This is a genomic window from Algoriphagus formosus, assembly GCF_002807035.1.
Lineage (GTDB): Bacteria > Bacteroidota > Bacteroidia > Cytophagales > Cyclobacteriaceae > Algoriphagus > Algoriphagus formosus.
The window spans coordinates 1-57,671 of sequence record NZ_NIUC01000003.1 but is presented as its reverse complement, the minus strand read 5'-3'; the positions used below and the strand labels follow the sequence as shown (position 1 = coordinate 57,671).

Below are 57,671 nucleotides of genomic sequence, written 5' to 3'. Positions count from 1 at the left end.
CGTTCACTCAAATTACTTTGAGTTACCTGATTGGCTTTGCGAATAAGCTGCTGAATAGGCCGGACAGTCCGATTTGCCTGATCGCGCATCATCCAATACACAATCATCAGTACAATCGGGAAAAGAATTAAAAGAATCCACCTCAACTTGGTAAAAAGGGCTTGGGCATCATCAAAGGATTGAGCTACCAAAAGAAAGCCTTCCATTTTCCCTGCATTCCGTAGTGGGATTTGCATCTGACGCAGATAGCGAGAGCCTGCTTTAAGAGTCCAAGCCTGCCCCGAATTAGCTCGGTCGGGAAAAAACTCAAGATGATTATCCCTCAGGTTAGGAGATCGATCCATACTTTTCCCCTCCGGATCTACAATCTCAATAAAAATCGGATTCAGCTGAATCTGACTATGCTCCATTTCGCTCCATTCATTTTTGTGAAGAAAGCGAATCTCACCGTTCACGATGAAAATCTGATCCTTATGCTCATCCGTCTCTAGCCGTAGCTCACGATCTATGCTTGAAACTACTGTGACGTAGACCACCCCATAGATCACCCCAAAAACCAACAAAAAAATACCCGCCACTAAAAGTGTAAGCCTTCGTGATAACTGCTTTTTATAAGAGACATTCATCTGTCTATTGTTGATTTTTAATGGTCAGAACCTGTCCCGCACCGAAAGTCAGGATGGAATCTCGATTGTTTCATAGTCACCCTAGTGTGTCTCTGCTAAGTCATGCCAGTCTACTTCAGGCGAGCTCGGTTTCATTGATTTATTCCTTTGCCATGTAACCCACCCCCCGTATCGTCTGAATGTAGTCCTCATCCTTCGTGATGCCCAGTTTTTTTCGAAGTGAATTGATAAAGACATCGATCACACCGGTATTATATTCAAAATGGATATCCCAAACGGACTCGATGATTCGGGTTCGCCTACAGACCGTATTTTTATTTCGAATCAAAAACTCCAATAAAGCAAACTCTTTCTGAGTCAAGGCAATTTCTTTTTCTTCTTTGAAAAGCTTAAAACTCAATGGTTCTAACCGAAAAGGCCCCAAAGTCAAAACCTCAGGCTCCTGATTTACTTTTCTTAGCTGTACTCTAATTCTTTCCAGCAGCTCCTGAAAGTGAAATGGCTTTTTGATGTAATCATTCGCACCTGCCTGCAAGCCAAAAACGGTCTCATCCACCGTATCCTTGGCTGTGAGGAAAATAATTGGCGTAGAACTAAATTCCTTTCGAAACTGCCTAGTCAACTCTATTCCGCTGATTCCCGGAACCATCCAGTCGAGCAATAGTAGATCATATTCCCCAGTAAGGGCTAGATTCAGACCATCTCTTCCATTATCAGAAATGTCTACAGCAAAGTTTTCCTCCTCAAGCCCCTGCTTAAGAAAATTAGATATACCCGGCTCGTCTTCTACAATGAGAATTCTCATGGTTTTACTTCAACTATTTGCAAAATTTTCCAACCATCCACCTCCTGAAGAGTCCTCCAATCCAAGTTTACTGGAAGTTCTGGCATTTTCTTATTGAGTTTAGCTATCCAGATTCCCTTTTGATTGTCGCCTTTTTGAATCCATTCAGGCTGATCTTTCAAGTTGATCAAAGACTTTTTCCAATCGTCATTTTCTTGGAATTGGGTTTCCCTGTTCAAGCTTTCATCCCCCGCATAAATTGAAATTACAGATCTTTCTGTTTTAAAAGGAATGGAAGGCAGTCTTTTATCGAAGATTACAATTTGATCAGAAGCCGGAGAATGCTCTTCAATCCAATCTACAACTCTTCGTGTATCATTGACCATTCCTGGATTGTTGCTAAATAAATATGCTGACATCGCTGTCAACATCATAGTAAAGATCCATGCACTGAGAAATGCTTTGTCAGAAGTTTTAATTCCTGATAAAAACAACCCAAGAAGTAGTGACAACAGAATCACTCCCAAAAAATATACTTTTGCGCTTAAATGAAGTTCGTCCACGAAAAGCGGGGAAATAAACAAGGCTATCACAATAAGGATTTGGAAAACTGTCTGTGCATTTTCCCATATTTTTTGCGTACGATCACTCAACCCTTCCCAAACTTGCACGGCACCAAATGCCAAGCCTCCAAAGAGTGGCAGGATATACAATACTAGTTTGGACTGACTGAGTGAAAAGAACAAAAGCGGTATAAATACCCATACCCAAAACCGCGAAAATATGACCTGTTTTTTTTGAAAAACCGACTTTGTCTTAGCCAACATAATAATGAACCAAGGAAATGCCAAGAGCAGCAAAATCACAATATAAAACCAAAAAGGTTGGCTCCTGCTAAAGGTATTGGTCGCAAATCGCTCAATGGTATGCTTAAAAACAAAATAGTCTAAGAACCGAGCATCCTCAACCCATAGCATCGCAAACCAGGATATGCCAATAATCAAAAACAAGCTCAACCCCAATAGGCTAGGAAGGTTGAATTTTATTTTTGGAGAGTAGAAAATCTTCTGATGAACCCACAGGACAACTGGAACAATCAATACCACAGGGCCTTTGGTCAGGAATCCAAGCCCCAAAAACAGATACATCAAGATTAAATCCCAATTTTCTTTTTTTTGAAGGTATCGAAACCAAAAAAACAAGGCTGCTAAAATGAAAGTCGCTAAATACGCGTCCGTTGTCAATGCCCTTCCACCAATAATTACTACGGGGAAGGAAGCATACAGCAAGGCGGCTTTAAAGGATTTGCTTTTGTCTTTCCAGAGTAAAATCCCAATCCGATAGATCAAAAAAAGTTGAATTAAAATTGCGATTTGAAGAAAAAAACGGGCAGCAAAAGGATTAACTCCAAAAATCTTATAAGAAAGTGCTGTGATCCAATAAGTCATAGGAGGCTTGTGATAGTGATAAATACCCATCAATTGAGGATGCATCCAATCTCCGTTTTGAAGCATTTCTTTACTGATTTGGGCATAGCGAGCCTCACTGGACTCCGTTACCGACCAAGAGTTCAAATTGAAGAATAAAAAAAAGGCCGTCACCCCTAAAAAAAGTCCCATCCGGTAGGTCTTAACTTTCTCTAGAAAATTGAGATTCCTCTTATTCTGAAATCCGAAATGGATCATCACATTTCTCAGGTAAACAATCATCCCAAAGGCCTGGCCGATAAATAAAACCGCATCCTTTCTAATAATGGCATAAATAATAATCAATATGGCGCCAAGCATACTAATGTACCAAAAACTCAAAGGGAAATAAGATTTCTCATGCTTTTCAGAAAAATACCATTGGACCAGAAACCGAGAGGTAAAGATAAGCTGGCCAATACTTCCCCAAGTCAATAAGAAAAAATCTATATCAGGATTATTGAGTGTAAGGAAAAACTCAGAAGGCCTAAAAAAGGCAAAATAGAAGACAAAAAGAATGGGCAACCCGTAAAATAACAGTTGGATTACTTTTGGGATTTTTCTCCATTCCCCCTGAAGTTGAAGGTTGCGGATATATACGAAGTAGCCGATTAATTGGCCCCCGACGATCACTAGATCATGTCTAAAAGCCCCATAAGTCATCAAAAAAAGGGAAGCAATTAAACTCAGCTGCCAAAAAATCACTGGCGAGAGTACCTCCCCTCCTTTTTCAGATTTGACCAGTTGGATTAAAAACCTAGCAGAAAATAACCCTTGAGCCAAAAAGCCCAAACCCAATAGCAGTGAATCTTTCATGATTGTTGGTCTTCTCGTTCATAAAGATCCGAGGAAGCGATTTTATAGGATATCTTTCGCTTTGCCATCCACCAAACCGCAAAAGTATCCTGAAGCGGTGTGAGCAGCCTATTCCAAAGATTAAATTTACTTTTGCCAGTCACTCTAGGGAAATGGGTAACCGGTACCTGCTTGATTTTACCACCTTTCATCAATACCAAAGCGGGGATAAAGCGATGCATTCCTTTAAAAAAAGGTAAAGAAATAGCCACATCCCTTCTTAGAATTTTTAGTGGGCATCCGGAATCATTGACACCATCGTGAAGCATAAAATCACGAAAACTATTTGCCACTTTGGAAGAAAGCTTTTTTACTAGAGAATCCTTCCTGCTTGCTGAGCGATCTCCTAAAACCAAGTCGAACTCATTTAAATATGACTCAAATTTCAACAAGTCTTTTGGTTTTGTCTGAAGGTCTGCATCAATGTAACCGACCCAATCTGTTCTTGCACAATCAAATCCAGCTTTGATTGCCGAACTCAACCCGCTATTTTTTTCAAGGGATAAAAAATGAAAACGGGAATCCTCCAAACAGAGCTTTTCAATCAATTCTAAACTTCTATCCCTTGAGCCATCATCAACCAATAAAACGCTGGGATTAAGCTTAGTTAATTCAAAATACTCGGAAAACTCCTGAGGAAATTTCGGAATCGCTTCTTCTTCGTTATAAATGGGAACTATTATACAGATGGATTCCATAGAATGAAATTTTGGCATCAAAAATCACTCTTTACTATGAATTCAAATAAAAAATCAGCTTAAAATTTCCTTAAAATTTAATTAATCAATAGAAAAGGAAGATGAGTCAATCTATTGAATTGCCTATAATTTATAAAAAAGTTACTCGGAGATTTAGGCCACTTCCAATTGTCTACTCTCCACATTCTTCTTTTTAGTTGGCTTTTTCTTTTTCCGCTTATTCCACCAAATTAGTGTACCAGTGATAGGAAGCGAAGTCGCAATCAAGCAAGCGACAAACCAAAGAAACTTCGTAAAGGCACCAAAAATCTCTCCTGTGTGTAGGCTTTTCACCGAGCGGCCAATTTGCTGTCTGACAGTCATATCTGAGAAAAGCTTGCTTTCCTTCACCTCTAAATTAGCCTGATCAAGTTGCAGTTGATCCGACCCTGATCTGGCAAAAAAGCCTATCCGGTATTTACTGATACTGATGGATTCGGAGTCGTCCTTCGGAAGGCTGATTCTGCTGTTTCCGCTGTAAGGAAGGGTTTCATTTACTTTTGCCAACGCATTATCTAAAGAAAACTGAAGAGCCGGTCCAGGAACTATCTCAATGGCCTCCTCCCCTTTTTGCTCTTCTTTAGGTGGCTGATAGGTGTCCCAAGTCTTCTGCCAACCTTCTCGGTACCATTGAAATGACCAGAACAATCCCGTAGCAGACATGATAAACAAAGCGATTAGGGAATAAAATGCTAAGGTGTTGTGCAAGTCATGATTCACCCGCTTCCAATTTCCTGACCATTTCACTTTGAGACCTTGACGCCAGCTTTTAACCTTTTGGGGTACCCAAATTACCATGCCTGTTAATACCCCTAATAAAAATAAAGAAGTGGCTATTCCATTGATCAAACGGCCTAGCTCCCGATTGCTCATGCTTTCCAGCAAAGGCTCTTCAATTCGGTCGATCAACAACCATCGATGCAGTGAAAACTGCATACTCATAAATTCCTCAGCTGCTGTTCGCTCCGAATTATCTGCAAGGACTTCTCCAGAATAAGGATTGATAAAATAGGTAGTACCCCGACCTTTTTCACCCTCTTTCAATAAGCTAAACTGCACGGTTCGGCTTGGATCTTCACTTACAAAAACAGAAGTGACTTCACCGCCAATTTGAGACTCTACCTTACTTCTCAATTCATCCAAAGAAAGTCTACTCCCCTCTTCCTCCACAAAATACCGCTCTGAATCTGCCCACTCCTTGATCTCAGTATTGTAGACATAAATCGTCCCGCTCAGGCAAACAAGGATGACAACTAATCCAGAAATCAGACCTGCGTAAAGATGAATATCATTGAAGAGTTTGCGGACTTTTTTCCAAAGGGGATTTGTAGCTGCCATTCTTTATCCTTATTTAGATTTGGTCAAAATTAAAAGGAAAAATTAAGATTATTAAGATTGATTCTAAAAAATCTTTGAATGGTCGGAGAAAGACTTCAAATTGAAAAAAAGGAAATGATTCGCATTTTTATATCTTGAGGTCGAAATCACCGCTTAAAATGAAATCGAGCCTCCCTGAAGTAGAAAGGCATGACCTAGCCGACAGATACTGGGACGACTATCAAACACGCGAGATTCCATCTGACCATTAAAAATCAATTATTAACAGATGAAAAACACCTATTTTATCTTACTTCTTCTCCTAGTTTTTGCCTGTGCAGAAAAGGAACCCGATCCACGGGCTATTCAACCTGAGGATTTCAAACAAGTGCTAGATGCCCATGGAGATTGGAGCCGATGGCTTGATGCGGAAGCCTTTTCTTACACCATGTTTCATGAAACCAATCTTACTCAAGAGAATCACTTTTTCAATTTGGGTTCGAGAAAAGGTAGAATCGATGCTCAAAATTTTCAAATAGGCTTTGATGGGGAGAAAGTTTGGATTAGCCCCAACCGACAAGCTTTTGGTGGACCTTCCGTACGATTCTATCACAATCTTTATTTCTACTTTTTTAGCATTCCCTACATTTTCACAGATCCGGGAGTGAGCGTGGAGAAGATCGAAGATCGCACCATAAATGGCAAAAGCCATGAAACATTCAGTGTGAGCTTTGCCAGTAATAAAGGAGATAGCCCTGATGACCAATACTACATGCTAGCTGACCCCGAAACCCATCAATTGGAATGGGTGCTCTATACAGTTACGTTTTTTGATAGCCCAGAACCTACTCTAAATGCCCTTAAATACGAGGACTATCGGGATGCAGGAGGATTGGTATTTCCTAGAGTTCTGACAGGCTATACATTAGAAGGTGATTCCACAGGCAGGATACGATATCAGGTCAGTTTCGCAGATGTTGTACTGACAGAGGATGCTCTTGATGATGATCTTTTTGAAATGCCGGAAAAGGGTGCCGTAGTAGCAAACTAATCAACCTGAAATTATCTTAATACTCACATTTGCCTCGAGTTTTGATAGGGCATTTCCATAGAAGACACCTTGGACGGGGGAAGTCGCAAGTGGATCAAAATGGAGAGCAAGAGGTATGTAACCATTGTCTGTGAATAAACCCAAACTAGGATCCAAACCTACCCATCCTGCTCCTGGGAGAAAAACCTCTAGCCAGGCATGAAGCTCATGCCCATCTTCCACGTCAGGATTGAAAGAATAGCCGGATGCAAATCGAGTAGCTAAGCCAACTGATCTAAGCATAGCCATTTGCATAAATGCAAGATCACGACAAGACCCTTCCTTTTTGAAAAAAGTATCTTTTGGACTCCAAATATTTTGTTCATGCCGAATGATATGATTCCATTCCAGATGAATTAACCCCGTCAATTGGGTCAAAAAATCGATGAGTCCACTAGATTTTGTTTTTACACTACCTAAAAACTCGATCGCTTCCGTCAGTTCTGAATCCAAAAACGGCCTTAGAAAATCCGATTCTCCCAGATAAAGTTTTCTATTCCCCTCAAAGAACTTCTCTTCAAAAGCACCTTCAACGATAAAGGAAAATGGATTGAATGGGCTCAATTTAAATTCCCATTCCGAATAAATTTCCAATTTGGATACTTTGCCTTGAAACCATACTTGCTGATACCAATTTCCAAGTAGATCTTCCCGAAAGTTCGAACCGGAGGGATCAGGAAACACCTTCATAGACTGATTATCAATCTTATAGTATGGCCTATATTGAGGATGTAGGTAAAAGCTATGAATGCCCAGTTCTACCGGTTGACTGTATAAATAGCTCGTGAAGTGATTGACTTTGATCAGCATACGGAATAGTTCTATTCTTCTGCCAAGTCTTTTTGGCGATCAAATGCTTGATCTAAAATATTGGCAGGTAAATCCGCAATAGCACTCTTCAGCCGATTATTCCAAAATGAGGAAATATGCTCCATATCTTTTTGTTCGAATCGTTTCTCTATCGAGTAATACTCATCATTTTTGAGGACAACTGTATCAATTGGAAAATCAACATCGTTTGCAGAAATCCTAGTTGCATCAAAAGACAGGAAAGCACATCGTAATGCGTATTCGAGAGGATCTTCAAAATGTAAGGCTCTTTTCAGGACAGGAATTCCAAAGCCAGAATTACCAATAATCACATATGGGGTTCCTTTTCTGATTTCGATCCAATTGCCTTGCGGATAAAGCAAGTATAACTTCGGCTCTGAGTCATCTTCTAACTGTCCTCCAATAATGGAAAACAGGTTGAAATTTAAACCGGCTTCTTCCAAAAACTCTTTGTCTTCCTTGGCCACAAGCTTCACTTGATTGCCAAACTCGTTGACAGCATTATAAAGCTTTGTAAATGATTCGTCTTGCTTTTCAATAACCTCAGAAAAATATGTGATTGCTTTATCTCGAACCGAACGAAGGCCACTAGTCATGATAAAGAATGAATGCTTTTGCCGATTAACGGTGAAGACTTTTTTGGAGGAGGTGGTATCACTTCCTGAGGTAATCCTGGTATCGGATAGCCCCACCAATCCATGTTTGGTTTTGATGCCTAGGCAAAATGTCATTATTGATTTTGATTTTGGGAGATAAAATTATCCTGAAGCCGAAAGTACGTACTGTCAATCAGATCTGATAGCTTATTCAGTTTTATTTGAATGTTATCCAAATATTCGTGAAGGCCATAATCAATTATTTCTCCGACTTCGGCAAATTCTAGTTGGGAGCGTAATTCACCAATAGCTTTTTCTGCAGGGTTTTTGAAGCCTCCACCCAAATTACCAGAAATATGATGAAGACAAACCTCTGCCTCATTTAAGCAAAAATAGATCGAACGGGGGAAGTATTTGTTTAAAACAAGAAATTCAACAACGTTCAGGGGATTAATATTTCCATAAATTCTTCTGTAGGTATTAAATCCTGTCACCGACTTCAAAAGTGCCATCCAATGAAGAAAATCCAACGGCGATCCTACATCTGAGCCGGATGGCAAAAGGATATGATACTTGACATCCAAAATACGAGAAGTCTTATCAGCCCTTTCCACAAATTGACCCAACTGTCTAAAATACCATCCCTCCACTCTAGCTACGCTACTATCTGCTATCCCATAAATCAGTAAAATCTGATTTTTGATTTTCTCATAGAAAGGTCTTGGGTCTGCTTTTTTCCAAACCTTCTTTGCCTCTCCTTCTTGCATCATCAAATAGAGCTGATTACTCTTTTCCCAAGTTTCTTTGCTGAGGTTTTCTCGGATAATTCGCGCATTTTCCCTTGCACGAGAAATGGCAGAAAACATCGAATTAGGGTTATTTTGATCAAATGTTAGAAAAAACAGGACTTGGTTTTTGTCGAAATCTTTATAGCTATGCTGATATAATTGTAAATCTCCAGTAGCTGCTATGAGAGGCTGCCATTGCTCTTTTAGATCCATGGGAAGATCCTGCATCAAATTGAAATTCACATCGATAAAACGAGCATAATTCTCAGCCCTCTCCAAGTATCTTCCTAACCAATAAATATTATTTGCAACGCGACTTAGCATAGTTTTAATCCTTTAAGAGTATAAAATCCAAGTGTCCTTACTACCACCACCTTGAGAGCTATTGACCACTAATGACCCTTTTCGAAGTGCTACTCGTGTCAATGCACCAGGGATCACCTCAATACCATCACCATAAAGAATATACGGTCTTAAATCAACATGTCTTCCTTGTAGTCCTTCGTCTGTCAATGTCGGCACCGTAGATAATGACAAAGTAGGTTGTGCGATATAGTTGGTTGGGTTTGCTTTGATCAATTCTCTGAATTTTGCATGCTCTTCTTTGGAGGCTTTTGGACCAATCAACATTCCATACCCTCCCGCAGCATTGGTTTCCTTAACAACCAATTCTTCAATATTTTCCAAAACATAGTCTAGATCCTTTTTTTCACGACATAGGTAGGTGGGAACATTATTCAATATCGGATCTTCATCAAGGTAATATTTAATGATTTTGGGAACGTAGGCATAAACCGCTTTGTCATCTGCTACACCTGTTCCCGGGGCATTCGCCAAAGCAATATTTCCTGCTTTGTAAGCTTCAAAAATCCCAGGAATCCCCAACATGGAATCAGGTCTAAAAGTCAACGGATCTATAAATACATCATCAATTCTTCGATAGAGTACATCTATTTGCTGAAGCCCCTTGGTAGTTTGCATATATACCTTTTTATCCTTGACGAGAAGATCTATTCCGGTTACCAGTTCTATTCCCATTTGAAGGGCTAGATACGAATGCTCATAATAAGCTGAGTTGTATATTCCTGGAGTCAAAACTCCCACAACTGGCTTAGGCTTATCACTGAGAAACTGCAACATCTGAAGAAGTTTCGCGGGATAATCAGAGACAGGTCTTACTCCGATCTTATTGAAAAGAACTGGAAATGCTCTTTTAATTATCTCCCGACTCTCCAACATGTAAGAAACTCCAGAAGGGCATCGGAGATTGTCCTCAAGGACGTAATATTCCCCATCCTTATTTTTAATCAAATCCGTACCCGTTATGTGGCACCAAATCCCTTTTGGTGGAGTTAGGCCAATACAAGGCTTAAGAAAATCTTTGGATCCCAAAATCAACTCTTCTGGCACAATACCATCCTTTAGAATTTTTTGATCATTGTAGATATCCTGGAGAAAAAGGTTCAAGGCATAGGTTCTTTGCTTTAATCCCTTATCTAGTTTTTCCCACTCAGGATTAGCAATGATTCTGGGTATAATATCCAAGTGCAATATTTTCTCAAGTCCTTCATTGTCATGATAAACATTAAAAGTCATTCCCATGGCTCGCTGTGTTTGATTTGCAGAAAACTGCAAGTGGTTCATCTTGGCGGTTGGGACTTTCTTAAGGTTTCGGAAAAATTCAGCGTATGGAGTACGAATTTCACCTTGGGGATTGAGCATCTCGTCATAATGCTCCCCTGATTGGTATCCTTCTATTTTCATGCTTTCTTATTCTTTCTTTAAAATATATATAAATCTTCAGTTTAATTAAGAAACCATCTTTTTATTAACTATTCCAATAAAATCCACCAGAAAACTCCTCTTAAACTTCAAAAAATCAATATTCCCTCTGTTTGGGAATAAATCAGAAAGAGTGGATAATTTACTTTATTTTCGCATATGGTTAGGGGAATTTTGAATATACCAGATAGTGCCTGGGTAAGACGTGTCACTTTTTGGAGACAGGTAAAAGACATCTTATTTATTGGAATAGGAGTCGTGATGGCCAGTATTGGGTTAAAGGGGTTTTTACTACCAAACGGCTTCTTCGACGGGGGTGCAATGGGGGTTTCCCTTTTGATGGAGATTTTGACACCACTGGATTTATCCCTTTTGATTATCTTGGTCAACATCCCCTTTATCTATCTTGGATACAAACAGTTGAATCTCCGGTTTGCTATTAAAAGCACCTTTGCCATTTTTGCTTTGGCGCTTTTGGTACACTACATTGAATTACCCGTGATCACGGCAGACAAGCTTTTGATTGCGGTTTTTGGAGGTTTTTTTCTGGGAAGTGGAATTGGCTTTTCGATTCGAGGGGGAGCTGTCATTGATGGGACGGAAGTCCTTGCTATTCAAGTTTCACGCAAGTCCAGCCTGACCGTAGGAGACTTTATTACTGTCTTCAATGTTTGCCTCTTCTTAGTAGCTGCTATTCTGGTAGGGCTTGAAACAGCCATGTATTCCATGCTGACCTATTTTGCTGCGTCGAGAACCGTCGATTTCCTTATCAATGGTGTGGAAGAATATCTCGGGGTGATGATTGTCTCTAATTACTCAGATGCGATCAAAGAAAAAATCACTTACGATCTTGGCCGAGGAGTGACAGCCTTTAAAGCCGACGGCGGATTTGGTGAAAAAGCTAAAAACCCTGATCGAAATGTACTCTTTTGCGTAGTCACCCGATTAGAAGTTACACGCGTATTGACTGAAATCGACAAAATCGACCCAAAGGCTTTCGTCATTCAGTACCCCATCAAGGATACCAAAGGCGGAATGATCAAAAAAAGGCCTTTACATTAAGGCCTTTTTTTAAGATTCATCATCATATCAGTTAACTGATATGCATATCCGCTATTTTATCAGTAGCGAAATTGAAGGGTAAAATTCTGCATAAATTATCGATTTATGCTGGCTTCCGTCATCGGACATCGGGCATCCGACTTGATTAGCAAAGAAAATAAGCAATCCGGTATCATTACGGATAATCATATTAACTGATTATCGTATCAGTGACTCCAATCGTAAGTATCAACTTTTTCCAAACAAGCTACCAATAGATCTATCGATCCTTGGATATCAGATTTATGAGCCATCTCGATCACCTGATGAAGGTGTCGGGTTGGAATAGAAATCGCACCGGCAATTGCACCTTGTTTACCCATCCGCTGTACTCCTGCAGTATCCGTACCGCCAGCAGTAAGAATCTCAGGTTGCCAAGTGATTTTTTCTTGATCTGCAATTTGCTTCATAAAAGTCACCATCCGATAATCACAGATAGTCATCGCGTCCATGATTTTGATAGCTGTGCCCTTTCCTAGTTCCGTCACTTTCTCATGAGCTTGTGCACCTGGCACATCAAAAGCGATCGTGGTATCTAAAGCAATCCCAAAATCCGGATTGATACTGTGAGCTGCCACGTTGGCTCCTCGTATTCCTACTTCTTCTTGTACGGTGAAAGTCGCATAGACATCATAAGCTGGGTTTTTCAAATTCTTGAGAGCTTCAATTAGAATAAAAACCGCCACTCGATTATCGATCGATTTACAGTTGACACATTCACCCATTTCGATCAATTCTCGATCGCGAGTCACTGGATCACCGATAGAAATATACTTTTCGACTTCCTCCTTGGGCATGCCTAAATCGATGAAAAAATCGGTAGTCTTTGGAAGTTTATTTCGCTCTTCCTGACTCATTACATGAATAGGCTTACTCCCCATCACCCCGATTAAATCCTTCTTGCCATGTACGATCACTCGCTGTGCTGTCAAAGTCTTGGGATCAAACCCACCAAGGGTATGGAACCGCAGAAATCCATTATCATCGATATGAGTCACAATAAAACCAATCTCATCCATGTGAGCTGCTACCATCACCCGCTTACCATCAGGGTTTCTTTGTCCTTTTTTGACTGCGATGACATTTCCCAAATTATCGGTTTTGATCTCATCGACATAAGGCGTTACCAATTCGATAATTAGGTCTCTAATCCGCTTTTCAAATCCCGGTGCTCCGGCTATTTCGCATACATCCTTGAGTAATGAAACGTCCATATATTCTATTTATATCAGTTAATTGAGCTAAAATACAAGATAAAAAAAGCGCAACGAAGACGCTGCGCTTGAAATTTAAGATTCTTATCGAACTAGTATGCCCGGATGGTTTTTCCCTCCATAAAGTTAGCAAATGACCGGTTTACAACACGAGTACCTCCACTTGTTGGATAATCGCCCGTAAAATACCAGTCACCAACGTGATCAGGAATGCACTGATGTAGGGATTCAACCGTCTGATAAATCACCCGAACTTCCGCTTTGATTTCTGGTGAGGTTACGATTTCGGCGATCTTGTCAGATATCTCTTGATCAGTGAAATTCTCATAGACCTTCTTCACATAGTTCTCTAAGGAGCTTGGATTGGCTATACAAGCCTCATATGTCTCATCCAAAATATTCTCCATTTTGCGTTCCTTTAGCAGAGCCAAAGCTGCACGGAAGGCGATAAATTCTTTCATTCGAGACATATCGATCCCGTAGCAATCAGGGAAACGGATCTGAGGAGCAGAAGAAACGATTACAATCCTCTTGGGATTAAGTTTATCGAGTGTAGTCAAAATACTCTTCTCCAAAGTGGTTCCTCTAACGATACTGTCATCAATCACCACAAGGGTATCTACACCCGGTCTGACTACTTCATAGGTCGTATCATACACCGAACTCACCATCACATCTCGATCATCGTCATTGGTGATGAAGGTTCGAAGCTTGACATCCTTGCTGACAAGTTTTTCGACTCTTGGCCGGAAATTGAGCAATTCTTCCAGATCACCCATGTGAGGTTTTCCTTCCAAAAAGACCTCTTTACGCTTGGCAACCAAGTAATCCTCTAAGCCCTCAATCATCCCCAAAAAGGCTGTTTCAGCTGTATTTGGGATGTAAGAAAATACTGTATTCTTCAGATCGAAATCAATAGCTTTTAATATTTGAGGAATGAGCGCCTTGCCTAAATTTTTCCGCTCCTGATAAATATTCGGATCGGTACCACGTGAAAAATAGATCCGCTCGAATGAACAGGATTTCTTTTCTCTGGCAGGCATAATTTCCTCTTCTGAGTAGCTTCCATCCTTGTTGATTACCAAGGCATGACCTGGCTGAATTTCCTTAATCTCCTTAAAATCAATATCAAAAGCAGATTTGATCGCAGGCTTTTCGGAGGCTACTACGATAATTTCATCATCGGCATAATAATATGCTGGCCTGATTCCGGAAGGATCACGAACAACAAAGCTAGAACCATTTCCTATCATTCCAGCCATCGCATAACCTCCGTCAAAATCACGGCAGGATCGACGTAGAATTCTGCCTACATCCAGCTCATCCTCAATCAGGTGTGTGACTTGTTCATTTGAATACTGGTGCTTATACTTCTCGAAAATCCGTTGGTTTTCTTCATCCAAAAAGTGACCAATTTTCTCCATCACCGTGACCGTATCGGTCTTCTCCTTCGGGTGCTGACCCAATTGAACTAGCTTTCCAAACAGCTCCTCCACATTGGTCATATTGAAGTTTCCAGCCATTACCAGATTACGGCTTCGCCAGTTATTCTGCTTGAGGAAAGGGTGGCAGGTTTCAATGCTGTTTTCTCCGTGCGTACCATAGCGCAAGTGTCCTAGCCAAACTTCGCCAGAGAAAGCAATATTTTCTTTCAGCCAATCTGCATCACTGAGCGCATCGTGTCCTCCAAGTTTTTTAGCTTTCTTGTACTTCTTGTTTATTTTGTCAAAAATGTAATTGACCGCAGAGGGCTCTATCGAGCGATATCGACTGATGTAGCGCGTTCCGGGTTTAGTATTAATTTTGATATTGGCGACACCGGCACCGTCTTGACCTCTATTGATTTGCTTCTGCATAAGAACGTACATTCTATTGGAAGCAAAAGCAGGCGTGCCGTATTTGTCGATGTAGTATTGAGGGGATTTGCGGAGCCTGACCATGGCTATACCGCATTCATGCTTGATGGCGTCACTCATTGACCGGGAGATAAGTTAGCGTGATGATACAAAGGTACAGCAATTTAAAAGAATTCAGAACCGAAAAGTTCATTTCGCTACGCTACTCCTTATCAATGTCCTAGCTAGGATCAAAAACGAAGCATCACGTAGCCTTGAGGAACGTAGGTTGTGGCCGTAGTAAGCATAGAATGAGCCACTTCCACTCCTTCTACTAGGTCTTCTTTTTTCAAGCCACGCACAATCATAGATTGTCCACAGACCAAAATATCCGCCCCACCTTCACGCAGTGCCGCAATCACGGGAGCGTTTGGATTGTCGACCTTAAATCGCTCTTGATATTTCTCATTATTCAAAATAGAAAAAATCGCCCCACCATGGACCACTACTTTGACATGAAGTCTTTCTTTAGGCACTCCCGCCAAACCATGTAAATTCATCAATCGGGCCACATTATCTACATATCGGTTGACATTTTCAGGGGTTTCAGTACCTGTAATCAGGTCTATCAAAATCTTATATTCCAGCGAAGGATCGGGACGTTCGGTAGCTTCTGGCACCTCATAGATACCTCCAAAACCCTTAACGATTGGAAATTGGGCTTCTTGAGCGATTAAAGATGAACAGGTCAAAACAAAAAGAAGCGAAAGGAGAGATAGGTTCTTGATCATGGATTTGATTTTAAGAATCGAAAAGTAAGTAAAAATCTAATTTCCATGACACCATTAATCAAAAAAGCCTCTCCAAAAATTGGAAAGGCTTTGGTGCGCACGAGAGGATTCGAACCTCCACACAACTTAATGCACCACCCCCTCAAGATGGCGTGTCTACCAGTTTCACCACGTGCGCGGTTAAGGTTTGCAAAAGTAGAAAGCTGAAGTCTTCGATGCAAACAGATTTCTAGCTTTTGCAAAAATATTTTTAGCCGTAAACCTTTCGCTCGGCCGCCAAAAGCGTATTGTAAAGCAAAGAAGCAATGGTCATTGGCCCTACTCCTCCCGGCACTGGTGTGATGGCCGAGGCTTTTTCAGCCACTTCATCAAACTTCACATCTCCGATCAACCGGAATCCAGATTTCTTGCTGGAATCCTCCACTCGGTGAATTCCCACGTCAATGACCACAGCACCAGGCTTGACCATATCTGCCGTAACAAACTCAGGCTTCCCTAATGCCACGATCAAAATATCAGCAGTTTGTGCAATTTCCTTCAAGTTTTGGGTTCGGCTGTGAGTCAAGGTAACAGTAGCATTCCCTGGATACCCGTTTCTAGCCATCAAAATACTCATGGGACTACCTACAATGTGACTCCTGCCGATAACCACACAGTGCTTTCCGGAAGTTTCGATTTGGTATCGCTTGAGCAATTCAACGATTCCATATGGAGTTGCAGCAACGTATGCCGGCCAGTTCAAGGCCATTCTTCCCACATTCGCAGGCGTGAAGCCATCCACATCCTTTTCAGGCTTGATCTTATCAGTCACCTTTTCAACAGAGATGTGCTTGGGAAGCGGAAGCTGTACAATCAATCCATCGATATCCGGATTCTCATTGATTTCCTCCACCTTGGCCAAAAGTTCCTCTTCAGAAACTGTGTCTTCCATTCTCACCAAAGTAGACTCAAAACCTATTTCATGACATGCTTTCACTTTGGCACCCACGTAGGTTTGGCTCGCACCGTCATTTCCCACCAAGATTGCAGCCAGATGAGGAATTTTTCCTCCTTCCGATTTGATTTCCGCAACTCGTGCTGCTATTTCATTTTTAATGTCTTGTGAGGTTTTTTTACCGTCGATGATTGTAGGCATAGGTCGTATGTAGGTTTTGAACTTCGAAATTCATCATTCGATGTTCATCATTCGATATTTAATTATTATTTCGTTCAGCAGTTTCTATACTTTTCACAAAGATTGAAATCAATTGGTTACACTCGTTTAAGAGTTTTTTGATTTCTCCTTTATCAAGATGCAAAATCGATTTTTCAATTATTTTGATTGCAACTCTAGTTTCTCTTAATTCTTTAAGGACTATTTTCAGTTTATGGATAAAATCCCTTCTTGATTCTCCAGATTGTGCTTCACCATAATTTAAGGCTGGAGAGGTCCCACTTCGTAAAAGCTGATTTGCCAAATGGTTCCCAGCTTTTGAATTAACCATTGAGTCCGTGAAAGCTATGATTGAGGCAGCAAAATCTATCAAACGCTCTTCCAAATCATATTTTCTTTCCATAACAAGTATCTAATGAGGCAATCTCAAACCTTATTTTATATTTCCACCATCCAATATTTATAAATAATGAATGATGAACATCGAATGTCGAACGCTGAAGTTTAGAAATCGCACTTCGTATTTCTTACTACGTACTTCTAATCTAGCTTTAACACTGCCATAAATGCCTCCTGAGGAACCTCTACATTGCCGACTTGTCGCATGCGTTTCTTTCCTTTTTTCTGCTTTTCGAGGAGTTTTCGCTTTCGGGAGATATCACCACCATAGCACTTCGCCAACACGTTTTTACGGAGGGCTTTTACAGTTTCCCGGGCGATGATTTTCGTTCCGATTGCGGCTTGAATAGCAATCTCAAACATTTGACGAGGCACCAATTCCTTCAGCTTCTCACACAGACGCTTGCCCCATTCATAGGCCTTGTCCCTGTGGACGATTGCCGAAAGGGCATCAACTGGCTCGCCGTTAAGCATGACATCCAGACGAACCATATGCGAAGGCTGATAACCTTTTAATTCATAATCCAAGGAAGCATAACCTCTTGAGATGGTCTTCAACTTATCGAAAAAGTCAAACACAATCTCTGCCAGAGGCATGTCAAACTGTAATTCTACCCGCTCAGAAGTCAGGTAGACTTGATTTTTGATCTGTCCACGCTTTTCCATACAAAGCTGAATCACCGGCCCCACATAATCCGAGGCGGTAATGATGGATGCTTTAACAAAAGGTTCTTCGATATGCTTGAACCTGGTAGGATCAGGCATATCAGATGGTGCATTGATTACTTGGTAGGTATCATCAGTCATCAGTGCGCGGAACTGAACCGAAGGCACGGTGGTAATCACCGTCATGTCAAACTCCCGCTCCAAACGCTCCTGCACGATCTCCATGTGCAGCATTCCTAAGAATCCGCATCGGAATCCAAAACCTAGGGCCGCAGAAGTCTCAGGTTCCCATACTAGCGATGCATCATTTAGCTGCAACTTCTCCATGGAAGCTCTCAATTCCTCAAATTCCGTGGTATCTACCGGATAAATTCCCGCAAAAACCATCGGTTTCACATTTTCGAAACCTTGAATAGCCTTATCACAGGGACGCTTGGTGTGGGTAATGGTATCCCCCACTTTTACTTCTTTGGCTACTTTAATTCCAGAAATCAAATACCCAACGGTACCCGCACCCATTTCCTGCTGAGGGATTTGGTTGAAACCTAAAATGCCGATTTCATCAGCTTCATATTCCCTGCCGGTGTTGACAAATTTAATTTTCTCTCCCTTGCGAAGCGTTCCATTGAAGATTCGGAAGATTACTTCGATTCCCCGGAAGGAATTGTAATGCGAATCAAAAATCATCGCCTGAAGCGGAGCTTCTGGGTCGCCTTTGGGAGCAGGAACTTTCTCTACTACGGCATTCAAAATATCCTCAATACCGATTCCCTCTTTGCCGGATGCCAAAATGATATCTTCCCGATCACAACCGATCAGATCGATGATCTCATCAGCCCGAAGTTCCGGATCAGCACCTGGCAGATCTATTTTATTGAGAACTGGAATGATTTCCAGATCATGACCCATAGCCAAGTACAAATTAGAAATCGTCTGAGCTTCAATTCCTTGCGAAGCATCCACAATCAAAAGTGCTCCTTCACAAGCTGCGATCGAACGCGACACTTCGTAGGAAAAATCCACGTGTCCCGGGGTATCGATCAAATTGAAGGTGTATTCCTCCCCCTTGTAAGGATATTTCATCTGAATAGCGTGCGACTTGATCGTAATCCCTCGCTCTCGCTCCAGATCCATGTCATCCAACAACTGGTCCTGCATTTCCCGATCACTCACCGTATTGGTGAACTGCAACAACCTATCCGCCAACGTACTCTTCCCATGATCAATGTGGGCGATAATACAGAAATTTCGAATGTTTTTCATAAGCATTTGTGCCGCAAAAGTAGGGAAAAAGAAGGAGAAAATCCCTTGAACCTAATTGAAATAGCTAAACAGTAAATTGGTCGGAATGTTAAAAGATTTGTCTTTCAAAGATACTCTTCACTTCGTTCAGAAAGATATGCCTTCGGCAAGATAAAAGGCGAAATATATCCGCGAAGCTATCTTCCCTATCTTACGAAGCCTATCTTAAATTATCTGCGAAGCTATCTTCCCTTATCTGGGCGTAGCCTTATCTTAAACTATCTGCGGAGCTTTCTTCCCTTATCTGGGCGTAGCCCTATCTTAAACTATCTACGAAGCTTTCTTTTCTTAATACTTACCTTTGTGAAATAATAAAATTAACGCCATGCAATCCATCGCCGAATCAAAAAAGTCTCAAAACATCGCCGAATACATCATCTACCTCTATCAGCAGGAGGATTTAATCCGCTCTTTCCAAGGGAATCTGGAGGAAATCCGACAGTATGTCGTGGCTCACTTTCCGGTAGAAGAAATGGAGAAAGAAGGGATCTTTAACTGGTATCGGGAATTGAAAAATCAGATGGAAAAAGAAGGAATTATGGAGAAAGGGCATTTGGAGGAAACCCAAAAACTAGTCAAGGAACTCTCGAAAATCCACTGGCAGCTATTGAAAACGGACAAAACCTATTTTGAAAGCTATCAAAAAGCTAAACCCTACATCCTCCAAGCTGTGATGGAAGCTGAAGGACAAGACCTTGGGAATGAAATCCAAATCTGCCTGAACGGAGTCTATGGACTCTTACTTTGTCGACTTTTGGGAAAGAAAGTATCGGAAGAGCAACTGAAATCCGCGGAGGCTTTTGGGGAAGTTTTGAGTCTCTTGAATTTGGTCTATCAGCAGGAAAGAATTTCGAGGAATTGAGCTTGATTGTAACAAAGGAAGAACTTGTCCGCCGCGGATTGAAAGATTTGAAAATTACCTATCAACTCTTTCAATCCTCCATAAACTCCCACACACTTCGATAGCCACCTTTTTCCTCAAAATAACCCAGTAAAGAATCAAAGAAGGAGTTGCTAGCCAAGGTACTGCTGTCTCCGATCAGGACCAACTTACGCTTGGCTCGGGTCAGGGCCACATTCATCCGGCGCTCATCGGCTAGAAAACCGATCTCTCCACGCTCATTGGATCGAGTCAGGGAAATCAGCATCAAGTCCCGCTCTTGCCCCTGAAATCCATCTACGGTATCAATGGTAATCAAATCGGCAAAGGCTTTTAAGTTTGGAAAATCAAAGCTCTCAAAAATCAAGGCACGTAAGTAACGGACCTGTGCTGAATAGGGCGCAATCAAACCGATAGTCCAGCCATTTTCCTTGAATGTTGAAATTCCGATTCGTTTGATCAATTCATTCAAATACTTGCAGGCGAATAAGGCTTCCTCAGGATTGAATGTACTGAGACTTTCCTCCTCTTGCCGATCGGTATAGCCAGCACCTGCCGTATCAATCCATTCCAAGATTGCTTCATTTTCAAAGAAATGCTGCTCTGTGTTTTCAGCTGCCTGTAATTTACCCTGATAGAAGTACTCATTCGAAAAGCCCATGATTTCGGCTTTCATCCGGTATTGCACTTGCAGGAGTTCGGCAACTTGTGACTTCCGTTGAATGACCTTTTCCATGAGTGTAATGGCCAATCCTTCCTTGGCAGCTTCATAGGATTTTATCGTGGGGGGGAGTTGCAAATGATCTCCAGCGAAGACGACCTTTTTTGCTTTCAAAATCGGAATCCAAGTAGCCGCTTCCAATCCTTGAGCGGCCTCATCGATAAATACCACATCGAAATTCATTCCTTTCAAGTGATAAGATGAAGCCCCTACGAGCGTACTGGCAAATACTTGGGTCCTTTGAAAAATATCGAAGGAAATATACTCCTCCAGATGCCTGGCAGCTTCGCGGATTCGCCCCACCTCATCAAAAAGTAATTTCCGCTGTCGGCGTTCCTCCGGTCCAAAGTTTCGTTTGTATTGCTTGGCGAGCTTGAGGTACTGATCGATTTCCTTCCGAAGCTTTTTCAGATCACGATAGCTTTCATGGTTGGCCGTTTTAGCATCCAGTGTTTGGTTGAGAATCTTTTCCTCCACTCGGGCAGGATGACCCAATCGCAAAGTTTGGATTCCGGAATCAGTCAGCTTTTCGACTAAAAGGTCAACAGCTGCATTACTAGGGGCACAGACTAGGATAGAAAGCCCCTTTTCAGCGGCTTCAGTGATGGCTCGAATTAATGTAGTGGTTTTACCCGTTCCCGGAGGACCATGGATGATGGCCACATCTTTTGCTTGGGCTATTTTTTGACAAGCTTGATTTTGGGAAAAATTCAAGTGCTCGGACGCCCTCCTTGACAAATCGCTGAAGGCAGCAGCTCGATCTCCAATTAAAATTTCTCTTAGCTCTTTGAGTCGTTGATTTTCTGGAGAAATCACTTTTTTCAAGGCAAACTCCATTTCCCGATAGCTCGCCTCATCAAAGAGCAAATCCACCCCCAGGCGACTGCTGTCCATCCATTCCGGCAACTCATCCGCCTGAAGAGTGACAATCATGCTATCCTTTCTGACCTGATTGATCACGCCATTGATTCGATATTCTGAAGAGGCATATCCCTCATGAGTGGAGAAAAACGCAACGGATTTTCCGGATTGAAAGGCAGAGTTTTGATTGGAGTCCAGTCTTTCAATTTCCACCAAAAGCCGCTCCCCCATTCCGATTTTAGCCTTCTTGACCTGAATGGGATGCCAAGTAATGCCTTCCTTTTTCTTATCCGCGAGGGAGGTATTCAGAAACTTTTTCTTGTATTGAGCCAGATCTTCTTGCCATTCCTGCTTCAAAAGTTTCAGACCTTTTCTTAATTCCTCCGTGACTTTGTCCATCAATCCGTATTTTGTGGACGAAACTAATCAAAAGCTATAGAGTTTCCTTTTTTTACATCCCTCATGAATTTTCTAGCACATGCTTTTCTGTCCTTTGATCAAGAAAAAATTCTTGTTGGGAATTTTATCGCAGACTTTGTGAAAGGCAGGCAAATTGAAAACTTCGAGGAGGAAATCAAGCGAGGCATATTTCTCCATCGCGAAATAGACCTGTTCACCGATTCTCACCCTTTGGTCAAAGCAGGGCAATCTTATCTCCGACCCAAATTTGGACACTATTCCACGGTGATTACGGACGTATTCTTCGATTATTTTTTGATCAAAAACTGGTCAGAATTTTCAGCTTCAACTGTTGAAGACTTTATCCAAAAAACCTACGATACCCTCGATCGTCACGAGGACATCTTTCCGGAGCGCTTTGCCAATATGTATTATTGGATGAAAAAGGACAATTGGCTCCTGCACTATGGGGAAGTGGAAGGTATCCGGCGCTCACTGACCGGAATGGCCAAACGCACCCGATTTGACTCCAAAATGGAGCAGGCACATCTGGCTTTGATCGAATTTGAAGATGAATTTGAGGTGATATTTTTCGCTTTTTTCAGAGAATTAGAGACTTTTGCCAGACAAAAACTCAGCGAACTAGCCAGTCACTCATGATCGTCATCAAACCAAAAATATCCACTTATTTTTCACTCAGCTTAATTGTAGTTGCCTTGCTGACCGGCTTGATCTTCATTTTACGGGATTTTGCCTACAAAGGAAGCTTTGGGCTTTGGTTTTACCTGATCGCGGCGTCTTTGATCACGTTGGTCCTGCTGATGCTTTTGGTGAAAATGATGGCAGGCTTTCGATTTATCACCGCAGGCAGGGATCAAATCATCGTGAAGCTACCACTTAGAGGCTTTCAGAAAGCTTATCCAATCGGCGATATCCTGGTTTGGGAAGAAGAAGTGGTGGTAGCGAACAAAAAAGAATTCAGGCAAATGACCGTTGCTTTCTCAGATCAGCAATCCATCAGTATCTCCAATCATGAGCACGAAGCCTACAGTGAACTGGTCAAATACCTTCGTAAAAAAGCCGGTAAAAAAGAGATTAAAAACAAAAAAGCCTGATTGCTCAGGCCTTTGGTTATCGTTGATTTCGGAAATGCTTATCGTAAAGTTCAATACTTTCATTGATAATTCGGATCGCATCTTCTTTTCCTAAGAAGTCCTCCACTTTCACTTCCTTGTTTTCAAGCTTTTTGTAATCCTCGAAGAATCGGTGTACCTCCTTCATCAAATGCGGAGGAAGCTCATCGATGTCATTGATATAATTCACAGATTGGTCACCCGCAGCTACTGCGATGATTTTATCATCCGCTTCTCCTCCATCGACCATTCGCATCACTCCGATCACTTTTGCCTCCACCAAGCACATCGAAGGAATATCAATCTGAGAAATAATCAGGATATCCAAGGGGTCATGGTCCTCACAATAGGTCTGTGGAATAAATCCATAATTTGCCGGATAATGAACAGCGGAAAAGAGAACTCTATCGAGCATTAGCATTCCGGACTTTTTGTGTAGTTCGTATTTCCCTTTACTTCCTTTAGGGATTTCCACTACGCCCATTACCTGTTCGGGAGCGCCTTTACCGATGTTTACATCATGCCAAGGATTAATCATAATATGTGTTTTTTGTTGGAAAAAATTATCGCAACAAAGATAGGCTTTCATGGCCAAAAGGCCAGCAAGAATTACGAATTCAAAGAAGGGAGCACCACTCTGACCGTAGTTCCCTCATTCAAAATAGATTCTAACTCTACCTTTCCGCCCAATTGCTCCACTGCCTCTTTGACCATGTACAGGCCTAAACCAGTACCTACATTTTGCTGCGTTGCGCGGGTAAAAAGATTAAATACTTCCGGATGATGACGGTCTTCGATGCCGATACCATTATCCTCGAGCATGACGATAGCTTCACCATCTCGAACATCTATCGTAAGTGCGATTCGCTTTTCCCCATGCTCGTTTTTCATAAACTGAACCGAATTGGAGAAGAGATTATTTAAAATTACTCGGATTTTAGAATCGTCTGAGAAAAAGGGTTCCTCTTGGTTGACCTGTAATTCCACGTGAAAATGTGAAAGATCAAACTTGGCTCTGTAAGCTTCCATTTGCTGATTGACCACTTCTTTGAAGTCAATCTGAGTGATTTTATGATCGATTTTAGTGGATCGATAAAAATCCAGCATCTTATAGATGAAGTCATCCAACTTAGTCGTGGCTGTATCGATCATGTCAAAAAACTCTAAGACATGTGGATCTTGAATTTCCATTTTGGCAAGCTTAGAAACGCCCGAAATACTCATCAAAGGCCCTCTAAGCTCATGAGAAAGACTATAGACAAACTGGTTCATTTCTGTATGCAGTTTTTCCAGTTTGATGTTTTTTTCCTTCAACTCTCTCCGCATGAAAAAGATGTCCGCTGCGTTTTTGATCGAGTTTTTGATCTGCTCGATATTCCAAGGCTTGTCTATGAAACGATAGACCTCACCTTTATTGATCGCATCAATGACGGAGGCAATATCTGAATAGCCTGTCAGCAAAATCCGCACAGGGTCCGGATTGATTTCGATCATTTTCTCAAAAAATTCTGTACCTGTCATTCCCGGCATCCGCTGGTCAGCAATGACAACATGAATTTCTTCTTCCTGAACGATCTTTAATCCTTCGAAGGCATCGATGGCTGTAAAAATCTTAAAGTCTTTTCGAAGGGTAGCGCGGAACGATTTGAGGTTATTGTCCTCATCGTCAATATAAAGTACCCGAATATCACTGCTATTCATTCTTGCTGTTACTTTGGTAGGTGGGTAGCGTAATGATAAAAGTTGTGCCCTGACCGACTTCGGTATTTACCTCCATCGTGCCCTTATGGTTCTCAATAATAGAATAAACTATTGAAAGCCCCAAACCTGTACCTCTCCCTACTGACTTGGTTGTAAAAAAAGGTTCAAAAATACGTTCCTTCACATGCTCAGGCATACCCGGACCGTTGTCTTCGATCTCCACTACCACAGAGTCTCCCAGTGAACGGGTACGTATTTCTATTTTTGGATCTTTGATCGTATCGATATGATCACTCAAGGCATGAACAGCATTATTGATAATGTTCATAAATACCTGATTAATCTTACCTGCCAAGCACTCGACCATTGGGAGCTCTCCGAAATCCCGAACGATGCGAATTTTGCCTGGAATAGAACTATTTAGAAGGATGATGGTACTATTGATACCATCGTGAAGGTCCACTTTTTTGACATCCTGCTCATCCACACGAGAAAAGAGTCGAAGACCTTTGACTATTTCAACCGTACGTTTTGCCCCTTCTTCCATCCCTTTCAGCAATTGATCTACTTCCTCAAGGACATAATCAAGCTCAAGCTCCTCCTCCAGGTCCGCAGCCTTCTTTTTAGATTCAGGAGCGAATTCCGATTGCCCTGTTGTTCGATAAAAATCAATCACCTCCATAATATCATTGATATCACGTTTTAGAGGTGTGATGTTAGAACTCACGAAATTGATTGGGTTATTGATCTCATGGGCAATACCTGCAGTAAGCTGACCTAGCGAGGCCATCTTCTCCTGACTGACCAATTGACTTTGAGTGCTCTGCAGGTTTCTCAAAGCCTGCTCTAGTTCATCTGTACGAACCCGTACTTTTTCTTCCAAAAGGGTATTTTGCTCTCGGACCAGTTCTTCATTTTGCTTCAATACTTTCAGTCGCTCAGCCTGCTCTTCTTCCTTCTCCTTCTTGAGGATGTTGATTTTGTCAGCAAGAGCGAAGGAGAGTAAAATGGCCTCAAATGTCGAACCAACTGTAAAAACATAGTTTGTTACAAAAATATGAGGTAAAATATTCAAATCTGTTAACAAAAATATAACCATGCTGCATATCAGCAGGAACCAAGAAAGAAGAAAAAACTTAGCTGGTCTATATCCTTTTTTAAGGCTATAGAAGGAGATACCAAGTAAGAAGAGTGGCACAATCCCGAGAAAAACCTGAAGGAATCTGAACTTTAATTGCCCAATACCTAAGTCGAATAGGAAGGAAAATAAAATGAAAAAGTAAATAGTAATTACTATTCGCCCTACATTAAATATTTTTTTATTAAACTCTTTGATTTTTAAAAATTTCAAAGAATAATAAATTCCAACAATATTCACTAATGATGTGCTAATATAAAAACTGTAATTCCTCATAAAAACACTATTAGGCCACAAATATGTGTCAATGTACCCTCCTAAAATCCCCTGAGTCATTCCTACAAAAAAGATATAAGATATATATAAACCATATAAGTTATCCTTCGTCGATACCCATAGAAATAAGTTATAAAAAAACATTGCGAAAACAACTCCGAAATAAATACCGAAAAATAAATTCCTCTCATCAATGGTCAAAAACTCATCCTTATCAGATAAAATCTCGATGGGCACGTTAATATTACCAAAACCTGAAATCTTTAGATAAAAAATATCTGAATCAAAATTAGAAACATCTATTATATTAAAGAATGTTGTATAGGAGTCATTCGAAAAGTTTAATCTTCCAACCTGATTTATAAATTCACCATTTTCATCGTAAAGCTCTACTGTATTGAGCATTGGATTTGGAACAGAAAGGAACTTTTGATCGAAAACTTTATTTCTCAACTCTAACTTAACCCAGACCGGATCATCAAGATAGCCAAGCGACAAGTAATTATCCTCTTCCTTGGTAAACTCATTTGAATCAAGTTCCAAAACGTCCTTTATGTCATTATATCTCCCATCAGAATATATCCAACTAACAGAATTTATATCATTATTATTATCTACAACACAAGAAAATAATATTGGAATTATTAGAAAAATCCAAAGTAGCCGTCTTTTCATTCTATATATGAAGTATATTCAAGTTTAACGTTTCTCCCTCTGTAGTTTTCCTCAATTAAAAGCCTCTTATTATCTCTTATTTGAAATATAGAATTTCTATGTTCCTCAGAGGTCAAAGGAAGATTTACTGCATCATGAAGTTTCATTGCAGTTGCAATTAGATCTAGTTTAGGATAGTAAAAAGTCCCATTGTTTCCCACCTCAGTCAAAATTTCATACCCCATCTCTAGACCAAGTTTTACTGTAGTTGGGGCAAATAATGCATACAGTGAAGTAAGACCAAGCTTTGGTGTAAGTGCAAGACATGCTTTTGACATAAAAATAGCACCAATACCCAATCCGGTTACGACCCTTGAATTCCAAAGGCCACATATTTCTCCCGTTCCACTGTCTAAATCCTTGCTTATAACATCTTTTATACTACTATCCAGGTCTTCAATGGCTTCAACCATAGGTAATGGAAATTGGGAATTAGCTTTATGAATTCTCGCACCTCCATAAACAAGACCATCTTCTTCATTTTCCACAATTACAACTATAACGTCTGGGTTATTCACCCAATCATTTTTTGCTGAAGTCACCTTTTTGACACCTATACTTTCTAATACCTGTCTATGGCCTTCGATAAACTTTTCACACCTATTTAAATCATCTACAGCCTTAAAGGCGACTAATCGGTACATATTTCTCAGCCAAATATTAAGGTCTCTCTTACATCGCGGCGATAGGAACGCATGCTTGGTTCCCCTGCGAAATTTAGCCTAAACATAAAAATTTCCTCCATTCCATTTTCTATCTGGAATAATTTTCTGAGAGTTTCATGGTGTTTTTTGATGATTTGCTCTTCCTTCTCAGTAAAGCCATGATCCTTCTCGCGATTCACTCTATGAAAAATAAAAAGCGAAGCGGTAACAGGCTGAAAACTCATCCCCATCATATTAGATTTTACCCAAATTCGCTGTAGTATTCTACCGGCTTCCAAAACATAGGAGGCTGTATATTTTTTGCTTTGCAAAAGGAAAATAGCAGAACTTGCCATCAAGGTCGAATGACTGATTTTAGTCAAGCCGTAGCCCATCAAAAACTTTCTGAAGAACTTCACTGTGCGAGGATCCCGAAGCAAGCCCATTGCAGCTTTCTCTGTACCGGAAAGTTCCAAAGTGGCTATATCTATTCCGTCACTACTCTCTTTTGCCTCTTTGTCATTCCACCTCAGTTCGTGGATGAAATCCTGCAAACCCTGCTGATGAAACAACCTCATCCTATCCATTCCACCCAAGATCTCTGAAAGCCTCTCTAGTTCCTGTTCCTCTTCCAGATAATCCAACTTCAGACCTTCTGATTGTATCAGATCAAAAACCATCTGAATTTGTTCTGGAGTCAGATTTTCCTTTTTAGTGTTTTTTCGATTTGTACACCGAATTCTCACCCCTTCATACAAGTCAAGGTGAGGAATATCAATACTTTGATTCTGTTTACTCACAAACCTGATACTAGCTATCAGATCATCTTCAAAGCTTTGGACCTGATCAATTATATCAACCTCAAAACCATGCTTTCCACAGTAAATCCTTAAATTTTCAAGAGCAGAACCAAAAGCGATCAATGAGCCAGTACCCTTGTAATCCAAAAGTGAATGACTTCGCTCTCTATCGTGGAAAAGGTGCAAAACTCCTTTTTGATCCATCACCCAAACCCAGGGTTGAATATTTCCTCCGGAAGGCGCCAAATTTGCAAAAGAGAGCATTTCAAGAAGCTCTTCCTCTGATGGTTTGTACCCTGAAGGCAGGATATTATTGGGTAAAGAGGCTAAGAAATCACGGTTTTTGACAGGTATTGATTGATATGGGGCAGCATCCTCAGTCATTTCTATTTGGACAAGTTCATCCAAGTCCACATAGAATCTTCCCGATTTCACTTCGTCTTCGAGGAGAAGTTTACGACCGACATGTGCAACTGAAGCTCCACCTAAGAAAACTGCTGAAGCTAATTGTGGCCAACTGGAAATGGTCTGTCCTACTTCCAAAAGAGATGCTTTCATCCGGGGAGAAAGTGTCTCAATCCCGGTAATTTTCAATCCTATGCCTACTTTTTGCTGATTACTCAGTCCCTTGAGAGAACCCATTTCTAAATTCCCCATCATCCCATGGAAAATCGGTCTATCAGGCTCCAAATCGAAACGCTCAATGTCTAGCATACCTCTATCTGAAGTTTCCATCAGAACAGGAATTTTCTTTGCACGAGCTTTCTCTCTGAGGAGAACTTTCACATCCAAGCTATCGCATTCGTCAATGAGCAAGTCGAGTCCACCATCTGAATCTAAAAAGTCTTCAACATTTTCTTCTGTAATTCCATCCCTGTAAAGTGTAAGCTTTAAGTAAGGATCTATCTCAGATATCGCTCTAGCCGCGATCACTACTTTTTCCTGACCCAAACTAGTCAAACTAGCATTGATCCGATTGAGATTACTAAGCTCCAGGGTATCAAAATCTGCAAGACGCATTTCTCCACAACTTCTCTCAAGAGCCATGGCAATTGCGACACTTTGCCCTACTGAAAGCCCGACAATTCCAATTTTCTTTGTTCCAAGTTCGGATTGTTCTTCCGGAGTGATTTTGTAATTATTCCTAACCGTCCTGATCTTAATGAAATCCTCTTCTTCCAATAAGTGGACAATTGTATTTTTCCAAGGATAGTAAACCCAGTTACCAAAATCATCCTTTATCCTATCTCTAAAAAAGTTTTCAACCTCGACATCCAGTTCGATTTCAGTAAAGGTGCGTGTTGGACTATTCGCCTTTATCAAATCTTTGACCTGACTTTCAATTTGATCAACTACCTGAATATGAGGAGAATCCAATAACCCTATAAACTCTTCCTTTTGAGAAGAAATTCTTGGGTCAAGGATGATAGGATAGGCCCGTGCTTCCAGATCTATTTTGGGTGAATATAGCATGAAATAGGCGCAAATAGGGTGATGTGCTTTGTAAAGTTAGTTTTTGATTTTAATTCTCAAATGTATTTTTAAATTATTTTTTTATGAATCATATAATTAGTCACTATAATTAATAAAAACGCATTTTGTTTTTATTTTGAATATTAGCTTTTCAAAAAATGTATATAATTAAGTATTCTCATTCTCTGCAGGTTATTGACACCCTTGGTGAAAAATGAATTCTGGCATATTGAAGAAATTCAGGAATAGTAGAAAATCCAGATCACTTTGTTTGTTTTTCATCGAAAAAAACAATTATTTCGGTTTCAAATATCTGGACCCAAATCGGGTGTAAAATGGAAGAAACCAAAAAAGACGAAAAAATCCGGATTTTATACGTAGACGATGAGGAAAACAACCTCCAGGCGTTTCGAGCTACATTTAGAAGGGATTATAAAATTTTTATTGCCATTTCTGGAGAAGAGGGAAGAAAAATCCTGGAACAGGAAGACATAGAAATTATTATTACCGATCAACGGATGCCTGAAGAAACAGGAGTTGAATTTCTGGAGTCTATCATCCCTCATTATCCAAGCCCGATAAGAGTTCTTTTAACCGGATACACTGATATTCAGGCGGTAATTGATGCTATCAACAAAGGTCAAGTTTACCACTACCTCACTAAACCTTGGGAAGAGGATTACCTCAGAACTGTCATTAAAAATGCTTACGAAGTCTTTTCCCTTCGAAGAGAAAACGAGCGATTGACCCAGGCGCTGATAAAAGCAAATGAGCAACTGGAGTTCCTTTTAAGGCAAAATCTTCTTAGCTAATCAATACCTCGCTGCTAAAAGTAGCTGTAATTCCTTATGAGTGAGATCAAATCTTTTGGCTAAATAAGCATTGGTCAGGCTACCCCTATAGGTATACACTCCTCTCAAAAACCATCGATAATTAAAAATCATTTCTTCGGGCCCGCCTAAGTCTGCCATTTGTAAGACAATTGGGGTGAAAATATTCGATAAAGAATAAGAAGCTGTTCGGGAAACTCTTGAAGCAATATTTGGCACACAGTAATGAGTCACATCATGTATCTGATAAGTAGGATCTTCATGCGTAGTCATCTTTGAAGTTTCAAAGCAGCCACCTTGGTCAATCCCCACATCGATGATAATGCTTCCATGCATCATATTCGCAACCATTTCTTCACTGACCACGATTTTATTTCTACCTTTCTCAGCTCTTAGAGCACCGATGACTACATCGGCTTCCGAAAGTGCTTGAGTAAGTGTCAAGTTGTCAATAGTTGAGGTGTAAATCTGCTGGCCTAGAAGCTGCTTCAAGCGTCGAAGCTTGTAAATATGATTATCAAAAACCTTGATATTTGCACCTAGTCCTAAGGCTGTTCGTGCCGCATATTCTGCCACGGTTCCCGCTCCGATAATCACCACTTGAGTGGGCGGCACTCCTGTGACACCACCGAGAATCAGCCCTTTACCGTCATTTACACTCGAAAGGTATTCCGCTGCAATCAGCATTACAGTACTTCCGGCTATTTCTGACATAGCCCTGACTACTGGCATCCCTCCTACCTTATCTTCCAGATACTCAAAGGCAATCGCCGTGATCTTCTTGGCATTTAATGCTTCGATGAACTCTTTGTTTTGTCTGGAAATCTGCAACGCTGAAATCAAGCAAGCCCCTAGACTCATCTGCTCTATTTCCTCCAAATCCGGCGCATCAACTTTCAAAACCAACTGAGCCTCTAAGGCCTCCTTGGAAGAATAAACCACTTTGGCACCAGCATCAGAATAATCTTGATCTGTGAATTTGGAAGCTTTCCCCGCACCAGTCTCAATAATGACTTGAAGCCCATTATTACTCAGAAGACCTACCGCCTCAGGGGTCAAAAGTACTCTCCTTTCCTCGGAGGATCTTTCTTTTGGCAAGCCAATCGTGATCGGGTTTTTCCTTTTCTGCACAGCTAAAGGGGCTTCTTTTGGTATCAATCCCACGGCTGCTATTTCTTTAATTTCGCTAGGCATTATGGAAATGTTCTAGGGTTATTTTTCGGGTTTGTGTATCTAGATAAGCTATTTCTATTAAGAAAAACTCATCTGGAAGGTATGGAGCAATCTTTTCTGGCCATTCTATCCAGCAAATATTGCCACTATAAAAATACTCTTCTATTCCGATATCCAAGACTTCATCGGGATCTTCTATTCGGTAAAAGTCAAAATGGTAAATTTCCTCTCCAGTATTTCTTGCATAATGATTGACAAGACCAAATGTCGGACTACTTATCGGATCAACGACATTTAGCTGCTTAGCGATACTCTTGACAAGAGTCGTTTTTCCAGCCCCTATTTCACCTTTGAATACCCAAATTCGTTCCTCTCCTGCCTTATCTACCACCCAAGAGGCGATGTCATCAAGCTGGTCTATTCCGTAAATTTTTGTGTCCAAATCTGAATTATTTTGATTTGAGATAGACAATCGGGACAATCATTTCTTCCAGAGAAATCCCTCCATGCTGAAAGGTGTCCTTGTAAAAATTGACATAATAATTGTAATTATTGGGATAGGCAAAGAAATAATCCTCCACAGCGAATACATAAGCACTCGAAACATTCAATTTGGGAAGTTTGGCTTCTTCAGGTTTCGAAACCTCAAAAACTTTCCCGGGCTCATAATTTAGGTTTTTACCCTGCTTGTATCTGAGGTTCGTCGTGACGTTTTTATCTCCGATGATTCGATAGGGCTTGTTGACCCGCTTGGTCCCGTGGTCAGTGGTGATAATTACATCTGCTCCCGCTTGCTGAATTTTCTTTAGCATCTCAAAAAGTGTCGAGTGCTCAAACCAGCTTTTGGTAAGTGATCGATAGGCGGATTCATCGGGGGCAAGTTCACGAATCATCTTCATATCCGTCCGTGCATGAGAAACCATATCGACAAAATTATAAACCAAGACATTTAGCTCATTTTGTAACATAGTATGAAACTGATCGACTGCACTTCTACCATGAGCAGCCTGCAGGATTTTGGTGTAGGAAAATCTTATTTTTTGCCGATTTTTTTCCAGATTGATCCGAATCCACTCTTCTTCAAAGTTGTTTTTGCCTTCATCTGTATCTTCATTTTCCCAATATTGAGGGTAAAATCTAGCCATATCCAAAGGCATCATCCCACTGAAAAGAGCATTTCTGGCAAAAGCAGTGGTCGTTGGTAGGATACTGTAATAGGTCTCCTTCTCGGCAATCGAGAAATAAGGAGTAAGCAGGGATTCCATATCTTCCCACTGATCCAGTCTGAGATTATCAATGACTATAAAAAAGAGCGGTTTGCCACTTTGAATTCTTGGGAAGACCTTTTTTCTCATCACATTCGGAGAAATCAGAGGCTTTTCCTGATTTTTTTCTTCCATCCAGGACAGGTAGGATTCCTTGACAAAACGAGCAAAATTGGCATCTGCTTCTGACTTTTGAGTCTCTAGGACCTCTTTCATGCTTTTATTCTCCGTCTCGTCGATTTGGAGCTCCCAATAGGTCAGCTTGGTATAAATATTAGCCCAATCTTCATGATCAACCGCATCTCCAACTGCCATGGAAATATTCATAAAATCCTGCTGATAATTCATCGTAGTCTTCTGATCGATCAGCTGACGATTTTGAAGGATTTTTTTTACTGAAAGCCAAATTTGACTTGGATTAAGGGGTTTGATCAGGTAATCAGCGATCTTCCCTCCTATCGCATCATTCATGATGTGCTCTTCTTCGCTCTTGGTGATCATCACCACGGGAATCTGAGGTTTGATCTGCTTGATCTGCTGCAGTGTCTCCAATCCGGTCATTCCCGGCATCATCTCATCTAAAAAAACTACATCAAACATCCCTTTTTCGATTTCTTCAATAGCATCTACACCCGAATTGACCGTGGTGATCTGATAACCTTTCTGTTCTAGAAAAAGAATATGGGGTTTGAGCAGGTCGATTTCATCATCTGCCCAGAGGATGGAGGCATTTTGGTTCATAGTGTTGTCCGATTCTTTTAAAATTATAATTACTTTTGGGTAAACAAAACAGGCCTCCTTGAAAAGCCAGAAAATACTCAATGATCCCGTTTATGGTTTTATTACAATTCCAAGTGAATTGATTTTTGAGATCATTGACCACCCATACTTTCAGAGATTACGCCGGATCAAGCAATTGGGTTTGACTGATTTTGTCTATCCCGGTGCTTTACATACGCGATTCCACCATGCACTTGGTGCCATGCATCTCATGCATGTGACCCTAGACCATCTCAGAACCAAAGGTATTGAAATATCCGACGAGGAATTTGAAGCCACTTTGATTGCGATTTTGCTGCATGATATCGGTCATGGACCGTTTTCGCATGCTTTGGAATACAGCCTTCTCCGATCAATACCTCATGAAAAGCTTTCGATTTTGATAATCGAAATGCTCAATCGAGAACTAGGAGGAAGACTTGATCTCACTTTGAAAATTTTCAAAAATCAATATGAGCGGAAGTTCTTCCATCAACTCGTTTCCAGCCAGTTGGATATTGATCGCTTGGACTATTTGCAGCGGGATTGTTTTTTTACTGGCGTATCCGAAGGGACTATCGGCGCTGATCGGATCATCAAAATGATGGATGTCAAAAATGACAAGATAGTCATCGAAGAAAAAGGAATTTATTCCATCGAAAACTTTCTAAGTGCCCGTCGACTGATGTACTGGCAGGTCTATCTGCACAAGACGACAGTCTGCGCTGAAAAAATGCTTATCAACCTGATTCAGCGAGCAAAGGATCTGAAGGCTGAGGACAAAATCTTTGGGATCACAGATGAATTTGACTATTTGCTTGGGCACAAAATCACTGAATCAGACTTCCAGACTAATCCGGAATTGCTACGGATCTTCCTAGAGCTTGATGATTTGGACATTTGGGGAGCCATCAAACTATGGAAAAACTCCCCTGACTATGTTTTGGCGAATATTTCCAGGATGTTTTTGACCAGAAATCTTTTCAAGATCCAACTTTCCAATATTCCCTTCGAAAAAGAAGAAATCGGAATTCTCGAAGAAAAAACCATTAAAAAGCTTAAAATCCCCAAAGAACATCTACCCTATTTTTTCTCGGCTGGCACCTTGAGTAATTATGGATATCTAGCCAAGGATAGGATTTCGATCCTCACAAAAAAGGGGAAAGTGGTTGATGTAGCCGACGCTGCTGACTTGCCAAATATTCAAATCATGAGCAAAATAGTTGAGAAGCATTACGTTTGTAAGGCTAAAACCCTAATTTTAAAACCTTAAAATACTTACGCTTTATGGAATTTACGCTTGGGCAGCTAGCCGAACTTCTCCAAGGCACCGTCGAGGGAGATCCTCAAATAAAAGTCAATAGACTGGATAAAATTCAGGAAGGTAAGGCAGGAGGGGTAAGCTTTTTAGCCAATGAAAAATATGAGGCTTTTTTATACGAAACTGAGGCTTCTGCTGTCATTGTCTCTCAAAATTTCACTCCCAAAAAACCCTATAAAACGAATCTCATCCGAGTAAAAGACGCTTACTCAAGTTTTACCCAAATCCTCGAAACCTACGCTCAGTTTACCAAAAACTCCCAATCTGGTGTGGAAGAGCCGAGCTATATGGATCCAAGCAGTCAAATCGGAGACGGTCACTACAGAGGGGCTTTTTCCTACATCGGTAAAAAGTGTCAAATCGGAAATGGGGTAAAAATTCATCCTCACGCATATATCGGTAACCAAGTCACAATTGGAGATAATTGCATCATACATCCTGGTGCCAAAATTTGCGATGGTTCGGTATTAGGCAATCATTGCGAGATTCATCCGGGTGCTGTAGTTGGTTCGGAAGGTTTTGGTTTTGCTCCTCAGGAAGATGGAAGCTACAAAGCCATCCCTCAAATCGGCAATGTAATTTTAGAAGATCATGTAAGCATAGGAGCCAATACGACCGTAGACTGCGCCACTATGGGCTCTACCATCATCCAAAAAGGAGCTAAAATCGACAACTTAGTCCAAATTGCTCATAATGTAATCATCGGCGAAAATACGGTCGTCGCCGCACAGGCTGGTATTTCCGGCTCTTCAGAAATTGGAAAAAACTCAGTCCTCGCAGGAAAGGCAGGTATTGTGGGGCACATTAAAATTGCCGAAAAGACCACCATCGGCGCCAATACAGGCGTAAGTAAGTCAATCAAAAAGCCCGGACAGACAGTCTTTGGATACATGGGAATGGACATGAAGCAGTTTCTCAAGTCCTATTCTCTCTTCAAAAATCTTGAAGAGCTGGAGAAGAGACTCAAAGAACTCGAAAAAAAGGCTTAATTTTGCGCCCCAAAGCTATCTAACTGCTTAACCAACACGATGAAAGTAAAACAACATACCATAAAGAAGCAAGTAGAACTGTCAGGAGTCGGACTTCACACAGGAGTCATCTCTAACATGACCTTTTTACCTGCTCCTCCCAATCACGGAATCAAGTTTCAAAGAATAGATCTCGAAGGTCGACCTACAGTGGATGCTGACTGTGACCTGGTGGTGGATGTTTCCCGAGGCACCACTTTGGAGCAAAATGGAGCTAGGGTTTACACGGTGGAGCATGTGCTGGCAGCGCTTGTAGGATTGGAAGTTGACAATGTATTGATCCAATTGGACGGTCCCGAACCTCCGATTATGGATGGCTCTTCCATCCAATTCATCGAAGTATTGGAGGATGCAGGATTTGAGGAGCAAAATGCGTTGAGAAGATTCTTCGAGGTACAAGAAAGCATTCAGTATAAAGACGCTTCCCGCGAAGTGGAAATGGTAGCCTTACCGACAGATAATTACCGAGTGACTGTCATGGTGGACTACAATTCACCTGTTTTAGGAAGTCAACATGCCTCCATCACGGATATCAGTCAATTCAAATCTGAAATCGCTTCATGCAGGACTTTTTGTTTTTTGCATGAGCTGGAAATGCTCTACAATTCTAACCTTATTAAAGGTGGAGATTTGAATAACGCCATCGTGGTGGTAGATCGAGTCGTAGAGAAAGATGAGTTGCAGCATCTGGCGAAGATGTTTAACAAGCAACATGTGGAAGTCAAAAAAGAGGGGATTCTAAACAATGTGGACCTTCGATACAAAAATGAACCTGCCAGACACAAGCTTCTGGATGTAGTTGGTGACCTTGCCTTGGTAGGAAGACCACTGAAAGCCCAAATTTTAGCTGCTAGACCTGGGCATGCTGCCAATGTGGCTTTTGCAAAAAAGATCAAAAGGGCCATGGAAAAGGCATCCTCTTCCCATATCCCTTACTATGACCCCAAGCTTCCGCCGGTGATGGATATCAATCAAATCAGCAATATCCTTCCGCACAGATATCCATTTCAGCTACTAGACAAAGTAATCTATCTGGATGACACAGTGGTAGCCGGTGTAAAGAACGTGACTATGAATGAGCCATTCTTTCTAGGCCATTTTCCAGGAAACCCCGTGATGCCGGGAGTATTGCAGGTAGAAGCTATGGCTCAGACTGGCGGGATTCTGGTTCTAAGCACCGTAGACGATCCGGAAAATTACTGGACTTATTTCTTGGGAATAGAAAGCTGCAAATTCCGAAAGATGGTTCTTCCGGGAGATACACTTATATTCAAATGTGAATTGCTTGCACCTATTCGAAGAGGAATCGCTAAAATGAGAGGAGAAGCCTATGTCGGAAACACACTCGTCTGCGAGGCAGTAATGACAGCAAGTATAACTCGTAAAGAATCATGATCAGTCCAATGGCCCACATAGATCCCAAGGCAACTATTGGGAAGAATGTACAAATCGACCCTTTCACGATGGTTCATGAGAATGTCGAGATAGGTGAAGGTACTTGGATTGGTCCAAACGTCACAATTTTTCCAGGTGCGAGAATCGGCAAAAACTGCAAAATTTTTCCTGGAGCTGTTATCGCGGGCATTCCTCAAGACCTCAAGTTTCAAGGTGAAGAGTCCACGGTTGTCATCGGAGACAATACCACCATCAGAGAATGTGTCACTATAAGCAGAGGAACTGTAGATAAGCAAACCACAGTCATTGGAAGCAATTGTCTACTAATGGCTTATGTCCATGTGGCTCATGACTGTGTGATTGGAAGTCATGTAATCATCGCCAACTCTGTGCAAATTGCTGGTCATGTGTCCATCGACGATTGGGCTATTGTGGGTGGTTCTAGCGCTATCCATCAATTTGTCAAAATCGGCATGCATTCCATGATCTCTGGCGGATCTTTGGTACGAAAAGACGTGCCCCCTTTTACCAAAGCAGCGAGAGAACCTCTCTCCTATGCCGGTGTCAATTCTTTAGGCTTGAGAAGAAGAGGCTTTTCATCTGAGTCGATTGCTCATATTCAGGAGGTTTATCGGTTCCTTTTCCTCAATAGCATGAATAATTCAAGAGCTCTGGAGGAAATTGAAATTAACCTACCTGCAACCAAAGAACGGGATGAAATTCTGAATTTCATCAGGTCCTCCGAGCGAGGAGTCATGAAGGGTTACATCCATTAAGCATGCTTGAAATAGGTGTAGAGAAAGCATCAAAGCGCTTCCAATACGAATGGATATTCAAAGAACTATCCCTACTTCTGAAGCCAAAAGATCAGTTGGCTATTACCGGAAGTAACGGTTCTGGAAAGTCTACCCTTCTTAAATGCCTTACTGGATCTATCCCACTAACTTCAGGTAAAATCAACTTCAATTTCGAAGGCAAAAATATAGATGAAGGGGATTGGTTTCGACACCTTAGTATAGCAGCCCCCTATTTGGAGCTACCTGAAGAGTTCACCCTTGAAGAGCTAATTCAATTTCACTTCCGCTTCAAACAGCCTATCGATGGCATGACTCCCGAGGATATCATCAAGCTTGCTTATTTGGAAGAGCATAGCCAAAAAATGGTTTCTCAATTCAGCTCTGGGATGAAACAACGCCTGAAGTTGATCCTGGCTATGATATCGGATGTAGGTATTGTCTTTTTAGACGAACCAACCTCCAATTTAGATATCAGAGGAATCGACTGGTATCGGGAAATGATTAAGAAATTTCAGGGTGATAAAATCCTTGTAATCTGCTCAAACGAGCCTCGCGAATTTGATTTTTGCGAACAAAAACTAGTCTTAGAGAATTATAAATGAGACCTAGCTTTGAACTTAGACAGATATGGCTAATTTTAAAGTTCTAATTTAAATCAGTATGAACAGAAATCTTTCCTCTCTTTTCGCTTTGATGCTTCTGGTGATTTTTTCATCAGCTTGTGGTGGTGATGACCCTACACCGCAACCCCCTCAGAAAACCCCTGAAGAATTGGCTATCGAAGCTCTTACAGGTACTGGTACTCAATCCTGGAGTATAGCAGGTGGCGGATCTGTGACTCGAAGTGGAAACACTGTTACGGATCTCTATCAGAATTTTGAACTAATTCTCAACTCAGGCTCTTCGAGGACCTATACTTCTCGAAATAACAATGATCTTTTTGACAATTCTGGGAATTGGAGCTTTGCCGGTACCAATTTTGACAAATTCACTTTGACAGGAAGCAAGCCCGCTGCAGGACGGGAGATCTCCTTTACTCAGACGGGCAATAACCTTCGACTAGAGTTTAATATTCCCGCCCCAGGCGCTAGAGTTTTTGGTGTTCAGGCAGTGGCAGGGAGCTATGTTTTCAATCTCGTAAAAGATTAAAATCATCAATAAATCAATCATTTAGAGGGCCAAGGCCCTCTTTTTTTTGGTCAAAATCTGATAAAACTCAAATAAACTGATTTTTATCAGGTTTGCTCATGGGTTTAGTCAGACCCTGACTGGGAGGGGCGCATTAGTTTTGAATAATCTCAAGAAACTATGGAGCTCAAAGAATCCTACGCCACCAAATTTCATATTCCTGAAACTATTCTTCATGAATATAATTGCCCTGTTCTGACAACTGACTTTTGGCCGGGCAAGGAAGAAGAATTACTCTGCAATCCTAAGGATGGCGAACCTTCCCTAATTACCGTCAATCTTAATAAGGTATTGGACTGGCTTCATCAGGAAGAATTACCTGTCCCTTTGGAAAAAGAGGTCTGCGAAATTCCTGTTTTGCTATTTGTACCGGACTTTTCTACCCAGCACTTACTCTTCCATTACGATGGCACCCCACACTCTTTTCGCCTTATCAAAAATTACATCAAACTATTTCAAAACAAAATAAGGAATAGCAAAGCGACGATCATCTCTCCTTCATTTATTCCCAAATCGAAAATAAAAGAGGAACAAGAACTAATTCAAATGGTATCAAAATCTACCCGAGAAACAAGTTTTATCAAGTTCAATTTTTTACGAATTGGGGACTTTTGGTCATATGCCGTTAAGCATGACTGCACCCTATTAGTCACCACCAAGAACTACCAGGCAGATCTTGCTAAAGTGCTATTTCACTTTTACAGAGGAAAAATGTGGAGCAACAAACTTTCTTTTTATTTATCGCTCTAAATCAATAAAAAATATGACGAAAGTCATAAAAATTAGCTATTTATTATTAAATTTTTGTGAAAAATAAAATCATGCTTAACCCAGCAACTACCGAAAAAACACATTGCTACCACTGTGGTGAGCAATGTGAAAATGATTCGTTGAAGATCGACGAAAAGGTATTTTGTTGCCAAGGTTGTAAGCTTGTGTATGAGGTTTTGTCAGAGAATGACCTTTGTACCTACTATGATTTAGAATCTTTCCCGGGAGAAAGTCAGAAGGAAAAGAAAGGTAAAGCCAATCGGTTTGACTATCTAAACGATGAAGAAACAGCCCAAAAACTTCTAGACTTTCAAAACGAAAGTGAATGCCATGTGACATTCCATATCCCTTTGATCCATTGTGCTTCTTGCATTTGGCTACTCGAGAATCTATACCAAATCCATCCCGGAATCATCAGTAGCCGAGTGGATTTCATCAAGAAAAAGGTACAGATCAAGTTTTTGAAGGAAAAGATTAATCTTCAAGAAGTGGTAAGCCTACTCTCTACCATTGGCTACGAACCCAAAATAGCCCTATCTCACCTTGATAAGAAAGAGAAAACCGGAAAAGCAGATAGACGCACTGTAAAAAGACTCGCTGTAGCGGGTTTTTGCTTTGGGAATATGATGCTTTTTAGTATTCCTGAGTACTTCTCAGAAGTAGAGCTGATAGCAGAAAACTTCCGAAGCCTTTTCAATTATCTAAATGTGCTTTTGGCTATTCCCGTAGTCACTTATTCTGCAAGTGATTATTACCTCTCCGCCTGGAACTCCATCAAGCAGCGACGGATTAACATGGATATTCCCATTGTTTTGGGCATTGCTTCCTTGTTTTTATACAGTCTTTGGGAAATTTTCGCCTTTGGCAATGCGGGGTACATGGATAGCCTAGGAGGACTTTTATTCTTTTTGCTTCTTGGAAAAATCTACCAACAAAAAACCTTCACTGCACTTGAGTTTGACCGAGATTACAAGTCCTATTTCCCCATTGCTGTTACCAAATTAGTCCAAAATCGAGAAGAAGTCATTCCATTGACAAAGCTGGAGGTTGGTGATGTAATCTTGGTCCGCGATGAAGAGTTAATTCCAGCAGATTCTCTTCTATTGAGTGAAAGCGCTCAAGTCGATTACAGCTTTGTCACCGGTGAAGAAGTGCCAGTTCCGAAGCGTAAAGGAGAATTGATCTATGCAGGAGGTCGGCAAAAAGGCGAACCAGTTCTACTGACAGTTCAAAAATCACCTTCTCAGGGCTATCTAACCGATCTATGGAACAATGAAAGCTTCGAAAAATCGAAAGACAAACTACTGGAACCGCTTTCCAATCAGGTTTCTGGAGTTTTCACCTGGACCGTCATTAGCATTGCCTTGATTGCCTTGTTAGCATGGATTCCTATGGATGTTTCCATGGGTGTAAAAGCCTTTGTTTCGGTACTGATAGTTGCTTGCCCCTGCGCACTTGCAATGTCCACTCCTTTTACTTTGGGAAACACGCTTCGGATATTTGGCAGAGGAAAATTCTACCTCAAAAACGCCAGTGTGGTAGAGCGCCTAGCCTTGGTGGACACGCTTATTTTTGATAAAACTGGCACCTTGACAGACCCGGCAAAAGCCAGCGTTTCTTATCATGGAGAAAAACTCTCTGAAGAATCAAAGTCTATTCTAAAATCTCTGGTGGCACGATCTACTCATCCACTGAGCAATCGAACCAATGTTTGGCTTGGCGATGTAGCCTCGGCGACTTTAGATCATGTATCCGAAATCAAAGGACAAGGTATTCAGGGAGAGTATCTGGGACAGACTGTCAAAGTGGGTTCAAAGACATTTTGTGGTGTCAAAAACGGGCTTTCGGTAGAATCAGGCAATCTGGTTTACTTCAGCGTCTCGGATGTAATCCTTGGATATTTCCATATTCAATCCGGCTTACGAGCTAAAGCAAAGGACGTTGTATCCCATTTAGAAAACGAGTATGAGCTTCACCTGCTTTCCGGTGATCACAGTCATGAAATGAAATCGCTTCAAAACCTTCTGGGGAGTGACATCCATTATAATTTTCAGCAGGGTCCAAATGACAAATTACAATACATCAAAAAGTTGAATCAGGATCGCCATCAAACGCTGATGGTCGGTGATGGATTGAATGATGCAGGAGCCTTGCAGGAAAGTGAAGTTGGAATAGCGATATCTGACCGGGTCAGCCATTTTTCTCCAGCAAGTGATGCCATTTTAGATGCTGATTCTTTTGAAAAAATCCCGGAGTTTTTGGCTTTTGCCAAGCAAAGCAGAAATGTCATCAAGGCAAGTTTCGCCCTGAGTTTTCTATACAATATTGTCGGTATCAGCCTCGCAGTTCAAGGTATTTTGAGCCCTGTGATCTGTGCTGTATTGATGCCTCTATCAAGTATTTCAGTAGTTCTTTTCACCACGCTTTCTACCAATTTCTTAGCCTGGCGCAAAGGACTCTTAACGCAATCAAAGCCCTAAAGCATGGAAGTAATATTTATTCTAATCGGGGTGAGTTTGATTCTGGCGGTGACCTTTCTATTTCTTTTTTTCAAAGCAATGAAAGGCGGACAGTTTGATGATGACTACACTCCATCGGTGAGGATTCTCTTTGACAATCATAAAAAAACAACGAAAAATCAACCTTTAAAACAAAAGTCCAATGAATGACGCTACACTGGAAAGGTTCCATTACGACAATAAAATTGTCAAGTACTTTGGAGCCGCGACGATTATCTGGGGTATAGTGGGGATGCTCGTGGGGGTCATAGCAGCCACGCAGCTTTTCTGGCCTGAAGCAAACTTAGGCAACCCTTACACGACCTTTGGAAGGATTCGACCACTGCACACCAATGCGGTGATCTTTGCCTTTGTAGGTAACGCAATCTTTGCAGGGGTTTATTACTCCATGCCAAGACTCTTGAAGACCCCTATGTGGAACAAGGGCCTCAGCTGGTTTCACTTTTGGGGCTGGCAATTAATCATTTTGGCAGCAGCCATTACGCTTCCACTAGGATTAACCACCTCAAAGGAGTATGCCGAACTAGAATGGCCAATCGACATTGCCATTGCATTAGTTTGGGTAGCCTTTGGTGCCAACATGATCGGTACGCTGATCAAGCGTCGTGAGCGTCACATGTATGTGGCCATTTGGTTTTACCTAGCCTCCTTTGTGACAGTAGCAGTACTTCACATCTTCAACTCTCTTGCACTTCCAGTCAACTTCCTGAAGAGTTACTCTGCTTATGCAGGTGTTCAGGATGCCTTGGTTCAGTGGTGGTATGGACACAATGCAGTAGCATTCTTCTTGACTACCCCATTCCTTGGCTTGATGTATTACTTTCTTCCAAAAGCTGCGAATAGACCAGTTTATTCCTACAAGCTTTCCATTATCCACTTTTGGTCCTTGATCTTTATCTACATGTGGGCAGGACCTCACCACTTGCTCTACACTGCTCTTCCTGAGTGGGCTCAGGTATTAGGTACAGTCTTCTCTGTGATGCTGATTGCTCCTTCTTGGGGTGGTATGGTGAATGGTCTTCTGACACTTAGAGGTGCTTGGGATAAAGTGCGGAATGAACCAGTATTGAAGTTTATGGTAGTGGCAGTGACAGCCTATGGTATGTCCACCTTTGAGGGTCCGATGCTATCATTGAAAAATGTCAACGCTATCGCCCACTACACTGACTGGATCGTAGCACACGTACACATTGGCGGATTGGGTTGGAATGGATTCTTAACCTTCGGAATGCTGTATTGGATGTGGCCAAGACTATTCAAAACCACCATTTACTCACAAAAACTTGCCAATACTCACTTCTGGATTGGCACACTCGGAATCATCTTCTATGCACTTCCGATGTATGTAGCGGCTCTTACCCAGTTCTTGATGCTTCGTGAGTTTAATGAAATGGGTCGATTGGCTTATGGCAACTTCCTACAGACTGTTGTAGAGCTTGTACCAATGTATATGCTAAGAGCATTTGGTGGACTTCTTTACTTGACTGGAGCCATCATCATGGTATACAATATGTTCATGACAGCTAAGAAAGGAAGCTTCCAAGCTTATGAGGAAGATCAGGCACCAGCTTTGGCTAAAAACTACAATCCTGCGGGAGAATTTTGGCACAGAGCATGGGAGCGCAAGCCAGTATTCTTTACTGTTTTGGCTACCATCGCTATCGCAATTGGTGGAGCGATCGAAATCATCCCTACCATTCTCGTAAAGTCAAATGTGCCGACCATCGCTTCAGTGAAACCATATACTCCACTAGAGTTGGAGGGTAGAGATCTTTACATCGCCAATGGTTGTGTAGGCTGTCACTCACAGATGATCCGACCATTCCGATTTGAGACAGAGCGATATGGAGAATACTCCAAAGCTGGCGAATTCGTCTATGACAGACCTTTCTTGTGGGGATCAAAGCGAACTGGTCCAGACTTGCATCGGGTAGGTGGCAAATACCCTGATTCTTGGCACTACTTCCACATGGAAGATCCAAGAACAATGTCTCCGGGATCATTGATGCCTCCTTATCCTTGGATGAAGGAGAATATCATGGACTATTCGGAGCTACCTGCCAAAATCAGAACGCTTCAAAAACTTGGGGTACCGTATCCTGAAGGATATGACCAACAAGCCATGGCGGATTTGGAAAGCCAAGCTGATCAGATTGTGACCAATCTGAAAGATGCCGGTGTGGAAGTACTTCCAAACACAGAAATCGTAGCACTGATCGCTTACCTACAGCGGCTTGGGACAGATATCAATGCTACCGCATCCAATTAAACCGAAGAAACCATGTATAAAGAAGTTTTAAGATCAATCGAAAATATTGAAATCTATCCAGTGATTTCATTGCTCATCTTTGTCACATTTTTCTTGGGGGTTTTCTTTTGGGTAAAGTCTATCCCAAAAGATGTGGTGGACCACCTGAAATCTCTACCTATGGAAAATGACGACGATATAACCCCATCCCAGCCATGAAAAAGTTTCTCATATTTCTATTCACAATCGGGTGGCTACCCACTCAACTTGCTTTTGGACAAACAGAAAGCTCCAATTGGTACTCAGACCTTCAAGCAATGGATCCCGGACAATTGACCTTACTGATTATCCTCGGTATAGTCCTTCTGGTAATCATTCTTTTATTAGTTCTGATGGTCTATTTGATGACCTTTATGGTTGCTGTTTTCCGAAATGAAAATCCAGAATTGGCTAATGAACCAAGCTGGTGGGAGAAGTTCAAAGAACGCTTTGTCACTGGTAAAATGGATACTGTAGGAGGCAAAGAAGAAAAAGCAAAAATGATGGCAGATCACTCCTATGACGGCATCACAGAGCTAGACAACTTCATGCCGCCTTGGCTTCAGTGGGTTTTCATATTGACTATCATCTACGGCGTCGGATATTTCACTTATTATTCAGTCTTAGGCTTAGGGCTTACAGGCGTAGAAGAGTATCAGGAAGAGCTTAGAATAGAGGCCATAGCTGCGGAAGCAAGAATGGCAAACCTTGCAGCATCCATAGACGAGACGAATGTGACTGTTGATGATTCTGAGTCTGGATTAGCTGTAGGAAAGTCAATCTTCGAAGCCAACTGTGCTGCTTGTCATGCTGCAGACGGTGGGGGTGGCGTAGGTCCAAACCTGACAGATCAATACTGGATCCATGGAGGATCTATCAACGATGTTTTCTCTGTAGTGAAATATGGCGTAGTCAGCAAAGGGATGGTGCCCTGGGAGGATCAGCTTTCTCCACAAGAAATGCAACAAGTCTCCAGTTACATCCTAAGTCTAGTTGGTACTACTCCAGCTAGTCCCAAAGACCCACAAGGGGAACTTTATACACCTACGCAAGAAGAAGTGGTGACTGATAGCACAAGCGTGGTTGCTGCACTTTAATACCTTTAGACTGTCAGAGCAATTCTCTGACAGTCTTTAATTATTCTCTCATTATGGCAAAGAAAAATCCACATCTCGACCCGAATACTTTCCGGGACTCCCTGTCAACTGTCCAAGATGATGGTAAAAGAAACTGGGTTTACCCCAAAAAAGTAAAGGGTTTCTTTTACAAATACCGCACCTACCTTTCGTGGATTCTTTTGGCTATTTTATTTGCCGGTCCATTCATTCAGGTAGATGGCAGGCCATGGCTCCTTTTCAATATTTTTGAGCGGAAATTCATCATTTTTGGAGCGGTTTTCTGGCCACAAGACACCCATTTGCTGATATTCCTTCTCTTGATATTCTTTGTATTTATCATCCTGTTTACTGTGATATTTGGGAGAATATGGTGTGGTTGGGCTTGTCCTCAGACACTTTTCATGGAAATGGTTTTCCGCAAGATCGAATACATGATCGAAGGAGATGCCAATCAACAGCGTGCGTTGGATGCCATGCCTTGGAATGGTGAAAAGATTATCAAAAAGGGATCAAAGCTTCTAATATTTGGTTTAATCTCCCTTTTGATTGGACATTTGGTGATGGCATATTTGATCGGAATCGATCAGGTCAGAGAGATTGTCACCCAGCCACCAACCGCTAACTTGGCCGGCTTTATTGGTTTGGTTGCATTTTCAGGGATTTTCATGTTCGTCTTCACGTGGTTTAGAGAGCAAGCATGTACAGTGGTCTGCCCTTATGGTAGACTACAAGGAGTGCTTTTGGACAACAACTCTATCAACGTAATGTATGATTATGTGCGGGGAGAGCCTAGAGGACCGATTCGAAAAAATAAAGTCGAAGAAACCCCTCTTGGAGATTGTGTAGACTGTAATCTTTGTGTGCAGGTATGTCCGACAGGCATTGATATCCGAAATGGAGTACAAATGGAGTGTGTCAATTGTACAGCTTGCATTGATGCTTGTGATGAGGTAATGGTCAAAGTGGACCGTCCTAAAGGCCTTATTCGATATGCATCAGAGAATAGTATTCAACAAGGCTTTCAGAAACTAATCACCAACCGAGTGAAAGCTTATTCTGTTGTGTTGGTTATTTTGGTGGCTGGATTTATATCATTGATTGCTACTCGTGATGAGCTTCAGGCTACAGTGACAAGGTTCCCTGGAATGACCTATCAAATGCGGGATAATGGTACGGTTTCAAATCTCTATCAAATCACCCTCATCAATAAAACCTTCGAACCTCAAACGGTGGATCTTTCTTCCTTGGTAGAAGGAATGGATGTAGAAATCGTCGGCGGACAAAATTGGGTACTTGAGCCTCAATCCAAAGTGGAAGGACGGTTTTTCATCGTTACTGATCAAAAGAGCGTAAACCGCCCACAGCAGGAAATTCAACTTTCACTGGTGCATGCGGATAAAGAAATTGATAAAATAGAAACGAGCTTTATGGCTCCTATATCAAAAGAATAAAACTATGGACTGGGGAAAAGGAATTTTACTTTCAATCATTGCTTTCGTAGGCATCATCATGACCATGGTGATTATCTCGGTAAGGATGGATGGGATTGAGCTGGTAAGGGACAATTACTACGAAGCAGAGATCAAATATCAAGAACAGATAGACAGGGAGTCCTCAACGCTCCTTCTTGATCGGGAAGTTTTAGCTTTTGATTCCCAATCTAAAGCAGTCATTTTGGATCTTCCAAAGGGTGCAAAAGGAAATCTCAACCTCTATCGACCTTCGGATGTAAGCCTTGATCAAAGCGTGCCTGTAGAAATCATCGAGTCAGGAAAAAAACAAATATCCATCGCCAGTCTAAAACCTGGATATTGGAGAGTTCAACTCACTTGGACCGAAAACGGAACAGAATTCTATCAAGAGAAGAAAATTACACTCTGATGATTTGGACTGCATTTCTTTTGGGTTTTTTAGGTTCATTCCACTGCGTGGGAATGTGTGGACCTATTGCCCTCGCCGTTGGAAATGCCAGTAATTCCGGATTCATTTGGAATAAAATACTCTACAATCTTGGCAGAAGCTTTACCTATGCCCTTTTAGGGCTTCTCATTGGATTTGTAGGCTTTTCTATGTCTTTGGCTGGAATCCAACAGGGTTTCTCAATTGCCATGGGGGTAGTTTTAGTCTTACTGTCACTCAATTACAAAAAATCAGAGCAGCTGCTTCAAGTATCCATTTTTTCAGGTTTGGTAAAATGGGTTAGACAGAAGCTATCCTACTTCCTAAAGCGAGGAGGAAAACCTGCCTTTTTTGCCACAGGCTTAGCCAATGGGCTTCTCCCATGTGGTATGGTCTACATGGCACTCATCGCAGCACTTGGCATGCAAAGCCCCTATTTGGGAGCTGTTTACATGTTTTTCTTTGGAATAGGTACGATCCCACTCTTACTGTTTTTAATGTTCTCAAGCCAGATAATCACAGTGAAAACCCGGATGAATTTTCAAAAAGCGATCCCCTATTTGGGAGTCATCTTGGGAATCATTTTTATTTTCAGAGGCCTAGGATTAGGGATTCCCGGCCTGAGTCCAGAAATGGTCACCTTCGACTATGGAACGGAAAAAATGGAGATTACCGTTTGCCATTAAATAGCCTTACTAAAAATCAACTCTTTATTTTGTGATTGCAGCCTAAGGTCAAATACTTTGCAGATTTGACGGATCACTCCTACCCCATCATCTGTAACTTTCAGTTTTTTAGGCGAAATCTCGATTAAACCTTCGTCCTGCATCTCTGCGAGTTGCTCCCATTGTTTTTTTCCCAAGAAAAAATCAAGCTCTTCGTTGATTACTACCTCATGCTTACAAATCAGATCCAAAATCAAATTTCTGATTACCAGATCCTGATCACTCATTGCATGACTTCTGACAATTGGCCAATTGTCATTTTCCATCGCCTCCTGATAGGCAGTAATCCCCTTTTCATTTTGCATAAAAGCTAAATGAATATCGCTGATACTACTGGCTCCAAGACCGATCAACATCTTTGATGGAGAAGTAGTGAATCCCATAAAATTCCGATGAAGCTTCCCTAAATCCTTGGCCTTAGCCAAAGGATCATCTTGTCGGGAAAAATGATCCATACCGATCTCTACGTATCCAAGTTCCAAAAGAATCTCCTTCCCCCGATCATACAAGTTTCTTTTCTCTAATTCACTCGGGAGGTACTGCTCATAGCTCTTCTGAGCTGGAAATGAACTAGGCACATGGGCGTAGCTGTAAAAGGCAATTCGATCAGGCATCAATTCAGCTACTCGCTCAAAAGTCTTTTCAAGTGTAGCAATGGTCTGATGAGGTAGCCCATATATCAAATCAAAGTTGATTGAGGTATACCCTAGGTTTCTGGCGTTTTGGGTAGCCTTTTCCACTGCCTCAAAAGGCTGAATCCGGTGAATAGATTGCTGAACCTGCTCATCAAAATCCTGGATGCCATAACTCACCCGATCAAATCCCAATTCAGCTAAAGCCGCCAAATGCTCAAATGTGGTATTGTTTGGGTGTCCTTCGAAACTAAACTCTGGATTCTCGGCGATGTCACAAGAATGGATAATAACCGAAAGCAACCTTTTGAGTGATTCTGGGCTGAAAAAGGTCGGAGTGCCTCCTCCCAAATGAATGCCATTAAGTTTCGGCTTTTCCCCAAAAAGTCTTAAATAGTTTTTCCATTCAATGAGAAGTACCTCAATGTAGGGTGATTCTACCGAATGGTTTTTTGTTATTCGCTTGTTGCAGCCACAATAAGTACAAAGACTTTCACAAAAAGGTAAGTGAATGTAGAGCGTGATTCCTTCTTTGCTACCAAATAAGCCGAAAGCTCTTTTTACCAATGCCTCCCAATCTTCACCATTGAGGTTATTTTCCCAAAGTGGAACCGTCGGGTAGCTAGTGTATCGAGGTGCAGGCGTATTATATTTTTGAATGAGTTGAGGGCTGAGCATGCTATTCTAATTTCCCCAAAGTTGAGAAAGTCTATCCTTAGAAAACTTGATAAGTTTTTGTCTGAAAGCTGATAAAAATCAGGGATTGAGCCGCATACATGATTCCGGGCCCTTGATTTTATTTACCAAAGGATTTAATTTAGGAAAACTTAGTCCCTCATCTATGAAAACCATTAAACGTATAGGATTCCTAAGTGCTCTAATCCTCCCTATTTTATTGGTAGCAGGTCATTACATTGGTGGAATAGGCATCTGGATGATTCACATTTTTGTGTTTGTAGCAGTGCCTCTTATGGACTATGCGATCAGCACGGATCAAAGCAATGTCCCCAAGGAAGCCATTTCACAGATTGCGAAGCAGCGATTTTATAAATTAGTTACTTTTTCATGGGTTTATGTACAGATGGCCGTTCTAGTTTGGGGATTTTATGTGGTAGCGACTGAGACGCTGGTTCTGACTGAATGGATTGCTCTGTGTACAGGTATGGCTTTAGTGACGGGTGGAATAGGCATTACAGTAGCTCATGAACTAGGTCATAAAAAAGAAAAAGCCGACCAGTTTTATGCTAAGGTACTACTCATGACGGTTTGTTATATGCATTTCATTATTGAGCATAATCGAGGTCACCATGTAAAAGTAGCTACCCCGGAAGACCCGGCTACGAGTCGTTTTGGAGAAAATTTTTATGCCTTTTGGGCGAGATCCGTTTGGAATGGCTATCAAAGTGCCTGGGCTTTAGAGAAAAGCAGGCTGGATAGAAAATCAATTCCCTTTTGGTCACTTAAAAATGAAATGATTCAGTTTACACTCGCCCCTTTAATTTTTGTAAGTCTATTCTTTATTGGGTTTTCTTTTGCACTAGATCGATGGGTCTGGGAGGTGCCGCTTTTCTTTTTCACCCAAAGTTTCTTAGCCTTTAGCCTTTTAGAGGCAGTGAATTATTTGGAGCATTATGGGATGGAGCGCAAGCAACTTTCCAATGGGCTATATGAACGGGTGACTCCATTGCATTCCTGGAATGCCAGCCATCGTGTGAGTAACTTCCTCCTATTTCAGCTACAACGACACTCTGATCATCATGCTTTTGCTCACAAACCTTATCAAGTGCTAAATCACTATGATGAAAGCCCCCAATTGCCTGCAGGCTATTCGGCCATGATAATCGTGGCATTTTTCCCACCGCTGTGGTTTGCGATTATGAATCCAAGACTACAGAACTGGAAGCAAAAGACCTTTGAAACCTCAGTCCAATAGGAAATTGTTCAAGAAACTGCTCTTCAGAAGTAGCCAAACCAAGAAGAAAAGAATCGCCCAAAACAGGTAGGCCCGATAATAGTCGGTCGTTTCCCGATACCGGTTTTCCATGATCTCACTTTTCTCGAGCTGATCGATTCGATCAAAAATCTGCTGAAGTGCAGTACCATCCGAGGCTCTGAAGAACTCTCCTTTGGTTAACTGTGCGATCTCTCTGAGTGTGGTCTCATCCAAGTAGCTTTCTACCATCTGAGGACGCCCAAAAAAATCTGTTCCATAAGGTACCATTCCATCTTTACCCACTGCAATCGTATAAATTTTAATCCCAATAGCAGAAGCCAATTCTGCTGCAAAAAGCGGATCTACATTTCCTGCATTGCTTTCACCATCACTGAGTAAAATCATTACTTTCGAGGCTGATTCCGCATCTTTAAGCCTGTTGGTCCCGGCAGCAATTGCTGAACCAATCGCCGTTCCTTTAGCTTCCATCAGGTCAAAAGCAATTTCAGAAATAAGTTCGTCCAGTAACTTATAATCATTGGTTAGAGGAGCTAGGGAAAAGGCCTCTCCTGCAAAAACTACGATCCCTATTCGATCACCCATTCGACCATTGATGAAGTCAGAGGCAGTGCCCTTGGCGGATTCAAGTCGATTTGGAGTAAAATCCTGCAAATCCATCGACTCCGAAATATCCATGACCAACATGATGTCGATCCCTTCAGTATATTGCTCGACACGTTCATTGGTGCGCTGAGGCCGAGCCAAGGCAATAATGATCATGACAAGGCTAAGGAAGAAAAATAGGGATGGCACAAGCCTGAGATAGGTCCAAGGATTATTCTTCGCGACTCTTCTCGGAAGAGATAATTCTAAAACCGGATTTTTCAGAAACTTGACTGCCTTTCGCAAAAGCATCAAGACCAGATTTACCCAAATCAAATTGAGTAAAAAAGGTTTTTCCCATTCGTAGCTCTGGAATGTTTCCGGTAAAAACCAAGAGAAGCTAAAAAAATCAGACAACTGCTCGATCATGCTTGATATTCTTTAGTTTTTCTTGATAGTTTTCTTTGGCTTTAGTCAATAAGTAATCTGAAGATTCCTTGACTTCAGACTTAGTTCCTGCGTAGATAATCATTTCTATGCTTCGGAGTGAACTGAAAATCCGGATATCGGCCAGCTTTTCACCAACCTCACTGGAAGTCCACTCTCTCACAGGCAACTTGGTGATCGTTTCCATGTATCCTTTCCAAAGACCCAAAAGTTCATCTGCTGCATCAATAGTTTGATCATTTATGAGCGTTTCAACTGCTGAATGCCAACGCTTTTCGAATATTTTCCACCTTCTTTTTTCATTTCTTTCAGTGAGATATTTCTTGATTCTTTTCCCAAAAAGAAAATAACCACCCACAAGAGCAATTAAAAGCAAAACGAAAATCAGACCAATTAATATCCAATTCCAGTTCTTGGGAATTGGCTGGTAAACATTGTTTTCCTGGAAAGCTAACTGCTCAGGAATGGAATCCAGTTGCCAATTGACTGCAAGGGCAGCCTCCAGCGGGTAGTGAGTCACACTATCATACCTGCTCAATTCAAAGACTGGCAAGGTCAAATACACCGTAGAATCAAGCGCAAAATTGGAGACAAAATAAACTGTACTGTCCGTCGTAACCGAATCAATGGTGCTACTGACGTAGGTCTTTTTCTCGAGCAAGACAAATGGCTCGTAATTGTAAGTGGAGTCCGGAAAGATCAATTGCTTATCACGTGGATAGGTCGCCTTGAGCACATAACCTATTCGCTCACCTAGTTTGGCAGAATCAGCCATAAAATACCCCTCAACATTGACCCCTTGCGCGAAAATGAAGCATGGAAGAAAAACTAATACTATGAATATCAACTTTTTAGCCACGTTTCATAGATTTATTTCGGTACTTGAAAAGCTCCATTAGAGGCAAGACAATGTCTTCAGTGGTGTCGATAGCGAGGTAATTAATCTGATTTTTCTTACAAAGCTCTTTCAGTGATTCTCTTTCGGTCGTAAATGTCTCGGATATTTTTTTGCTAAACCCACCAAAGGCGGTATTCACCCAGGTGGTTCTGCCTTTTTCTTTATCAAAAACAGGAATAATACCTAAAGCCGGAAGTGCTGATTCCCTTGGGTCAGTGAGTTGAATTGCAACCAAATCATGCCTTTCGGCCATCGCCCTAAATGACCTTTGATAGCCATCGTCAATAAAATCCGAAATCACGATAATGACACTACGCTTTTTGATCAAATTCAAGGAATAGGTAAACATCCCATCAAGATCAGTTTTGAGAGATTGATTTTCGTGGTCAAAAATCCCTCTGATCACCTTTACTCCTTGCTTACTTCCTTTTCCCGGCGGAATCACCTTTTCTTTTTGATCCGAATAACTGATCAATCCCACCTGACTACCTTCAAATAATGCAGCCAAAGTAAGCACACCAGCTATGATTTTCCCTTGATCTATTTTCTTGGAGCCCTCACTTCCTATATCCTGACTGCCGGAAATATCCAAAAGGAAATAAACAGACTGATCTTTGTCCTCTCTGAATGTCTTTACAAAGGTTCCGTGGCCTTTGGCAGAAACTTTCCACTCGATCGTTCTTACGTCATCTCCGTATTGATAGGGACGCAGGTCATCAAATTCCAGCCCAGCCCCCTTGAAAAGTGACTGATAATCCCCTTGCAGGTGGTTATTAGCCACCTTTCGGATCATAATTTCATATTTTCGAAGCTTGCTAAAGAGCTGCTGATTCATAAGACTTGCTTTGACCGCCTAAGATAAATGACCCTAGGCAATAATAAAATTTACCTTACAGGAAGGGTATGGGTTTATTCAGTTAAAAAAAATTAATTTTGAATGATGAAAGTAATCCGACTGGGACTATTCCTTTTAGCGATTCTGTTTGCTTGCGAATCCGAAGAAAAACCAAAACATATTTTACCAGAAAATAAAATGGTAGAGGTATTGGTCGATATCCATCTCCAAGAAGGGATAGCCAGTGCACTGCCGATTTCATACGATTCTTCCCAAGTATTGTACACCCTGCTAGAAAAAGAGATTTTTCTAAAACATGGAGTCACAGATTCTGTTTTTACCGAAAGTATGCGATACTATTTGCAGTATCCACAAAAAATGGATGAACTCTACACACAAGTGATCGACTCATTGGTCGTCAAAGAATCCAAACCGGATAGCCAAGAAGAATTCTAATGCTCTACCCTTCCAATCTCGAACAAAAAATAAACTTTCAAAAAATCAAAAACCTAATCAAGGAAGAGTGCAACTCTTCTTTGGGAAGGGATTATGTTGAAAAAATATCCTTTTCATCTGACTTTTCTTTAGTCCAGAAATTATTGGATCAAACAGATGAATTCAAGAAAATTCTCGAATCCGGAGAGAGCTTTCCAAGTTCAAGCATATCAGATATCAATCCATTTCTTGAGAAAGCAAAACTTGAGGGGACATTTTTAGATGAAGAGGAATTCCATGAGCTAAAACTTTCCCTCCAAACTGTCAAAGGGTGTTTGAACTTCTTTGCCAAACATGGGGATTTTTACCCAAGCTTATCCCAACTTTTAGGCTTGGTGATCGATTTGGACATGAATCTTCTCAAGGAAATAGAGAAGATTATCGATGAAAAAGGTCAAATCAGGAGTAATGCAAGCAAAGAACTCCAACTGATCAGGTCCCAAATAATCTATGAAGAATCCCGCCTTAGAAAGGTAATGGATCGGATTTTCAAGGAAGTTCGGGCTAAGGGTTTTACAGTAGATGATATCGGCATCACGATCCGGTCAGGCAGAATGGTGATCCCAATTGCAGCCGAAAACAAACGGAAAATTAGAGGCTTTATCCATGATGAATCGTCCACCGGACAGACCGTTTTCATGGAGCCTGAGGAAGCACTGGACATCAATAACGAGATCCGGGACCTTGAATACATGGAGAGAAGGGAAATTATTCGGATTTTGACCGAACTAACTGATCGAATCAGACCCTTTATTCCAGGTCTAAAAAAAGCAACAAACTTCCTCGGTTTAATGGATTTCATCAGAGCCAAAGCAAAGTTTGCCCAAAAAACAGAAAGCCATAAACCACTATTAGAGAAGCAAAGGGTTTTGATCTGGTCAAAAGCTAGACATCCCCTTTTGGAGTTGGCATTAAAAAGCCAACAGAAAAAAATCATACCTCTTGATATCAGATTGGAGGGAAATGAGCGGATATTAGTGATTTCAGGGCCGAATGCAGGAGGAAAATCTGTCTCCTTGAAAACAGTGGCTTTGCTTCAATACATGCTTCAATGTGGTCTTTTGATACCGGTACATCCTGATTCGAAGAGTACACTTTTTCAGAATTTTTTCATCGATATCGGTGATGAGCAAAACTTGGAGAATGATCTCTCAACCTATAGCTCACATTTGATGAGCATGCGCCATTTTACAGAATTCGCCAATAAAAAGACAATCTTGTTTATTGATGAATTTGGGACAGGTACAGAGCCACAATTTGGAGGAGCTATTGCCGAAGGGGTATTATTAGACCTGAATAAGAAGGGGGTTTTTGGAGTAATTACAACCCACTATGGCAATTTGAAGCAAGTGGCAGAGAAAAACCCAGGAATGATTAATGGAGCTATGCGCTATGATGTGGATAAGTTGACACCTATGTACCAACTTCAGATAGGAAAGCCTGGTTCTTCATTTGCACTTGAAATAGCTTCAAAAATTGGGATTCACAAGGAAATCCTTTCTTATGCGAAATCTAAAATTGGAGAAGAAAGGGTGAATTATGATCGGCTTTTGACAAAACTGGAAAACGAAAAGAATCAATATCAGGCACTACTTAGTGAAGTCACCAAAAAAGATAAGCTTCTCAAGACAAGGCTTCAAGAGTATAATCAGCTAAAAGAGACACTGGAACAAAGTAAAAAAAGCATTCTTCAAGATGCTAAATCTCAAGCAAAGCAACTCTTAGATCAAGCCAACCAAAAAATAGAAACCACCATTCGCGAAATCAAAGAGCAACAGGCCGAAAAAGAAAAGACAAAAGAAGTACGAAAGGGCCTGGAAGAGTTCAAAAAGACTATTCAACCTGAGAAAAAACCAATCACCCCAGTATATAAAAAGGTTTCCGGAGAAATAGCAATTGGGGATGCAGTTCGGGTTAAGGATAACGGTGCAATCGCAGAGGTTTTGAACCTAAGAAATAAAGAGGCTGATATATCGATAGGAGAGTTAAAATCCACTGTGAAACTTTCCAGATTAGAGAAAATATCAAAAACTGAGTTGAAAAAAGAAAGTAAAACTCGGAAAGGAGGCACTTATTTACCCAATCAAAAAATGATGGATTTTTCTACCAATTTGGATTTGAGGGGTAAAAGAGGAGAAGAAGTGCTCCCATTGATACAAAATTTCATAGACGAGGGTCATATGCTCGGGATCAAGGAGCTTAGAATTGTACATGGAAAGGGAGACGGTATCCTTAGAGATATTACTCGCAATCTCCTTAGAACAATGCCACCAGTCCAGAAAATGAAGGATGAACATGCAGATCGAGGAGGAGCTGGAGTTACATTGGTATCACTTAAATAACAACGCTAACCCATATACTTTTTTTATCTCTATGAAGTAAGACATTGAAGGAAAAAGTTTACTTCGCAATGCTTTCTAGTCATTGCAGACTTTCAGAGAAAAGATTCAATATCTTAAAACTCATCCTATCTCTAAACTATTACTTCTTGTATCTTTTTTTCCCTCATTCAAAAAGTCCTAAAACCAAAAAACCCCAATCGGTAGATTGAGGTTTTGAATAATGAGGCGGCGACCTACTCTCCCGGGTGTAACCCCAGTACCATCGGCGCTGCAGGGCTTAACTGCTCTGTTCGGGATGGGAAGAGGTGGAACCCCTGCGCCAGGCCGCCTAAACTGGA

The 57,671-nt window shown here is 41.3% G+C and carries 52 protein-coding genes, 1 tRNA gene and 1 rRNA gene (1 of these 54 running past the window's edge); 24 read left to right on the top strand and 30 right to left on the bottom strand.

Annotated elements, in window-relative coordinates; all coding sequences use genetic code 11:
• From CDH51_RS15700 to CDH51_RS15680, 5 genes are all read right to left on the bottom strand, one after another.
• A protein-coding gene (locus tag CDH51_RS15700) for a sensor histidine kinase (RefSeq protein WP_100629513.1) crosses the window boundary here: on the bottom strand, positions 1-626 show its 5' portion. Its footprint begins 745 nt before the window's first position; only the first 626 of its 1,371 coding nucleotides appear in the window; it begins with the start codon at positions 624-626; its stop codon lies beyond the left edge, outside the window.
• Between the two features lie 139 nt (positions 627-765).
• Positions 766-1,431 carry a response regulator transcription factor gene (locus CDH51_RS15695; RefSeq protein ID WP_100629512.1) on the bottom strand — a complete coding sequence of 222 codons (666 nt, stop codon included), beginning with the start codon at positions 1,429-1,431 and terminating at the stop codon, positions 766-768.
• Positions 1,428-3,692, bottom strand: coding sequence for a lipid-A-disaccharide synthase N-terminal domain-containing protein (locus CDH51_RS20095; protein WP_157807131.1), 2,265 nt, complete (start codon positions 3,690-3,692; stop codon positions 1,428-1,430). Before CDH51_RS20095 ends, CDH51_RS15695 begins: the two co-directional genes overlap by 4 nt.
• The gene (locus CDH51_RS15685) at positions 3,689-4,429 is read right to left on the bottom strand and encodes a glycosyltransferase family 2 protein (RefSeq protein WP_100629853.1); all 741 of its coding nucleotides are present in this window, start codon (positions 4,427-4,429) and stop codon (positions 3,689-3,691) included. The genes CDH51_RS20095 and CDH51_RS15685 overlap by 4 nt, the downstream gene beginning before the upstream one ends.
• A 153-nt stretch (positions 4,430-4,582) precedes the next feature.
• Positions 4,583-5,806, bottom strand: coding sequence for a PepSY-associated TM helix domain-containing protein (locus CDH51_RS15680; protein ID WP_100629511.1), 1,224 nt, complete (start codon positions 5,804-5,806; stop codon positions 4,583-4,585).
• Between the two features lie 268 nt (positions 5,807-6,074).
• On the opposite strand from CDH51_RS15680, the gene CDH51_RS15675 reads away from it, so the two are divergent.
• On the top strand, positions 6,075-6,836 hold the full coding sequence (locus CDH51_RS15675) for a DUF6503 family protein (RefSeq protein ID WP_100629510.1): 762 nt from the start codon (positions 6,075-6,077) through the stop codon (positions 6,834-6,836).
• Here the strand turns inward: CDH51_RS15675 and CDH51_RS15670 are convergent, their stop codons facing one another.
• The 4 genes from CDH51_RS15670 to CDH51_RS15655 are packed head-to-tail and all read right to left on the bottom strand — an operon-like array spanning position 6,837 to position 10,854.
• Positions 6,837-7,685, bottom strand: coding sequence for a transglutaminase family protein (locus tag CDH51_RS15670; RefSeq protein ID WP_100629509.1), 849 nt, complete (start codon positions 7,683-7,685; stop codon positions 6,837-6,839).
• A gap of 11 nt (positions 7,686-7,696) precedes the next feature.
• Positions 7,697-8,437, bottom strand: coding sequence for a peptidase (locus tag CDH51_RS15665; protein ID WP_100629508.1), 741 nt, complete (start codon positions 8,435-8,437; stop codon positions 7,697-7,699).
• A complete protein-coding gene (locus tag CDH51_RS15660) occupies positions 8,437-9,414 on the bottom strand; it encodes an alpha-E domain-containing protein (protein ID WP_100629507.1) in 978 nt (325 codons plus the stop codon). The genes CDH51_RS15665 and CDH51_RS15660 overlap by 1 nt, the downstream gene beginning before the upstream one ends.
• A gap of 12 nt (positions 9,415-9,426) precedes the next feature.
• On the bottom strand, positions 9,427-10,854 hold the full coding sequence (locus tag CDH51_RS15655) for a circularly permuted type 2 ATP-grasp protein (RefSeq protein WP_100629506.1): 1,428 nt from the start codon (positions 10,852-10,854) through the stop codon (positions 9,427-9,429).
• A 192-nt stretch (positions 10,855-11,046) separates the two neighbouring features.
• On the opposite strand from CDH51_RS15655, the gene CDH51_RS15650 reads away from it, so the two are divergent.
• Positions 11,047-11,934 carry a YitT family protein gene (locus CDH51_RS15650; RefSeq protein ID WP_232724838.1) on the top strand — a complete coding sequence of 296 codons (888 nt, stop codon included), beginning with the start codon at positions 11,047-11,049 and terminating at the stop codon, positions 11,932-11,934.
• Between the two features lie 206 nt (positions 11,935-12,140).
• On the opposite strand, the gene CDH51_RS15645 is transcribed toward CDH51_RS15650, so the two are convergent.
• The 7 genes from CDH51_RS15645 to lepA form a co-directional block, all read right to left on the bottom strand.
• The gene (locus CDH51_RS15645; protein ID WP_100629504.1) at positions 12,141-13,187 is read right to left on the bottom strand and encodes a M42 family metallopeptidase; all 1,047 of its coding nucleotides are present in this window, start codon (positions 13,185-13,187) and stop codon (positions 12,141-12,143) included.
• A 92-nt stretch (positions 13,188-13,279) separates the two neighbouring features.
• A complete protein-coding gene (locus CDH51_RS15640) occupies positions 13,280-15,163 on the bottom strand; it encodes an amidophosphoribosyltransferase (protein ID WP_100629503.1) in 1,884 nt (627 codons plus the stop codon).
• A 110-nt stretch (positions 15,164-15,273) separates the two neighbouring features.
• Positions 15,274-15,813 carry a DsrE family protein gene (locus CDH51_RS15635; RefSeq protein ID WP_100629502.1) on the bottom strand — a complete coding sequence of 180 codons (540 nt, stop codon included), beginning with the start codon at positions 15,811-15,813 and terminating at the stop codon, positions 15,274-15,276.
• Positions 15,814-15,904: 91 nt separating this feature from the next.
• Positions 15,905-15,991: transfer RNA gene (locus CDH51_RS15630), tRNA-Leu, on the bottom strand.
• Between the two features lie 72 nt (positions 15,992-16,063).
• Complete coding sequence (locus CDH51_RS15625; protein ID WP_100629501.1) at positions 16,064-16,948, bottom strand: bifunctional 5,10-methylenetetrahydrofolate dehydrogenase/5,10-methenyltetrahydrofolate cyclohydrolase; 885 nt, start codon at positions 16,946-16,948, stop codon at positions 16,064-16,066.
• A gap of 58 nt (positions 16,949-17,006) precedes the next feature.
• Positions 17,007-17,369 (bottom strand): four helix bundle protein, encoded by a 363-nt coding sequence (locus tag CDH51_RS15620; RefSeq protein ID WP_100629500.1) that lies wholly within the window; start codon positions 17,367-17,369, stop codon positions 17,007-17,009.
• Positions 17,370-17,506: 137 nt separating this feature from the next.
• Positions 17,507-19,294, bottom strand: a complete 1,788-nt coding sequence (gene lepA / locus CDH51_RS15615; protein WP_317045958.1) for a translation elongation factor 4 — start codon at positions 19,292-19,294, stop codon at positions 17,507-17,509.
• Between the two features lie 364 nt (positions 19,295-19,658).
• Here lepA and CDH51_RS15610 point away from each other — a divergent pair, with 364 nt between their 5' ends.
• A complete protein-coding gene (locus CDH51_RS15610) occupies positions 19,659-20,195 on the top strand; it encodes a DUF4924 family protein (RefSeq protein WP_100629498.1) in 537 nt (178 codons plus the stop codon).
• Between the two features lie 70 nt (positions 20,196-20,265).
• Here CDH51_RS15610 and CDH51_RS15605 read toward each other — a convergent pair whose 3' ends face one another.
• On the bottom strand, positions 20,266-22,194 hold the full coding sequence (locus CDH51_RS15605) for an AAA domain-containing protein (RefSeq protein ID WP_100629497.1): 1,929 nt from the start codon (positions 22,192-22,194) through the stop codon (positions 20,266-20,268).
• Between the two features lie 63 nt (positions 22,195-22,257).
• Between CDH51_RS15605 and CDH51_RS15600 the strand changes: the two genes are divergently transcribed.
• Both CDH51_RS15600 and CDH51_RS15595 read left to right on the top strand, forming a co-directional pair.
• The gene (locus CDH51_RS15600) at positions 22,258-22,854 is read left to right on the top strand and encodes an acyl carrier protein phosphodiesterase (protein WP_100629496.1); all 597 of its coding nucleotides are present in this window, start codon (positions 22,258-22,260) and stop codon (positions 22,852-22,854) included.
• Positions 22,851-23,309, top strand: a complete 459-nt coding sequence (locus tag CDH51_RS15595; RefSeq protein ID WP_100629495.1) for a hypothetical protein — start codon at positions 22,851-22,853, stop codon at positions 23,307-23,309. The genes CDH51_RS15600 and CDH51_RS15595 overlap by 4 nt, the downstream gene beginning before the upstream one ends.
• Before the next feature lie 16 nt (positions 23,310-23,325).
• Here CDH51_RS15595 and CDH51_RS15590 read toward each other — a convergent pair whose 3' ends face one another.
• The 5 genes from CDH51_RS15590 to CDH51_RS15570 form a co-directional block, all read right to left on the bottom strand.
• Positions 23,326-23,865: an inorganic diphosphatase gene (locus tag CDH51_RS15590; protein WP_024283267.1), complete on the bottom strand. Its 540-nt coding sequence runs from the start codon at positions 23,863-23,865 to the stop codon at positions 23,326-23,328.
• Between the two features lie 71 nt (positions 23,866-23,936).
• Positions 23,937-25,028, bottom strand: coding sequence for a hybrid sensor histidine kinase/response regulator (locus CDH51_RS15585; protein WP_100629494.1), 1,092 nt, complete (start codon positions 25,026-25,028; stop codon positions 23,937-23,939).
• Entirely contained in the window at positions 25,021-27,117 is a 2,097-nt protein-coding gene (locus CDH51_RS15580) for a sensor histidine kinase (RefSeq protein ID WP_100629493.1), read from the bottom strand. Before CDH51_RS15580 ends, CDH51_RS15585 begins: the two co-directional genes overlap by 8 nt.
• Positions 27,114-27,800, bottom strand: a complete 687-nt coding sequence (locus tag CDH51_RS15575; protein WP_100629492.1) for a hypothetical protein — start codon at positions 27,798-27,800, stop codon at positions 27,114-27,116. The genes CDH51_RS15580 and CDH51_RS15575 overlap by 4 nt, the downstream gene beginning before the upstream one ends.
• A gap of 5 nt (positions 27,801-27,805) precedes the next feature.
• Positions 27,806-30,073 (bottom strand): Rv1355c family protein, encoded by a 2,268-nt coding sequence (locus CDH51_RS15570; RefSeq protein ID WP_100629491.1) that lies wholly within the window; start codon positions 30,071-30,073, stop codon positions 27,806-27,808.
• 335 nt (positions 30,074-30,408) lie between these two features.
• Between CDH51_RS15570 and CDH51_RS15565 the strand changes: the two genes are divergently transcribed.
• Positions 30,409-30,885, top strand: a complete 477-nt coding sequence (locus tag CDH51_RS15565; protein ID WP_026944661.1) for a response regulator — start codon at positions 30,409-30,411, stop codon at positions 30,883-30,885.
• Here the strand turns inward: CDH51_RS15565 and CDH51_RS15560 are convergent, their stop codons facing one another.
• Genes CDH51_RS15560 through porX form a run of 3 tightly spaced genes read right to left on the bottom strand, consistent with a single transcriptional unit; the run spans position 30,886 to position 34,082 of the window.
• Positions 30,886-32,097, bottom strand: a complete 1,212-nt coding sequence (locus CDH51_RS15560) for an alanine dehydrogenase (RefSeq protein WP_100629490.1) — start codon at positions 32,095-32,097, stop codon at positions 30,886-30,888.
• The gene (tsaE, locus tag CDH51_RS15555) at positions 32,090-32,518 is read right to left on the bottom strand and encodes a tRNA (adenosine(37)-N6)-threonylcarbamoyltransferase complex ATPase subunit type 1 TsaE (protein ID WP_100629852.1); all 429 of its coding nucleotides are present in this window, start codon (positions 32,516-32,518) and stop codon (positions 32,090-32,092) included. Before tsaE ends, CDH51_RS15560 begins: the two co-directional genes overlap by 8 nt.
• 7 nt (positions 32,519-32,525) lie before the next feature.
• Positions 32,526-34,082 carry a T9SS response regulator signal transducer PorX gene (porX, locus tag CDH51_RS15550; RefSeq protein ID WP_100629489.1) on the bottom strand — a complete coding sequence of 519 codons (1,557 nt, stop codon included), beginning with the start codon at positions 34,080-34,082 and terminating at the stop codon, positions 32,526-32,528.
• A gap of 58 nt (positions 34,083-34,140) precedes the next feature.
• Between porX and CDH51_RS15545 the strand changes: the two genes are divergently transcribed.
• From CDH51_RS15545 to CDH51_RS15475, 15 genes are all read left to right on the top strand, one after another.
• The gene (locus CDH51_RS15545; RefSeq protein WP_100629488.1) at positions 34,141-35,373 is read left to right on the top strand and encodes an HD domain-containing protein; all 1,233 of its coding nucleotides are present in this window, start codon (positions 34,141-34,143) and stop codon (positions 35,371-35,373) included.
• Between the two features lie 14 nt (positions 35,374-35,387).
• Positions 35,388-36,410, top strand: a complete 1,023-nt coding sequence (lpxD, locus tag CDH51_RS15540; RefSeq protein ID WP_100629487.1) for a UDP-3-O-(3-hydroxymyristoyl)glucosamine N-acyltransferase — start codon at positions 35,388-35,390, stop codon at positions 36,408-36,410.
• 39 nt (positions 36,411-36,449) lie between these two features.
• Positions 36,450-37,844 (top strand): bifunctional UDP-3-O-[3-hydroxymyristoyl] N-acetylglucosamine deacetylase/3-hydroxyacyl-ACP dehydratase, encoded by a 1,395-nt coding sequence (locus CDH51_RS15535; RefSeq protein ID WP_024283278.1) that lies wholly within the window; start codon positions 36,450-36,452, stop codon positions 37,842-37,844.
• Positions 37,841-38,620 carry an acyl-ACP--UDP-N-acetylglucosamine O-acyltransferase gene (lpxA, locus tag CDH51_RS15530; protein ID WP_100629486.1) on the top strand — a complete coding sequence of 260 codons (780 nt, stop codon included), beginning with the start codon at positions 37,841-37,843 and terminating at the stop codon, positions 38,618-38,620. The genes CDH51_RS15535 and lpxA overlap by 4 nt, the downstream gene beginning before the upstream one ends.
• A 2-nt stretch (positions 38,621-38,622) precedes the next feature.
• On the top strand, positions 38,623-39,243 hold the full coding sequence (locus CDH51_RS15525; RefSeq protein ID WP_100629485.1) for an ABC transporter ATP-binding protein: 621 nt from the start codon (positions 38,623-38,625) through the stop codon (positions 39,241-39,243).
• 58 nt (positions 39,244-39,301) lie between these two features.
• Positions 39,302-39,790, top strand: coding sequence for a hypothetical protein (locus CDH51_RS15520; RefSeq protein WP_026944653.1), 489 nt, complete (start codon positions 39,302-39,304; stop codon positions 39,788-39,790).
• A gap of 159 nt (positions 39,791-39,949) precedes the next feature.
• Complete coding sequence (locus tag CDH51_RS15515) at positions 39,950-40,579, top strand: hypothetical protein (RefSeq protein WP_100629484.1); 630 nt, start codon at positions 39,950-39,952, stop codon at positions 40,577-40,579.
• A gap of 71 nt (positions 40,580-40,650) precedes the next feature.
• Entirely contained in the window at positions 40,651-43,080 is a 2,430-nt protein-coding gene (locus CDH51_RS15510) for a heavy metal translocating P-type ATPase (protein WP_100629483.1), read from the top strand.
• Between the two features lie 3 nt (positions 43,081-43,083).
• Positions 43,084-43,269, top strand: a complete 186-nt coding sequence (gene ccoS, locus CDH51_RS15505) for a cbb3-type cytochrome oxidase assembly protein CcoS (protein WP_026944650.1) — start codon at positions 43,084-43,086, stop codon at positions 43,267-43,269.
• Entirely contained in the window at positions 43,262-45,388 is a 2,127-nt protein-coding gene (ccoN, locus tag CDH51_RS15500) for a cytochrome-c oxidase, cbb3-type subunit I (RefSeq protein WP_100629482.1), read from the top strand. The genes ccoS and ccoN overlap by 8 nt, the downstream gene beginning before the upstream one ends.
• A 12-nt stretch (positions 45,389-45,400) precedes the next feature.
• The gene (locus CDH51_RS15495) at positions 45,401-45,586 is read left to right on the top strand and encodes a hypothetical protein (RefSeq protein WP_026944648.1); all 186 of its coding nucleotides are present in this window, start codon (positions 45,401-45,403) and stop codon (positions 45,584-45,586) included.
• Entirely contained in the window at positions 45,583-46,503 is a 921-nt protein-coding gene (locus tag CDH51_RS15490) for a cbb3-type cytochrome c oxidase N-terminal domain-containing protein (RefSeq protein WP_100629481.1), read from the top strand. The genes CDH51_RS15495 and CDH51_RS15490 overlap by 4 nt, the downstream gene beginning before the upstream one ends.
• 53 nt (positions 46,504-46,556) lie before the next feature.
• Positions 46,557-47,975, top strand: coding sequence for a cytochrome c oxidase accessory protein CcoG (gene ccoG / locus CDH51_RS15485; RefSeq protein ID WP_100629480.1), 1,419 nt, complete (start codon positions 46,557-46,559; stop codon positions 47,973-47,975).
• Positions 47,976-47,979: 4 nt separating this feature from the next.
• The gene (locus CDH51_RS15480) at positions 47,980-48,405 is read left to right on the top strand and encodes a FixH family protein (RefSeq protein WP_100629479.1); all 426 of its coding nucleotides are present in this window, start codon (positions 47,980-47,982) and stop codon (positions 48,403-48,405) included.
• Positions 48,405-49,109, top strand: a complete 705-nt coding sequence (locus tag CDH51_RS15475; RefSeq protein ID WP_100629478.1) for a sulfite exporter TauE/SafE family protein — start codon at positions 48,405-48,407, stop codon at positions 49,107-49,109. The genes CDH51_RS15480 and CDH51_RS15475 overlap by 1 nt, the downstream gene beginning before the upstream one ends.
• On the opposite strand, the gene hemN is transcribed toward CDH51_RS15475, so the two are convergent.
• Positions 49,106-50,458 (bottom strand): oxygen-independent coproporphyrinogen III oxidase, encoded by a 1,353-nt coding sequence (gene hemN, locus CDH51_RS15470; protein ID WP_100629477.1) that lies wholly within the window; start codon positions 50,456-50,458, stop codon positions 49,106-49,108. The two genes, CDH51_RS15475 and hemN, sit on opposite strands and share 4 nt — an antisense overlap.
• A gap of 163 nt (positions 50,459-50,621) precedes the next feature.
• Here hemN and CDH51_RS15465 point away from each other — a divergent pair, with 163 nt between their 5' ends.
• Positions 50,622-51,713, top strand: a complete 1,092-nt coding sequence (locus CDH51_RS15465) for an alkane 1-monooxygenase (protein ID WP_100629851.1) — start codon at positions 50,622-50,624, stop codon at positions 51,711-51,713.
• Here CDH51_RS15465 and CDH51_RS15460 read toward each other — a convergent pair.
• Genes CDH51_RS15460 through CDH51_RS15450 form a run of 3 tightly spaced genes read right to left on the bottom strand, consistent with a single transcriptional unit; the run spans position 51,702 to position 54,496 of the window.
• Positions 51,702-52,745: a vWA domain-containing protein gene (locus tag CDH51_RS15460; RefSeq protein ID WP_100629476.1), complete on the bottom strand. Its 1,044-nt coding sequence runs from the start codon at positions 52,743-52,745 to the stop codon at positions 51,702-51,704. The two genes, CDH51_RS15465 and CDH51_RS15460, sit on opposite strands and share 12 nt — an antisense overlap.
• A complete protein-coding gene (locus CDH51_RS15455; protein ID WP_198514324.1) occupies positions 52,726-53,622 on the bottom strand; it encodes a hypothetical protein in 897 nt (298 codons plus the stop codon). Before CDH51_RS15455 ends, CDH51_RS15460 begins: the two co-directional genes overlap by 20 nt.
• Entirely contained in the window at positions 53,615-54,496 is an 882-nt protein-coding gene (locus CDH51_RS15450; RefSeq protein WP_024283294.1) for a DUF58 domain-containing protein, read from the bottom strand. The genes CDH51_RS15455 and CDH51_RS15450 overlap by 8 nt, the downstream gene beginning before the upstream one ends.
• A gap of 102 nt (positions 54,497-54,598) precedes the next feature.
• Between CDH51_RS15450 and CDH51_RS15445 the strand changes: the two genes are divergently transcribed.
• Together CDH51_RS15445 and CDH51_RS15440 are read left to right on the top strand one after the other, a co-directional pair.
• Entirely contained in the window at positions 54,599-54,952 is a 354-nt protein-coding gene (locus CDH51_RS15445) for a DUF4296 domain-containing protein (protein WP_026944639.1), read from the top strand.
• The gene (locus CDH51_RS15440; protein ID WP_100629474.1) at positions 54,952-57,333 is read left to right on the top strand and encodes an endonuclease MutS2; all 2,382 of its coding nucleotides are present in this window, start codon (positions 54,952-54,954) and stop codon (positions 57,331-57,333) included. The genes CDH51_RS15445 and CDH51_RS15440 overlap by 1 nt, the downstream gene beginning before the upstream one ends.
• A 220-nt stretch (positions 57,334-57,553) precedes the next feature.
• Here the strand turns inward: CDH51_RS15440 and rrf are convergent.
• A 5S ribosomal RNA gene (gene rrf / locus CDH51_RS15435) occupies positions 57,554-57,665 on the bottom strand.
• Positions 57,666-57,671 lie beyond the last annotated feature (6 nt).

Excerpts from the sequence above, each read along its gene's own strand:
- CDH51_RS15695 (WP_100629512.1), bottom strand. The coding sequence starts at position 1,431 with ATGAGAATTCTCATTGTAGAAGACGAGCCGGGTATATCTAATTTTCTT.
- CDH51_RS20095 (WP_157807131.1), bottom strand. The coding sequence starts at position 3,692 with ATGAAAGATTCACTGCTATTGGGTTTGGGCTTTTTGGCTCAAGGGTTA.
- CDH51_RS15685 (WP_100629853.1), bottom strand. The coding sequence starts at position 4,429 with ATGGAATCCATCTGTATAATAGTTCCCATTTATAACGAAGAAGAAGCG.
- CDH51_RS15680 (WP_100629511.1), bottom strand. The coding sequence starts at position 5,806 with ATGGCAGCTACAAATCCCCTTTGGAAAAAAGTCCGCAAACTCTTCAAT.
- CDH51_RS15675 (WP_100629510.1), top strand. The coding sequence starts at position 6,075 with ATGAAAAACACCTATTTTATCTTACTTCTTCTCCTAGTTTTTGCCTGT.
- CDH51_RS15670 (WP_100629509.1), bottom strand. The coding sequence starts at position 7,685 with ATGCTGATCAAAGTCAATCACTTCACGAGCTATTTATACAGTCAACCG.
- CDH51_RS15665 (WP_100629508.1), bottom strand. The coding sequence starts at position 8,437 with ATGACATTTTGCCTAGGCATCAAAACCAAACATGGATTGGTGGGGCTA.
- CDH51_RS15660 (WP_100629507.1), bottom strand. The coding sequence starts at position 9,414 with ATGCTAAGTCGCGTTGCAAATAATATTTATTGGTTAGGAAGATACTTG.
- CDH51_RS15655 (WP_100629506.1), bottom strand. The coding sequence starts at position 10,854 with ATGAAAATAGAAGGATACCAATCAGGGGAGCATTATGACGAGATGCTC.
- CDH51_RS15645 (WP_100629504.1), bottom strand. The coding sequence starts at position 13,187 with ATGGACGTTTCATTACTCAAGGATGTATGCGAAATAGCCGGAGCACCG.
- CDH51_RS15640 (WP_100629503.1), bottom strand. The coding sequence starts at position 15,163 with ATGAGTGACGCCATCAAGCATGAATGCGGTATAGCCATGGTCAGGCTC.
- CDH51_RS15635 (WP_100629502.1), bottom strand. The coding sequence starts at position 15,813 with ATGATCAAGAACCTATCTCTCCTTTCGCTTCTTTTTGTTTTGACCTGT.
- CDH51_RS15625 (WP_100629501.1), bottom strand. The coding sequence starts at position 16,948 with ATGCCTACAATCATCGACGGTAAAAAAACCTCACAAGACATTAAAAAT.
- CDH51_RS15620 (WP_100629500.1), bottom strand. The coding sequence starts at position 17,369 with ATGGAAAGAAAATATGATTTGGAAGAGCGTTTGATAGATTTTGCTGCC.
- lepA (WP_317045958.1), bottom strand. The coding sequence starts at position 19,294 with ATGAAAAACATTCGAAATTTCTGTATTATCGCCCACATTGATCATGGG.
- CDH51_RS15610 (WP_100629498.1), top strand. The coding sequence starts at position 19,659 with ATGCAATCCATCGCCGAATCAAAAAAGTCTCAAAACATCGCCGAATAC.
- CDH51_RS15605 (WP_100629497.1), bottom strand. The coding sequence starts at position 22,194 with ATGGACAAAGTCACGGAGGAATTAAGAAAAGGTCTGAAACTTTTGAAG.
- CDH51_RS15600 (WP_100629496.1), top strand. The coding sequence starts at position 22,258 with ATGAATTTTCTAGCACATGCTTTTCTGTCCTTTGATCAAGAAAAAATT.
- CDH51_RS15595 (WP_100629495.1), top strand. The coding sequence starts at position 22,851 with ATGATCGTCATCAAACCAAAAATATCCACTTATTTTTCACTCAGCTTA.
- CDH51_RS15590 (WP_024283267.1), bottom strand. The coding sequence starts at position 23,865 with ATGATTAATCCTTGGCATGATGTAAACATCGGTAAAGGCGCTCCCGAA.
- CDH51_RS15585 (WP_100629494.1), bottom strand. The coding sequence starts at position 25,028 with ATGAATAGCAGTGATATTCGGGTACTTTATATTGACGATGAGGACAAT.
- CDH51_RS15580 (WP_100629493.1), bottom strand. The coding sequence starts at position 27,117 with ATGAAAAGACGGCTACTTTGGATTTTTCTAATAATTCCAATATTATTT.
- CDH51_RS15575 (WP_100629492.1), bottom strand. The coding sequence starts at position 27,800 with ATGTACCGATTAGTCGCCTTTAAGGCTGTAGATGATTTAAATAGGTGT.
- CDH51_RS15570 (WP_100629491.1), bottom strand. The coding sequence starts at position 30,073 with ATGCTATATTCACCCAAAATAGATCTGGAAGCACGGGCCTATCCTATC.
- CDH51_RS15565 (WP_026944661.1), top strand. The coding sequence starts at position 30,409 with ATGGAAGAAACCAAAAAAGACGAAAAAATCCGGATTTTATACGTAGAC.
- CDH51_RS15560 (WP_100629490.1), bottom strand. The coding sequence starts at position 32,097 with ATGCCTAGCGAAATTAAAGAAATAGCAGCCGTGGGATTGATACCAAAA.
- porX (WP_100629489.1), bottom strand. The coding sequence starts at position 34,082 with ATGAACCAAAATGCCTCCATCCTCTGGGCAGATGATGAAATCGACCTG.
- lpxD (WP_100629487.1), top strand. The coding sequence starts at position 35,388 with ATGGAATTTACGCTTGGGCAGCTAGCCGAACTTCTCCAAGGCACCGTC.
- CDH51_RS15535 (WP_024283278.1), top strand. The coding sequence starts at position 36,450 with ATGAAAGTAAAACAACATACCATAAAGAAGCAAGTAGAACTGTCAGGA.
- lpxA (WP_100629486.1), top strand. The coding sequence starts at position 37,841 with ATGATCAGTCCAATGGCCCACATAGATCCCAAGGCAACTATTGGGAAG.
- CDH51_RS15525 (WP_100629485.1), top strand. The coding sequence starts at position 38,623 with ATGCTTGAAATAGGTGTAGAGAAAGCATCAAAGCGCTTCCAATACGAA.
- CDH51_RS15520 (WP_026944653.1), top strand. The coding sequence starts at position 39,302 with ATGAACAGAAATCTTTCCTCTCTTTTCGCTTTGATGCTTCTGGTGATT.
- CDH51_RS15515 (WP_100629484.1), top strand. The coding sequence starts at position 39,950 with ATGGAGCTCAAAGAATCCTACGCCACCAAATTTCATATTCCTGAAACT.
- CDH51_RS15510 (WP_100629483.1), top strand. The coding sequence starts at position 40,651 with ATGCTTAACCCAGCAACTACCGAAAAAACACATTGCTACCACTGTGGT.
- ccoS (WP_026944650.1), top strand. The coding sequence starts at position 43,084 with ATGGAAGTAATATTTATTCTAATCGGGGTGAGTTTGATTCTGGCGGTG.
- ccoN (WP_100629482.1), top strand. The coding sequence starts at position 43,262 with ATGAATGACGCTACACTGGAAAGGTTCCATTACGACAATAAAATTGTC.
- CDH51_RS15495 (WP_026944648.1), top strand. The coding sequence starts at position 45,401 with ATGTATAAAGAAGTTTTAAGATCAATCGAAAATATTGAAATCTATCCA.
- CDH51_RS15490 (WP_100629481.1), top strand. The coding sequence starts at position 45,583 with ATGAAAAAGTTTCTCATATTTCTATTCACAATCGGGTGGCTACCCACT.
- ccoG (WP_100629480.1), top strand. The coding sequence starts at position 46,557 with ATGGCAAAGAAAAATCCACATCTCGACCCGAATACTTTCCGGGACTCC.
- CDH51_RS15480 (WP_100629479.1), top strand. The coding sequence starts at position 47,980 with ATGGACTGGGGAAAAGGAATTTTACTTTCAATCATTGCTTTCGTAGGC.
- CDH51_RS15475 (WP_100629478.1), top strand. The coding sequence starts at position 48,405 with ATGATTTGGACTGCATTTCTTTTGGGTTTTTTAGGTTCATTCCACTGC.
- hemN (WP_100629477.1), bottom strand. The coding sequence starts at position 50,458 with ATGCTCAGCCCTCAACTCATTCAAAAATATAATACGCCTGCACCTCGA.
- CDH51_RS15465 (WP_100629851.1), top strand. The coding sequence starts at position 50,622 with ATGAAAACCATTAAACGTATAGGATTCCTAAGTGCTCTAATCCTCCCT.
- CDH51_RS15460 (WP_100629476.1), bottom strand. The coding sequence starts at position 52,745 with ATGATCGAGCAGTTGTCTGATTTTTTTAGCTTCTCTTGGTTTTTACCG.
- CDH51_RS15450 (WP_024283294.1), bottom strand. The coding sequence starts at position 54,496 with ATGAATCAGCAGCTCTTTAGCAAGCTTCGAAAATATGAAATTATGATC.
- CDH51_RS15445 (WP_026944639.1), top strand. The coding sequence starts at position 54,599 with ATGATGAAAGTAATCCGACTGGGACTATTCCTTTTAGCGATTCTGTTT.
- CDH51_RS15440 (WP_100629474.1), top strand. The coding sequence starts at position 54,952 with ATGCTCTACCCTTCCAATCTCGAACAAAAAATAAACTTTCAAAAAATC.